This is a genomic window from Mesorhizobium sp. M0491, from assembly GCF_040321265.1.
GTDB lineage: Bacteria > Pseudomonadota > Alphaproteobacteria > Rhizobiales > Rhizobiaceae > Mesorhizobium.
The window spans coordinates 57,672-115,342 of record NZ_JAMYRE010000021.1; the positions used below are offsets into that span (position 1 = coordinate 57,672).

Annotated in this window: 44 protein-coding genes and 3 pseudogenes; 16 read left to right on the forward strand and 31 right to left on the reverse strand. The window is 60.9% G+C overall.

All coding sequences use genetic code 11. The features are described 5' to 3' along the window. The first annotated feature begins 192 nt into the window (after positions 1-192). Together NKI69_RS24760 and NKI69_RS24765 are read left to right on the forward strand one after the other, a co-directional pair. Positions 193-2,952 (forward strand): P-loop NTPase fold protein, encoded by a 2,760-nt coding sequence (locus NKI69_RS24760; protein WP_352722718.1) that lies wholly within the window; start codon positions 193-195, stop codon positions 2,950-2,952. A 99-nt stretch (positions 2,953-3,051) separates the two neighbouring features. Then, positions 3,052-3,234, forward strand: coding sequence for a hypothetical protein (locus NKI69_RS24765; RefSeq protein ID WP_352722719.1), 183 nt, complete (start codon positions 3,052-3,054; stop codon positions 3,232-3,234). A gap of 93 nt (positions 3,235-3,327) precedes the next feature. On the opposite strand, the gene NKI69_RS24770 is transcribed toward NKI69_RS24765, so the two are convergent. From NKI69_RS24770 to NKI69_RS24785, 4 genes are read right to left on the reverse strand one after another with little or no spacing between them, the layout of a single operon-like run. Next, positions 3,328-9,132 (reverse strand): hypothetical protein, encoded by a 5,805-nt coding sequence (locus NKI69_RS24770; RefSeq protein WP_352722720.1) that lies wholly within the window; start codon positions 9,130-9,132, stop codon positions 3,328-3,330. A gap of 4 nt (positions 9,133-9,136) precedes the next feature. Continuing rightward, a complete protein-coding gene (locus tag NKI69_RS24775; protein WP_352722721.1) occupies positions 9,137-14,344 on the reverse strand; it encodes a hypothetical protein in 5,208 nt (1,735 codons plus the stop codon). Between the two features lie 17 nt (positions 14,345-14,361). After that, entirely contained in the window at positions 14,362-15,393 is a 1,032-nt protein-coding gene (locus NKI69_RS24780) for a hypothetical protein (RefSeq protein ID WP_352722722.1), read from the reverse strand. A gap of 32 nt (positions 15,394-15,425) precedes the next feature. After that, positions 15,426-17,003 carry a hypothetical protein gene (locus tag NKI69_RS24785; RefSeq protein ID WP_352722723.1) on the reverse strand — a complete coding sequence of 526 codons (1,578 nt, stop codon included), beginning with the start codon at positions 17,001-17,003 and terminating at the stop codon, positions 15,426-15,428. Between the two features lie 668 nt (positions 17,004-17,671). Here NKI69_RS24785 and NKI69_RS24790 point away from each other — a divergent pair. Beyond that, positions 17,672-18,142 (forward strand): hypothetical protein, encoded by a 471-nt coding sequence (locus NKI69_RS24790; protein ID WP_352722724.1) that lies wholly within the window; start codon positions 17,672-17,674, stop codon positions 18,140-18,142. A 449-nt stretch (positions 18,143-18,591) separates the two neighbouring features. On the opposite strand, the gene NKI69_RS33575 is transcribed toward NKI69_RS24790, so the two are convergent. The 4 genes from NKI69_RS33575 to NKI69_RS24810 all read right to left on the reverse strand — a co-directional run bounded on the left by NKI69_RS33575 (position 18,592) and on the right by NKI69_RS24810 (position 23,115). Continuing rightward, complete coding sequence (locus tag NKI69_RS33575; RefSeq protein WP_502900197.1) at positions 18,592-18,729, reverse strand: hypothetical protein; 138 nt, start codon at positions 18,727-18,729, stop codon at positions 18,592-18,594. A 267-nt stretch (positions 18,730-18,996) separates the two neighbouring features. Next, positions 18,997-20,070 (reverse strand): metallophosphoesterase family protein, encoded by a 1,074-nt coding sequence (locus tag NKI69_RS24800; protein ID WP_352722725.1) that lies wholly within the window; start codon positions 20,068-20,070, stop codon positions 18,997-18,999. A gap of 11 nt (positions 20,071-20,081) precedes the next feature. After that, on the reverse strand, positions 20,082-21,002 hold the full coding sequence (locus NKI69_RS24805) for an SGNH/GDSL hydrolase family protein (RefSeq protein ID WP_352722726.1): 921 nt from the start codon (positions 21,000-21,002) through the stop codon (positions 20,082-20,084). A gap of 349 nt (positions 21,003-21,351) precedes the next feature. After that, positions 21,352-23,115 (reverse strand): M23 family metallopeptidase, encoded by a 1,764-nt coding sequence (locus NKI69_RS24810; RefSeq protein WP_352722727.1) that lies wholly within the window; start codon positions 23,113-23,115, stop codon positions 21,352-21,354. Between the two features lie 683 nt (positions 23,116-23,798). Between NKI69_RS24810 and NKI69_RS24815 the strand changes: the two genes are divergently transcribed. The 4 genes and pseudogenes from NKI69_RS24815 (at position 23,799) to NKI69_RS24830 (ending at position 27,056) form a co-directional block, all read left to right on the forward strand. Further along, the gene (locus tag NKI69_RS24815) at positions 23,799-23,984 is read left to right on the forward strand and encodes a hypothetical protein (RefSeq protein WP_352631230.1); all 186 of its coding nucleotides are present in this window, start codon (positions 23,799-23,801) and stop codon (positions 23,982-23,984) included. Positions 23,985-24,228: 244 nt separating this feature from the next. Further along, positions 24,229-25,158, forward strand: a complete 930-nt coding sequence (locus NKI69_RS24820) for an ArdC family protein (protein ID WP_352722728.1) — start codon at positions 24,229-24,231, stop codon at positions 25,156-25,158. Continuing rightward, positions 25,155-26,090, forward strand: a pseudogene (locus NKI69_RS24825) (hypothetical protein). The gene NKI69_RS24820 and the pseudogene NKI69_RS24825 overlap by 4 nt, the downstream one beginning before the upstream one ends. 654 nt (positions 26,091-26,744) lie before the next feature. Beyond that, a complete protein-coding gene (locus tag NKI69_RS24830; RefSeq protein ID WP_352631226.1) occupies positions 26,745-27,056 on the forward strand; it encodes a DUF736 domain-containing protein in 312 nt (103 codons plus the stop codon). Between the two features lie 20 nt (positions 27,057-27,076). Here the strand turns inward: NKI69_RS24830 and NKI69_RS24835 are convergent, their stop codons facing one another. From NKI69_RS24835 to NKI69_RS24850, 4 genes and pseudogenes are all read right to left on the reverse strand, one after another. Beyond that, entirely contained in the window at positions 27,077-27,355 is a 279-nt protein-coding gene (locus tag NKI69_RS24835) for a WGR domain-containing protein (RefSeq protein WP_352722729.1), read from the reverse strand. A gap of 216 nt (positions 27,356-27,571) precedes the next feature. Continuing rightward, positions 27,572-27,848: pseudogene (locus NKI69_RS24840) on the reverse strand (HU family DNA-binding protein). 42 nt (positions 27,849-27,890) lie between these two features. Beyond that, the gene (locus NKI69_RS24845; protein ID WP_352722730.1) at positions 27,891-28,214 is read right to left on the reverse strand and encodes a hypothetical protein; all 324 of its coding nucleotides are present in this window, start codon (positions 28,212-28,214) and stop codon (positions 27,891-27,893) included. 4 nt (positions 28,215-28,218) lie between these two features. Continuing rightward, positions 28,219-28,905 carry an AAA family ATPase gene (locus NKI69_RS24850; protein WP_352722731.1) on the reverse strand — a complete coding sequence of 229 codons (687 nt, stop codon included), beginning with the start codon at positions 28,903-28,905 and terminating at the stop codon, positions 28,219-28,221. A gap of 414 nt (positions 28,906-29,319) precedes the next feature. Between NKI69_RS24850 and NKI69_RS24855 the strand changes: the two genes are divergently transcribed. Together NKI69_RS24855 and NKI69_RS24860 are read left to right on the forward strand one after the other, a co-directional pair. Continuing rightward, entirely contained in the window at positions 29,320-29,718 is a 399-nt protein-coding gene (locus tag NKI69_RS24855) for a MobC domain-containing protein (protein ID WP_352722732.1), read from the forward strand. A 131-nt stretch (positions 29,719-29,849) separates the two neighbouring features. Further along, positions 29,850-32,096, forward strand: a complete 2,247-nt coding sequence (locus tag NKI69_RS24860) for a relaxase/mobilization nuclease domain-containing protein (protein ID WP_352722733.1) — start codon at positions 29,850-29,852, stop codon at positions 32,094-32,096. Between the two features lie 102 nt (positions 32,097-32,198). Here the strand turns inward: NKI69_RS24860 and NKI69_RS24865 are convergent, their stop codons facing one another. The 4 genes from NKI69_RS24865 to NKI69_RS24880 all read right to left on the reverse strand — a co-directional run bounded on the left by NKI69_RS24865 (position 32,199) and on the right by NKI69_RS24880 (position 39,338). Continuing rightward, complete coding sequence (locus NKI69_RS24865; protein ID WP_352722734.1) at positions 32,199-34,505, reverse strand: nSTAND3 domain-containing NTPase; 2,307 nt, start codon at positions 34,503-34,505, stop codon at positions 32,199-32,201. A gap of 98 nt (positions 34,506-34,603) precedes the next feature. Continuing rightward, complete coding sequence (locus tag NKI69_RS24870; RefSeq protein ID WP_352722735.1) at positions 34,604-37,054, reverse strand: AAA family ATPase; 2,451 nt, start codon at positions 37,052-37,054, stop codon at positions 34,604-34,606. Further along, a complete protein-coding gene (locus NKI69_RS24875; protein ID WP_352631210.1) occupies positions 37,051-37,638 on the reverse strand; it encodes a hypothetical protein in 588 nt (195 codons plus the stop codon). Before NKI69_RS24875 ends, NKI69_RS24870 begins: the two co-directional genes overlap by 4 nt. Beyond that, positions 37,635-39,338 (reverse strand): SIR2 family protein, encoded by a 1,704-nt coding sequence (locus NKI69_RS24880; RefSeq protein ID WP_352631208.1) that lies wholly within the window; start codon positions 39,336-39,338, stop codon positions 37,635-37,637. The genes NKI69_RS24875 and NKI69_RS24880 overlap by 4 nt, the downstream gene beginning before the upstream one ends. 486 nt (positions 39,339-39,824) lie before the next feature. Here NKI69_RS24880 and NKI69_RS24885 point away from each other — a divergent pair, with 486 nt between their 5' ends. Further along, complete coding sequence (locus tag NKI69_RS24885; protein ID WP_352631206.1) at positions 39,825-40,106, forward strand: DNA -binding domain-containing protein; 282 nt, start codon at positions 39,825-39,827, stop codon at positions 40,104-40,106. Positions 40,107-40,121: 15 nt separating this feature from the next. Here NKI69_RS24885 and NKI69_RS24890 read toward each other — a convergent pair whose 3' ends face one another. The 6 genes from NKI69_RS24890 to NKI69_RS24915 form a co-directional block, all read right to left on the reverse strand. Further along, positions 40,122-42,296: a type IV secretory system conjugative DNA transfer family protein gene (locus NKI69_RS24890; protein WP_352722736.1), complete on the reverse strand. Its 2,175-nt coding sequence runs from the start codon at positions 42,294-42,296 to the stop codon at positions 40,122-40,124. 27 nt (positions 42,297-42,323) lie between these two features. Beyond that, positions 42,324-43,298 carry a P-type DNA transfer ATPase VirB11 gene (gene virB11 / locus NKI69_RS24895; protein ID WP_502900198.1) on the reverse strand — a complete coding sequence of 325 codons (975 nt, stop codon included), beginning with the start codon at positions 43,296-43,298 and terminating at the stop codon, positions 42,324-42,326. A 74-nt stretch (positions 43,299-43,372) separates the two neighbouring features. Beyond that, positions 43,373-44,818, reverse strand: a complete 1,446-nt coding sequence (gene virB10 / locus NKI69_RS24900; protein ID WP_352722738.1) for a type IV secretion system protein VirB10 — start codon at positions 44,816-44,818, stop codon at positions 43,373-43,375. Beyond that, complete coding sequence (locus NKI69_RS24905) at positions 44,818-45,627, reverse strand: TrbG/VirB9 family P-type conjugative transfer protein (protein WP_352722739.1); 810 nt, start codon at positions 45,625-45,627, stop codon at positions 44,818-44,820. The genes virB10 and NKI69_RS24905 overlap by 1 nt, the downstream gene beginning before the upstream one ends. Further along, complete coding sequence (locus NKI69_RS24910; RefSeq protein ID WP_352631196.1) at positions 45,624-46,313, reverse strand: VirB8 family type IV secretion system protein; 690 nt, start codon at positions 46,311-46,313, stop codon at positions 45,624-45,626. Before NKI69_RS24910 ends, NKI69_RS24905 begins: the two co-directional genes overlap by 4 nt. A gap of 122 nt (positions 46,314-46,435) precedes the next feature. Continuing rightward, positions 46,436-47,473 (reverse strand): TrbL/VirB6 family protein, encoded by a 1,038-nt coding sequence (locus tag NKI69_RS24915; RefSeq protein WP_352722740.1) that lies wholly within the window; start codon positions 47,471-47,473, stop codon positions 46,436-46,438. Between NKI69_RS24915 and NKI69_RS24920 the strand changes: the two genes are divergently transcribed. Then, on the forward strand, positions 47,451-47,759 hold the full coding sequence (locus NKI69_RS24920) for a hypothetical protein (protein ID WP_352631192.1): 309 nt from the start codon (positions 47,451-47,453) through the stop codon (positions 47,757-47,759). The genes NKI69_RS24915 and NKI69_RS24920 overlap by 23 nt on opposite strands. Here the strand turns inward: NKI69_RS24920 and NKI69_RS24925 are convergent. The 7 genes and pseudogenes from NKI69_RS24925 to NKI69_RS24955 all read right to left on the reverse strand — a co-directional run bounded on the left by NKI69_RS24925 (position 47,734) and on the right by NKI69_RS24955 (position 53,357). Beyond that, entirely contained in the window at positions 47,734-48,471 is a 738-nt protein-coding gene (locus NKI69_RS24925; RefSeq protein ID WP_352631191.1) for a type IV secretion system protein, read from the reverse strand. The genes NKI69_RS24920 and NKI69_RS24925 overlap by 26 nt on opposite strands. A 20-nt stretch (positions 48,472-48,491) precedes the next feature. Then, positions 48,492-49,667 carry a transglycosylase SLT domain-containing protein gene (locus NKI69_RS24930; RefSeq protein ID WP_352722741.1) on the reverse strand — a complete coding sequence of 392 codons (1,176 nt, stop codon included), beginning with the start codon at positions 49,665-49,667 and terminating at the stop codon, positions 48,492-48,494. Further along, positions 49,651-51,732, reverse strand: a complete 2,082-nt coding sequence (locus NKI69_RS24935; protein WP_352722742.1) for a VirB4 family type IV secretion/conjugal transfer ATPase — start codon at positions 51,730-51,732, stop codon at positions 49,651-49,653. Before NKI69_RS24935 ends, NKI69_RS24930 begins: the two co-directional genes overlap by 17 nt. Next, positions 51,718-52,061 (reverse strand): annotated as a pseudogene (locus NKI69_RS24940) (VirB4 family type IV secretion/conjugal transfer ATPase); the annotation flags it as partial. The pseudogene NKI69_RS24940 and the gene NKI69_RS24935, both read right to left, overlap by 15 nt. After that, a complete protein-coding gene (locus NKI69_RS24945) occupies positions 52,058-52,360 on the reverse strand; it encodes a VirB3 family type IV secretion system protein (protein WP_123150346.1) in 303 nt (100 codons plus the stop codon). The gene NKI69_RS24945 and the pseudogene NKI69_RS24940, both read right to left, overlap by 4 nt. Positions 52,361-52,363: 3 nt before the next feature. Next, entirely contained in the window at positions 52,364-52,672 is a 309-nt protein-coding gene (locus tag NKI69_RS24950) for a TrbC/VirB2 family type IV secretion system protein (protein WP_352631185.1), read from the reverse strand. Next, positions 52,653-53,357: a lytic transglycosylase domain-containing protein gene (locus NKI69_RS24955; protein ID WP_352631183.1), complete on the reverse strand. Its 705-nt coding sequence runs from the start codon at positions 53,355-53,357 to the stop codon at positions 52,653-52,655. Before NKI69_RS24955 ends, NKI69_RS24950 begins: the two co-directional genes overlap by 20 nt. Positions 53,358-53,622: 265 nt before the next feature. Between NKI69_RS24955 and NKI69_RS24960 the strand changes: the two genes are divergently transcribed. The 4 genes from NKI69_RS24960 to NKI69_RS24975 are packed head-to-tail and all read left to right on the forward strand — an operon-like array spanning position 53,623 to position 55,298. Then, positions 53,623-54,219, forward strand: a complete 597-nt coding sequence (locus NKI69_RS24960; RefSeq protein ID WP_352722744.1) for a hypothetical protein — start codon at positions 53,623-53,625, stop codon at positions 54,217-54,219. After that, positions 54,200-54,760, forward strand: coding sequence for a thermonuclease family protein (locus tag NKI69_RS24965; RefSeq protein ID WP_352722745.1), 561 nt, complete (start codon positions 54,200-54,202; stop codon positions 54,758-54,760). Before NKI69_RS24960 ends, NKI69_RS24965 begins: the two co-directional genes overlap by 20 nt. Continuing rightward, the gene (locus NKI69_RS24970; RefSeq protein ID WP_352722746.1) at positions 54,757-54,969 is read left to right on the forward strand and encodes a hypothetical protein; all 213 of its coding nucleotides are present in this window, start codon (positions 54,757-54,759) and stop codon (positions 54,967-54,969) included. Before NKI69_RS24965 ends, NKI69_RS24970 begins: the two co-directional genes overlap by 4 nt. After that, complete coding sequence (locus NKI69_RS24975; protein WP_352722747.1) at positions 54,966-55,298, forward strand: hypothetical protein; 333 nt, start codon at positions 54,966-54,968, stop codon at positions 55,296-55,298. Before NKI69_RS24970 ends, NKI69_RS24975 begins: the two co-directional genes overlap by 4 nt. Here NKI69_RS24975 and NKI69_RS24980 read toward each other — a convergent pair. Further along, positions 55,292-55,414, reverse strand: a complete 123-nt coding sequence (locus NKI69_RS24980) for a hypothetical protein (RefSeq protein ID WP_352631174.1) — start codon at positions 55,412-55,414, stop codon at positions 55,292-55,294. The two genes, NKI69_RS24975 and NKI69_RS24980, sit on opposite strands and share 7 nt — an antisense overlap. Positions 55,415-56,179: 765 nt before the next feature. On the opposite strand from NKI69_RS24980, the gene NKI69_RS24985 reads away from it, so the two are divergent. Further along, a complete protein-coding gene (locus NKI69_RS24985) occupies positions 56,180-57,073 on the forward strand; it encodes a serine hydrolase domain-containing protein (RefSeq protein WP_352631170.1) in 894 nt (297 codons plus the stop codon). A gap of 135 nt (positions 57,074-57,208) precedes the next feature. On the opposite strand, the gene NKI69_RS24990 is transcribed toward NKI69_RS24985, so the two are convergent. Further along, positions 57,209-57,592, reverse strand: coding sequence for a hypothetical protein (locus tag NKI69_RS24990; RefSeq protein ID WP_352722748.1), 384 nt, complete (start codon positions 57,590-57,592; stop codon positions 57,209-57,211). Between the last annotated feature and the right edge of the window lie 79 nt (positions 57,593-57,671).

The window sequence follows — 57,671 nt, forward strand, 5'->3', positions numbered from 1 at the left end:
AAGGACCCGCGCTCCGGCGCGACCGCAGAATACAGGTTGGATAGCGGAGGCTGGCAGCGTCAACTGAGTCAAAATGAGCCCAATGGTAGCCATCGAAGTAAAAATCGCGGTCTGCACTTGCTTAGCCGCTATCAAACTTATCGATTACTGCTAATATTCGACGAGGTAAGATGGTCGCGGCTGGGGGAAGCGATGCCGTCAGTGACGGTGCGGCACGTTGATGAAGATGTCGGGGCACGGATAGAGCCCCCGCTGGCAGCCCTGTTTGCGCAGGCATCGGGGCTGGGCGACATCGTCCTAAGTCCACACTTCGCCCACATTCTGCTCGAGAGCGTCAGATATCTGCCGCAGAAGGAGGCTGCGCGCGACGTGCTCTCGACGTCCACCGTCTTCCTGGTCACGTTGCTCTTGGCCCGCAGGCTTGCGACGTTGGGACCGGGCGACGAGGGCGACCCCCTGCGCGATGAGTTGGACGGTCTCCGCCGATGGGGCGCGCTCGTCCTCAAGGACTTCTCCAGTCAGCTCGATGCCGCCGCCGCGGATTTTTTCGTAACGGCCCCCGAGCCCGACGTCGAGGAGTTCGTCGCGATCGCGCCGACAACCGCGGTCAACGGTGTCCAGCTCGGCCCCGGCTTGCTGCGTGCCGTCGAGGCCCTTGCCGACATGCAGGAAATCGAGGTGACCGACTTCGTCCTGCGCAGTCTGGACGATCCTAAATCGGGCGTGTCCAGCCGCATTGCGGTCTGGCGCATGCAAGATCTCGTCGAGGTGATGAAGAGCGTCGTGAAAACCAGGGCAGGCCGCATCCCTAAGATGGTGAGGGAGGCCGCAGACGAGGAGTTGTCACTTTTCGTTCGGGACTATGCGAAGGCCCTTGCAACGATCCTGCGCAGCGCCGAGGACGAGTTCACCTTCGCGCTCTTCGGGCCATGGGGCAGTGGAAAGACCACGCTCACGCGACTCCTGACGCCCTTGCTCGAGTCGCCAGGGCACTTCGGCCGGGCGATACCCGGGGCGATGGGACAGGAGTTCGCGAAGCTGCGCTACGAAGTGGCATGCCACAACGCCTGGAAATACCGACAGCCGCCCGAAGCCTGGGTCTATCTCTACAAGAGCCTGGTCGAGCGCGCCGGCGCCAGCGCGGGCGCCCTCGGGCGACTGGCCTTAGCGGCGAGAGCATCCCATTTCCGACACGGACCCTGGCCGCTCGTCGGCGCATTACTCGCGCTCGCGCTGCTGGGCATTCCACTGAGCCAGACTCTACAGCTTGCCACCATCTTAGGGTCCTTGATCGGGACGAGCGCGCTCGCTCATCTAGCAGCTATCACCCCGAGAGTGCAGACAAAGGTCAGAGCCATCTTCGAGAAGAACGCGCGGCTGAGTACCGGACCGGAGCGCTTGGGCCTGTTGGCGCTGGTCGGCGAGGACGTGAAAGCGCTCCTGTCGGCTTGGACGACAGAACCGCCAGTCGTTCCTTCGCGTCCCGACCCGCGGGGGGAGCTTCCGCCGGCCAGCCGAGAAGCCAAGTCCGCCCAGTCCAAGCGACTATGGCTCCCGATCCTGATCCTAGCCGTCGTCGCGGCAGGATGGGCCTACGGGTTGATGTTCCCGCCGCAGCAGCATGGAGGGAGCTTCCTCGTCCGGAGCGTCGAGGCGGTCGCCCATTTGCTGCGAGCAGGTCTAGGGGACAAAATCTCCATAGTGGGATTTGAGATGTCGAACACTGATAACGCGGTCGGATGGGATAACGATCAGACGGGAAGTTGGATCCTCTGGGCCGCCTGGGTCGGCATTGCCCTCGCCACCGTCGTCGGGCCGTGGCTGCTTGCCGGATCCAGACCGCAGAGAGTCCTGCTGATAGTCGACGACCTCGATCGCTGTGCGCCGGGCGAAATGTTGACCGTAATAGAAAACATGAAGCTCCTGGTCGACGACCCGGTCATTGGCAACAGGCTGCAGGTGCTGATGCTGGTCGACGAACGGGTCTTGGCCCACGCCATCGAGACGCGCTATCGGGACATAATCGTCGAGCGGGCTGCCGGCGTCGTCGGTGAGACTGAAGAGAACGCAAAGCTGCTTGCGCGTCAGGAGGTCGTCGCGGAGCAGAACGAGAAGCTGTTTGCCTGCCACCTGCGCTTCCCCGCGCTAACCGATCGCGATGTCGCAGATTTGGTGGTGAGCCTCTCCTCACGCGAGCTAAAGGAGATCAGGGAGCGAGAAAGGCGAGCGGCGCAGGTCCGGCAAGAAGAAGCGCTAGGCAAAGCGGAACGGGACCTGGAAAATGCCAAAGCAGCGGAGCGCAGTGCGAGGTCGACCGTCGAGCTCGTGCGCGCGGGGCAGAGACGAGGAACCGTTGACGTCGAAGCCCCGTCCGAGACACCGGTGCCGCTATCGCTGCGAAGGGTGGGATTGGCGGATGCAGTTATACCCGCGAAGCCCGAGGAGAAGGCAACCAGGATGCGACAGAACGCGGCGAACGATGAGTTCAACCGGAGGCTGGCTGCTATGACGCCGGAGGCTCGGCTCGCCCAGAATCCCGACGTGGTAAGGCGCCACGACCAGACCGTCGCGATAGCCAAGCAGATGGAGGAACGGCTGGAGCGGCTCCGCAGCGGTGCCTCGGTCTCTGCCGAAACCCGCCAGGCCGAGGCGCAGCCTGCTCCTTTCGGCGAGGGTGACGTCCGCTTCACGCCCGAAGAGGTCGGCGAGTTGGAGCGGCTCGTGCCAGGCTACTTCCGGTCAGTTGGAAGACGCCCGTCGCCACGCGCGGTCCGAACGTTGCTCTTCAAAATCCAACTCTTTCGGCTCCTATTGCAGGTCCGAACGCCGTGGCAGCCGCTCGAGAGCTTCTCGATTGTCAGCATCCTTGACGCCTTCAAGCAGGCTGCACAGGTGACGCCGACGGCAACGCAAGACGAAGAGACCGTCGCGTTCGCCAGTCAGGTGATCTAGCAACTCCGATGGAGCAGCTCGGGTGCGGGAGGCTCGGCAGGGGCGTGTGCTCAGCAATCTGGCTCGGTTGCGCCATGTTGCGTTAAGTTCGTTGAAGTCTTGGATGAAGCACTGACCAAGTTGTTGTTCGAAGCGGACGCCGGCATCGCCAAGCTGGTAAAAAAGTATGCGGTGTTTGATGCCGACGATCGGCTTCTCCACGGAGCAATCGCTCGTGACGATCTCGCGACTGCACTTGATCTGCTGGCACCGGGCGCGGCCCTGCGCGGGCCGAGAAGTTGATCCGTAAAGGCGTTCATCCACCCGACGGCGCACCCGAGTGCGGTCGCACCGCCAAGACTAAACATCGCCGCTGTGCGTTGCTCTCGTTGCGTCTCATGGTTGGAATCGCACTGGCCATGTGCAGCTCACCAGTAGCTCGCCGGCGGAGTTGGTCCAATTTATAAGCACCGCATGATGGGGCGAGGGCACGTCGGTCCGTGTGAACCCGGTGAGGACTGACGTGAAGTCACGCTTTGGAACAGTCGTGTCGACCGGAAGGGGCGCCAGGTTCACTCGCGGAATCTCCTCGATTCGTCCCTCAATCTGATCGGTGAGCTCAGCACGTGCGTAGCGTGGATGGAGGTCCGGGCGATGCTGGATCACCATGCCTGATATGCCGTACTGGCCCCGACGAACACGATCGGGGTTCCAGAGAGGGAGGCGGCCGACACCCGGTACGGCGAATGTGGCGTCGATGGCTGTCCCAATCTGATCGCCGTAGTCGAGGGCGGTGGTCGCGTCCATGTCGAGGAAATCGCCAAGGGCAAGCTTCGGGGTCAATTGAACGGCCTCGGCGGGCAGGCCCAACCCCTGGCTGTTGCGCAGGTCGATGAGCACCGGCTCGCGCCCATGACTGCTCCAACTGGAGAAGTCCCCAAGCATCTGGAACAGCGGGTTGATGTCGGGCAGATCGTCGTCGTTCACGTCCGCCTTGTTGCGTTCGATGCGAACCCGCACGCGCGTGTAACGCCAGGGTTCGTCCAGCACGACCAGCCGCAGCACGAAGCGGTCCTGCGGCTTCGGATCTGCGTCGAGATCCATGATCTCGGCGGCCAGCACCGAGCCGATGCCCTGCGGAGCTTGGTTCTTTAGCCGGTGCGCGGCGTCCGGTTTGCTGGGCGTGAAGTTCGCCACGACAACCGTGCTGTTGGCCTTCTGCGAAGCGCGCTTTTGGGATTCCACGACCGGCGGCGCTGGGACCAGCAGCCCGTCATCGGCAGACGTCGGGGCCAGCCAGTCCCGGAGCTGCGTCTCAAGCTTGTCGCGGGGAATCTTTGCAGGCTTCGGGATGACCCCGCTGGGATTGGCTGCCCGAAGGCGCTGGTATCCGAACCAGTCACCAAGCTCGCCTTTGACAGCGTACTTCCCAGGCGAGACAGGATCCTCGTCCACGAAGGGGCTGTCACCGATCTCCACCTCGATGCGGATGCGATCATTGTGGAATGGACCGTCGGAACCCGACGATTCCTCGTCACCTTCAAGCACGAAATAGTGCTCGGAGGCATAGCTCTCAAGATGCCACCAGCCGGGCGCCGATAGGCCGTTGGCGCGCGCGTCTGGCTGGACCAGCCCCGTCAGGGCTGGATTTCGGCGCTTTGCCTTAAGCCCTGCGCCGCCCGATCCGAAGGCCACTGTCGCCTTCTCCTGGAGGCGTGCGTTCAGAAAGTCGGTCAGTTGATCGTTCAGCGGCCGCATGGGCGTTCCAAGATTCACCGGCAGAGGCGCGGTCGGCGGTCCGCTGTCGGCGCTGGGCCTCTGCTTGATGGGCGTCGCCGGCCGACGTCGCGACGGCAGAAGGTAGAAGCGACGCGTGTTGGCGGACCCCACTTCGGTCCAGTTCGGATTCCAATGCACGATATCGGCCTCGATCTGGCGTGCTGGCGCTGCACCATCGTTGAAGCGGTTGTGCTGCTCGATCACGTCCTCGCCGCTGCGCGCCTGGGCATCGCCGCGCTGGCGCAATTTCGCTCCACCCGGCCCGAGCACAACGCCAGGGCCTCCGGCAGTCCAGTCCGGCCGCGGCGGGTCGAAAACGCTCTCGTCGATCTCGAACTCGTCATCATATCGGGCGTCGTCGAGGATATCGACAAGGTAGCGACCCGCGGAAGCGTTGTGGAACAGGGGGAAGAGAAACCGGTCGACATCGAAGCGTGACGGGTCGCCGGCGGTCTCGCCCGAGGCGGACGCCGGATGGATCTGCTTGCGCAACTGCAAGGAGTGGAGCCGCTGGGTCCAGGCATCGGGTTCGAAGATCGCCACTCCGAAGCCCTTGGTCGTGGCGAACAGCCCGGGGGTGGTGGCGAGGAGGCTCTTGAATTTCATCGACAGATCGCTGGCAAGTCCGGCCGACAAGCCCTTGACGTGGTCGAAGAGCGGGCTAGTCACCGATCCTGGATCGTCATTGTGCACATAGGTCACCAGCGCGGCCATGCGTGCGGCCACGTCGGGCAGAAAAGCTCGAACGGTGTTCCGCAGGCCAAAGGCGTCGGCGGGCGAAAGGTCCTCGACGTCGATGTTGTGCATAGGGGCGTCGGCGACGATGTCATTGAGGACATCGGACAGGAATTCAGTAAACTCCAGAGTCGTCTCGCCGTCGCCGATCTTGGGATGGGGTCTCAAGGGCCGGAATGCGTGAGGAACATAATAGAGGTCCAGCACGCGGGTAACGGCGGGACGGGTCGACGTGGGCGCCCACAGGAATGGCATGCTGGCGCCGAACAGTTTCTCAGCGCGGCGAGGATCGTCGATGGTCTCGGGGTCCGCCTGGGTCGGCGGTGCCGGTGTGAGTCGGAGCGGCGCGCGCGCCGCGGCGGCGGCACGGTTTGAGCGCAACCAGTCGAGGCGTTCGCGCAGGGGTGTTTTCGCACTGGCCGAGACGTATTTGCCCAGCTCTGTGGCAGCAGGATCGTGCAGATCGGCAAAGGTGTCGCCCTGCAGTTCTGGGTAGACGGTGACCTCGTCCTTGTCGACCGCCAGGCCGAACCCCGGTGTGGCCTGGGGCCGCATCGGATCGGCGATGCTCGCCGGTATGACCGCATCGGTCGGGCGCGTCAGACGAAGGCCGAGGCGCAGCACGTCGCTGTCGTCGGCCACAGTGCTCGCCGAACTCAGCCCGCTCCATCCAGCCGGGCAAGGTATCGTGATCGTCAGCCAGTGGTCGTCGGCGCCAGAGGCGAAGGCCCGGACCGCAGTTTCGAACTTGGCGAGCGGCTGGTCCAACAGATCGCGGATGATCTTGAATTGAGCAATCGCATCGGAGGCGACCAGCGCTCGCTTGTGTGTTCCCACCTTTGCCATGTTCGCGGTGAGGGCGCCGCTCTGCGACGGGACGCCCCCGCGTGGGCCATCGGCTTCATAGGCCCATCGTTGCAATACGAGCTCGGCGCTGCCGCGGTCCACGGCCATCATAAGGTCAGCCAGAGGCTCGTAGATGGAGCGTAGGGCAGTCGGCCGCGCCTCGCCATTGGCTGCCGGCGCCAGAACCTTCTCGAGATACTTGCGCACGAAGCCAAGCTCGAAGGCCGGAGGGGAGAGATTGAACTGCCAGCCCATCAGCGCAAGGTCGCGGCCATCGTCGCCCCGCAGTCCAGCCGTCGCGGGGCTCTGGATGTCGGTCGCGAGCGGCAGCAGCACTGGCGCGCCTGTCAACGGGAAGCGCTGCGTGTACTGATGTTCTACATATCCATCGAGCGTCCAAGGCAATTCTGGCGTCAGGTAGTTTATGAAGCGGAGCGACTCGCTGGCCAGGCGACTGGCCTCGCTGTCGCGCTCCTCGCCACGGGCGTCCTGCGTGAAGAGGTGCGACAGGAAGTAGCCGAAGAACCGCCCGCTCTGGGGAGGCGCCGCGACCTGCCAAGGCGGCGTGGCGGGCAGGTAGCCTGCGCAAGGCATCGGCACCGACGCATCGGGATAGGTCAGGAAGGTCACGACACGTCCGGAATCGCTCAGGCTCGGGGCGCGTGCGATGACCTCCGGATCGTTGCTGGAGAGCGCCAGCCTGAGCTTGTTGAAGTCGCTCAGTTGCGCGAGCACGGGGCGGTTTGCAGGCGCATTGAGCGGCGACGGTGTGTAGGCAAGCTCGAAACGATCGAGCACACGATCGGTCGAGGCGCTCCATCGGCTGGTAAACGCGCCTTGCAAGATGCAGACGGGGGCTCGTTCGGCGCCTCCGACCTTCAGGGGAGCCAGCCCCCCCAGGATCCGATTGAACAACGGGTTCATGACAGTTCCCATCGGCAACACGAGATCCACGCCGGCGCCCTGCTCAAGCAGGTCCTTTCCGCCTGGCGTCGGCGCGGAGAGCCGCTTCACCAGGTCGGACAGTTTAACCGCCGGCGACTGCCTGTCGACGATGATGGCACGCAGCGCGCCGTCCAAGGCCTTCCGTTCCAGCACCTGTCCGCCCAGGTCCCACGTTTCCACACCGTCAGGCCTGGTAACCGTCAGCCATAGCTGGCCGCCAGCCGCTGCTCGGTCGGTGCCCAGGGCCAGGAAGCGCGCCTCGATCTCTGTCTGTTCGTCTGGGTGCAGTTGGGTGGTGAGCACAAGCTCGAATAGTCCGGCGGAGCCGGGAAGGTTGGCCGGCATCTGGATCAGCCGTGCCGGCACCACCAGACGCTGGTCGCCGGCGCTCCCCGCCAGCGCTGGCCGCGCGAGCTCGCTGTTGCGAAGCCCGAGCCTGGGCCCGGTCGTTATCTGCAGCGTTTCTCCGGCCTCTGGGGCGCTCCAGCGCGGGTTGGGGTCGACGGCGTCGAGGAGTCCGGACGGGATAGCGTAAGGGACGCTGAGTCCGCTCGGGGCCCTCCCGGGTGTCGTTTCCGACATCTTGGGCGCGTAGACGAAGAAGCCCGACGGACGATCCGAATCCCGGCTGATAGTCGATGCTTGCGGTTGCGCCGCGGCGGCGTCGCTGGCCAGCGTGCGCACGGCGGGGATAGCTTCCAGCGAGCTAGCCTCCACGGCGAAAACCGCCGAGGCGGTGCTTAGATTGTCGCCCAGGGCGAAGGGGAGTTCCAGCACCTGGCCAAGCAGCGACTGGACGTTGGTTCCAAAGCATGCCCATCCGAGGGCTTCACCCCGGCCTGCATTGGGGTCCAGCACCATGAAGTTGCTCCGGTCGGTCACCGCCTGAGGCCACCTCAGGCGTTCGCCAAAGCCATAAAGCCTGCCGAGCGCATCCTTAAAGGCGGCGTCATCGACGCCGGTGATCTGCTTGCACAGGTCTTGCCAAATCTTCTGGTGGTATGACACGGCCCAGGGGGGACGGCTGACGTCTCCAAGGGCCAGCAGACGAACCGGCGCACCGCGCAATGATATTTTGTCGTGCAGGAAGCGAGGCGGCAGAACTGGACGCGGGTCGTCGAGCGGTGAAGGGTTCTGTATGGCGTATTCCCAGACCACAGCATAGATCGGCGGCCCGCCAGTGGTCTGCGGCCCTGAGAGGTACACCCCTATGGCGTCGTCGGTAAGCGGCGTCGGGGCGTCCGGCGTGCCCAGCAGCCCCTCGAGGCCGCGGATCACCTTGTACACGGCCTGCTCGGACGGCGTCAGGCTGTTGGCGTCGTCCCGATGCAGGTTGATGACCCGTGTCGCCAGAGCCGTGCTCCACGAAACGAGGTCGCGCTGGATGCTAGGAAGACGCGCGGCGTCGATTGTGAGCAGGTCCGCATAGGTCCTGACGGAAGGCGTCGCAAAGTTTGCCACCGCGAAGTCCGGCCAGTCCGAGACGGGCAAGAGCAGCGGGGAACTGGGGCCGCCAGTGGGCTGAGCCTGATCCGTTGGGATCGTCCAGGCGATCTGTTGGACAGCGCTGGCGCTGTCTGGTTTCCAGCTCAAGGACAGCGAGGTCATTGGCGGGAAGGGGACCGGAATGGCGGTGTCGGAGATTTTCTTGACCAGCGCCGGATCGAGCGCGTCAGTAACGAAGACGATCTTGTGGTTGGCGAGGTCCGGCCCTTGGAGCTTGAAATAATCTGGAAGGGGCAGAGGGTCGGTGTCGGCGTGCGTTGTCAGCGCACCCTGCAGCACCCCGAAGAGTTTTCCAGCCAGGTGGCTGTAGGTCTCGGCGTCAGGGACCGGCGTGGCCGTTCTGAAAGCGGCCGGACAGAATATGTTCAGTCCAACATAGAGGGTGCCCATGATCTCAGCTCAGCAGGAGTTGGCCGGAGACGCCCATCGAGACGCTCCCGGAAACAGAGAAGGTCCAGCTGCAGAAGCCGCAGCCGACCTGGACGGAGGCAGAATAGGCCGCTCCAAGGGTGGCGCTGTAGCTCAATGCGCAGGGACCGCCAGTGATGTAGTGGATCGTGCAGGCGACTGAGGCTTGAACGGAGACCCTGAAGCGAGCCGACAGGATCCAGACATCGATCCCGCCTTCGCCATAGGCCATTATCCCGATGACCCCGGTGATCTCGATGCTGTAGATCGACGATCGCAGGAGCGCGAATGGATCGGCGCCCACAGCGGGACCCTGCAAGGTGATCCGGCCTTCGACGATCGCGAACACACCAATGCCCGCCCGGACCCAGGCAACTGAGTTGCCGGCGCCAAAGTAGTAGCCGAAGTAGAAGCCCATGCCGACGCCAATGGTCAGCCGCTTGTCGCCGTTTACGACAGATGTCTTCTTTTCGATGTAGAACCCAAATTTTGCCTCGTAGCACCCAACCGGGACGCTGAAAGCTCGGAACCAGTCATAGCCAATGCTGGTCCGCCAGGGGAAGCCGACGTCAATCAGGAAGTCCCAGTTGAAGCCCCATTCAAGCGCGAACTCGCCCGACTTAAGCATCCCCAGCATGTTGAACGCGGGGATCATCAGGTTGGTGCGGAAGCGATCCTCCGCGCGGGTCGGACCCGGGATATAGGCGAGTTCCAGACTCTCCTGCTTGAAGACAGATTCCACCCAGGGAGCCCAGAGGCGGATCCCGTAGTAATGCTGGTCGTGCATGACAAAGGAGCAGCGGGTGAACAGTTCACCCAGCTTGAAACTCATTCCGAAGAGCCAGCTTTCGCGGTCGAGCAGTTCAACATCCCGGAACACCAAGGGATCGGTGGGGTTCGGATGTGGATCCATCAGGCCCGACAGCATCCCCTCGGGATCGTTGGCGCCAGGGTTCTCCTCCAAGAGATGATTCAGGGCAGAGACCGGCAGCGCAACATTGTGTGCAATCAGCAGCCAGTAAAGCTTGAAGAAGCCGCCGCCACCGCCATGGGTTTTGGAGTCATAGTAGGCGACGAGCCCCTTCCGCAGGTTCTGCTGATCCGACGCCTTCGGATCGCGCGTCGGGTGCAGCATCAGCAAGTCGAGCTTGCTCCCAGCCGGCGTCGGCGACCAGTTGAAGATCCGAAGCTTCAGGTCTTCGGCCAGAATTGCACCGGCGTTGGGGTTGGGCGGCAAGCGACGTGTGTTCGCCTTTACGAGATAGGCAGGCGAGATAAGGAGCCTCGCAATGTCGATCCGCAGGACGCCAAAGATGTTCAACGACACATCACGGCCGTCGAGGCCTCGGATGCCGAGATATGCGGCATCCGCGCGACCGCCCGCGATCCGCGCTGCAAGCGCCATGTTGAAGCTGAGACCACGGGCGTCCACGAGGCCGAAGCTGGGTGATTTGCCGAAGTCGACGTGGAAATCCATGTAGGCGAGGTAGACATTCGCCTGGCCCGTCGCATTGAAGTTGCTCAGCCAGACATACCGGCTCTTGAAGGCCTCGAGCGCTTCGTCTTCGTTGCCGCGGATATAGCCCAGCCCGGTGGGGACAAGCTCCACACCGAAGAAGTTGACGGCGCGGGGCTTTGGCAAGGCGAAGCTGAGCGCCGGCAGGTCGAAGGCGAGGTTGCGTCGATCTCCAACTTCGATCTTGTAGCCAGAGAGGGTTGGGAGCTGAATCCGGAAGTCCTGCAAGGTGAGGCGCAGGTCGGAAGCAGACAGGTCGATCGGGAGGCCCGCAAGATCTTTCGGCAACTGCAACTGAAGTTCGCCATCAATGTCGATACTGGTCGAGCCCTTGCGCCTCGCCACACGAAGTCGGCTCAGTTCGAACTGCTTGATGAAGGCGAGGTCGACCTCGATCGGGAATGACTGCGGGAAGAACGCGGAGAAAGTGAGGTCCTTCGGCCCGTCCGGTTTGCCGGCAGGCGCCTGAAGGCCGCCATGGATGACGAGCTTTTGGAAATCCTCCCTCTTTCGCCCCCACACGTCCTTAGGATAGACCTCGACCTCAATGTCCGCCGCTGCAAGCTGGGTCTGTCGAATCCGGACGTCGAACTTGGTCAAGGCAAGCTGGACGTCCCGGATCAGTCCAGGGTCCTTCGGCAGGTCCTTGCCGTTCGGATTCTTCTTGAAGATATGCGCCCACACATCCAGATGCGGAGGCTTGTCGACAGCGACCTGGGGCCGGCGGCCACCGATGGCGATGTAGTTGGCAGTGATGTGGTCAAACCCGACCAGGTCCCTCAACAGCAAGTCGCGGCTGATATCTGCGACCGGTCGCACCAAGAGGACGCCGACCCAGGCAGGATCCCTAAGGTCCGGGTCCAAATCGTCGATGAAGGCTTCGATGATGGCGTCGGCATCGAGTAGCGGGTCCTGGGACTCGCGATAGGGCTCGACACCGAGCGGATCAGGCCGTTCCGGACCGCCGTAGCCATGCACGACGTCCCGCAAGATATCCGGCAGGCTGCGCTTGCGCGACAGTTTGACCAGGATCGTGGTCTCATCATCCAGGAAACAGGTCCAGAATTTGTCGGTGAAGGCGCAGAGATCGAAGCATTGCTGCCAGAGCGCATCGACGAGCTTTTCGTTGACGGCACGGGCAACCGGGAAGCGGTGGGTGCGAAGGATGAATTCTGGCGGGTCCGCCGAGACATCGGACAGCCGCCGAAGTGGCGGATCGAGGAAGGCGTTAAGCGCCGCGAGCAGTCGTTCAGCATCCTCCTGAGAAGCTGGGTCGAGCAGACGGGCATAGACGTCATGCGTCAGGCGCGGGCCATAATGGGAGCGGATTGCCGCGATGGTCGCATCGGCCGAGCCCTCGTAGAGTTGGCAAAGAATGCCCCAGGTTTCATCGACACCCTGGATGACGCCCTGCAGCATTCCTTCCGCCGGCGTGTCGAGCGCTGCTAGCAGGGCGGTCACGCTGGCGACATCGAACAGCTTTTTCAGAAGGCCAGCGTCGCAGCCCAATCGTGCGATACGGCGCATCAAGTCGTAGTTGGCGGGGCTCCAGACATGCTCGAAGAGGAGCCCCAGTTCAGAAGACGGCGTGGTCCAGTCGTCCGCCAGTTCCTCCGGGGGCAGGGCCGCGAGGTAGTCCGCTATGGCCTCGGCTTCGTCGGGCGTGGGAGCGATGTCGGTGGCGTTGTCGCTTGTCCTCAGATAGGCGATCGCGGCTTCGAGCATCTTTAGCGCGACATCGTCGTCCAACGTCGCCGCGCGTGGCGGAATGCCGATTCGATCGCGCAAGGCGCCGACGTCCGCATCAGCGGCGAGCGCGCGCCATCTCTGTTCGAATTTGCGGAACATGTCGTAGCCTGCCGCATAGGCTTGGTCTGAGGCATCGCTGAGCTTCTTGACGGCACTGGAAACCGTCCCCTCTTCACCGCCAAAGACCAGATGGGACAGGTCGGGCGAGGCCGCGAGCAACGCGTGGATGGCCTGTGCGCCCTGCAGGTCTGGGCCGACCCGCCCGGTCGCAGCGACGTCAGCTACAGTTGGAACGCGCTCAAGTAGCCGCTGAAAGGCTTGGGATGGGGCAGGCGCCAAGCGGGCGCCATCGACGTGTCGCAGCTCGCCGATCTGCGGCTTGAAGAGCCCCTGCAAGGCCTGGTCCGCAGCTGTGAGGCGCGCGCCGGCCAGTGCAACGATCGGGCCGTCGCTGAGCGATTGGCCCTTATCGTTGATCCGGTCCGGCCCCGCCAGGTTCGCGAGTGCGAATGCGGTGTCGATGGTGGGGAGCGAGAACGCCCCGCCGCCAGGAGCCCCTGTCAGACGATAGCTGCCCACCGAAGACGGGCTAGCCGTCAGGGAGCCGCGCGCCGGTTCGGGCCGCACATCGCGTTCCTCTCGCAGCGCCCGTATGGCCCATTGTCCGGCCTCGCCGAATTCCAGGAAAGTGTGGTGAAACCGTCTTTGGCCACTGATCACCTCTGGCTCAAGCTTAAGGACGACATCGTCCTGCCCCGCCATTGCCGTCGCGTGCGCCCACTCCAAGCGGACGCCCCGCGACAATCCGTTGAGTTCGCGCGGCATGCCAGCCACTGTGAGCGGGACGACACCGTTGCGGATGAACCAAGGCTTGGAGAGGCTGTTTTTAGCGACGCCGTCGTCGCAGAAGGTCGCGTAAAGCGCCCTTGGGTCGAGCGCCCGGAGCCGGCCGGACGCACGCAGCGGGGACCCGTCTAGCGAGCCGACGAGATTTGCCTGATTGGTGGAAATCCATTTGTCGGCGGTCGTGGCCTGGTAAACAGTGTCCAGGGTGCCGAAGCGCGAGGTGATGGGCAGCGCAGCAAGAGGTGCGAACGCGATGGGATAGCCGTGCTCGTCCTGATACCGGAGCAACAGCAGTACGGGATCGGCCGCCACCGCCGCAGAGCGCTCCCAGGTCATGGCGCCTTGGGCGGCGCCTTGCCCAGCGATCCTCAGCCGTCCGTTCGCCAGCACGTGCTGGAAGAGGAACTGGTTGCCTTTGTTGCCGACAGCGGCGGTGTCAAGGAGGTCGGCATGGACGAAAAGGGCGCCGGACTCTGGCCTTGCGCTGAGGTCGAAACCGGCGCTGTCGATGGCAAGGCCGTCGATCGTGAGTAACTGACGAGGCTCGAAGGCCGGGCGGGGCGGTGCCAGCTGATAGGTAAAGCTGTCGTACCAGCGCAGTTTCGGTCCAGCGGCCTGCAGCGGCCGATGCAGGGCCGTCGGCTGGCGCAGGTTGATCTCGACGACGACTGCCCGCGTCGAGCCAAGGTCGACCCTGACGCCCTGGGCAAGTCGCGCCTGTAACCAGTCGAAGGCTGTTGCGTTGCGATCGACGACCTGCAGGCCGAGGATCGGATCGGCGGAGGTCGACAGGGTCGGCGAGGAGAGATTTCGGGACGTGCCGTCCGGGAGATGCAACGCAGCGACCACGGTGGCTCGCGAGGCAGCGCCGAAGGTGACAGCGTTTCCCGTGATCGCCACGGCGCCACGCCAGAGGAGGTCGAGGTCAATGTCCTGGACCCTTCCCTGGATCTTTAATTCCAGCGTCTTGGCCGCCGAGGCGAGCCTGTAGGCGCCGGTGACATTGACCCCACCGAGGCTGTTGAAGTTGTGCGCGCCGTCAACCAGTTGGAGCTGCGCGCCGAAGATAGAGAGGACGGGCATGGGTGGCGGTTCCCGCTCTAGGGGGTGCAGATGCGGCGCTGGCTCTCCGTGAGCTGCACCACAGCGTTGGGGCGGCCAGCCTGCTGCTCCTTGCCCCACAGGACGGTCGCGACGTCAGACGGGGAGAGGAGGGCGAGGCTTTCATATGTCAGTGTCTCATAAGGTCCCCGGCGGTCGTCGACGGTCAGACCTCGGCGTCCGGGTTCGGTCGCGACCACCTTGAATCGGGCGGTCGAGCCTGCTGGCATGATGCGCAGGAGGCGCAACGGTTCGGTCCGCAGCGCCACCTCTGCCATGTGGCCCGGGCAGACACGGGAGGCGTTCCAGTCCGCCAGACTCCAGCGACCCTCATCGAGTTCGGTCTGCCTCATCTCGACGCCATGGCGCTCGACACGGGCGACGGCGATCGCGACTGCGGCCTGGGATTGGTAGAAGACATCGCCCTGGAGGTTGGTGGCTTTCTGACCAATCGCATCGAGGGGCTGAGCCAGCGCCCCGATCTGACGCGGCTCGCGCGTGGGCGCGTTCTTGCTGTCCATGCAGGTTGACACGAGATAGGTGCTCGACAGAACGCTGCCTGTTCCCGCCGCCGACCGCAAGGCGGGACAGAATCTCGTCATGTCAACCTGGAGCTGGGAGGGCTTGGTTCCATCTTCCTTGCGAAGGACGAGCGCTCGTGAATCGACAAGCGCATTCCACAGCTCAATGCGGTGCTTCTGCAGTTCAGCCTGGGTCGCGGCGTCGATCGGCGGGGCGATGGAATCCGTCGCCAACACGCCCATCACGAGGTTCGCCTCATCCGCCGTAAGTTCTCCCTGCGCGTGCCGGATCGGCAATCGGATGTGCTCGGAAAAGGGCGGGTAGAAATTCGTTATGGCGTCGCTGTCGGGTACCGGACTGCCCTTCAGGAATGTCACAATGTGGACGACGTCACCGGGCTTGAGGGCAAAGTTGTCCTGCTGCCGATTTATGCCCGGGTCGTTCTCAGGGACGACGTAGCGCTCGGAGAGCCGCGGGACGGCGCATCCCTGCAAGGCGAGGGCTGCCACCAAGGTCGCCGCGAAGACTGGCGTCAGGCACCTCATGATCTCGCCTCTTGGCGCCGGCCGGCGCGGGCTCTTGGGGGCGATGTGGCGCGGCTGCGAGCCAGCGAGACCGGTCCAGGATCAGGGAACGGGATGCCATCCGTGTGGAGCGCGAAAGTCCGGTCCAATCTCAACAGCGGCAGCTTGCTCGCCTTTGGCGCCGTCGGGTCGCGCAGGGCGTTCACCACCCCCAATGACTTCGACAAAACCTCAGCGTATTTGCCCGCCAGGCTCGTGGTCCGGCCATTGAGGAAGGCGGAGGCAAGCTTTTCCTCCTCCTTGCGGGTCCAGGTACTGACGTCTTTGCCGGCGAGTCCGGCGGCGTCCACGAGCCGCGCCGGGGCGGCTCCTGCATGTCCACCCGTCGTGATGTGCGCCGGCCGGAACACGTGCCAGCGCATCAGCATGGCCACGGTCCGCTCGCTCTTGAACACGTCCTTCAGGGTCTTCGCCCCTGGTGGCGCCCCGGCGCCGAAGGGGGTCGCGAGGACATCACGAATACGTTGGCGGGCGAACGGCCAGACCGATCCTTGGAGACCTGGCGAGCTTCTGAGCGCGTACTGGACCCGGTAGAAGCTGTGCCAGGTGCGAAGCCAGTTGCGCCCGTCGAGCGATGGCGTGGCGAGCGAGCCAGCGGCGTCGACGAACCCGATTTCAGCGCGGTAGGTGCGGTCGCTTTTGTTGAAGAGCTTTGGCGACCAGGCCTCGCGTGGACCCAGACCGAAGCCGAGGAACAGGTCACGGAACTCAGCTGCCGAACGCGTGGCGAAGTAGGCGAGGAACGCACCAAGCTCCGAGGGGCCGACGTCTCCCGCGGGAAACGCCGTGTAATGATAGGGACCTGCCGAAAGAACCGAGGTGTCCCAGGCGTTAATCCCGTCGAAGACGGCCGCCTCTACCTGAGCCAGCGCCTTGATCACTCGGAAGGTGGATTGCTTTTCCGGCGTCAGGGCCGACCAGGCCTGGCCCACGACGTGATCGGCATCGAACGGCGTCAGCGACTGCGCGACCGTGCTCTGCGAGCCCCAGATAAAGGTCGCCGGCGCCTTTTTCTTATGCTTCACCACCCGAGAGACCGCGGTGCCCACGGGCACCTTCCAAGGCTTGCCCTTATCATTGAGGTCCTGGCGATCCGTAAAGTCGACGGCGAAAACCCGCGGCTTTTTGTCGGTCAATTCGTCATGGAAGATGAAGCCCTGGCTGACGATCGTCTTCCACGGGTCCGCGGGATCACTCGGAGAGATCGCCTGGAAGATGACAGGTGCGCGCAGCTGGTTCTGTCGCCATGCCAGGATCGCAGCGCGGGTGACGGCATCCGCGTCGCCGCTCGGATAGATCGTCGCGGGTAGGCCGGCTGCCGCACTGATCTGGCGAATCTGGACCTGCCGAAGGCGGTTGGCGTCGATAGCTCCACCCGCCTGGGAGTCTTGCGCACCATACTGGCCGCGCGCTGCGATCTGAAACTCGCGCACAAGCATGCGCTGCCGCTCTTCACGCTGACCACCCGGCGTCCCCGCAGGTAGGCGGTACCAGATCTCGTCCAGCTGATCTTGCAGTCCTTGTTCAAAAGCCAAGCACCGCCCCCATCAAAGCTGGCCAGCCTACAATCTCATCTACGCATGTCCTAATGAATACATCAAGCCATAATTGAAGCGAGCGGCTGGAGGCTATCGAGCAGAGAACGCCCGCTGAAGTTGTTTCATTTGAAACGCTCTCTCTAGCTTTTATTTTTTGACGCAGCCGGTAGCTTGTTGGATTCTGCCAGCAAGTCCATCATGGCATGCGATAAAAGAATCCGGTCGATTGATGTCGATAGTCAGCCAAGGTAATGGATTTTGTGGACGGAGAGATATCCCTCGAAAATAAAAAAAACCGTGCGCAGCTGATGGACGCTCTTGCAAAAAATCCATCCTATTGGGCCCGATAGTTGGTGACCTTTAGGGTTTAGGAGCCTGTGGCGTATGTCTCAAGATTTTCGCGGGAGCCGACTGCTCGCGCTTCGAGGCGTGGGCAACGGCTGGTACCGACAGCGAGCCCCATTCCGCTGAACAGCGCGTAGGCGGGCAAGTCGCGACGGTTCGTGCGCAGTCGGACGCCTCGCAGGCCCAACTCGCCCGGTGATAGTAGCTCCAGAATATGAGAACGCGCGGAACGAAGTACCCCGCCGCCCCAGATCGGAAGGACAGGAGCTGACAAGTGTGGTATGAACTTAGTGTGGATCAACACCCCGGGGAGGAGCCAAATGGATAAGCGCCTTAACAGTTACCGAGTTACAGGGAGAGGAAATATTCCGCAGGGGACTAGATGGAACCTTCAGCTTGATTTGGAAGGGGATGTCTTAGAAGTTTGGACCGACAGTCGAATTGTAATGATATTGCTTCAATCATCATTGCTGCCGGGGCGCAAAAAACATAAATGGCCGATCTCTCTCGATTTAGATAAGGATCACCTTAAACAGGTGCATATTCAGGATATGCGAGACGAGGTCTGTAAGGGCGAGTACAGCGGAACTCCAGAGCAGGCGGTTATTCCATTCTTTCCCACGGCGCTGGTTAATGAAAGATGGGAATTTGTATTCGCAATAGGTGATAAATGTCGCCCGCTCAAGGGAGGTGAAATCGACGTATATTATCAGATTGAAGATGCATGGCGCACTGGCAGTGCGGTACTCTTGAAACTGGACGCCAACGACAACATCACAGGAATTTACTAGGCGAGTGAACCCAAACCGGAGAAAGAAGGAAGACGGGAAGAACGATTGTGAGATGTCGGAAGAAAGAGGGAGGCGATCGCCTTCAAACCGACTAACCCTTCAGCGCTTGCTCGCTGGGCCCAGCCATGGCTCGACCGCAGTCGTTTTCCTGTCACTTCCACCGGACAGGTTTTACAGTGCTTCGAGCATGCCGACGCTTGCCGCTTCACTGACATGGGCCTCGCCGTCTGTATGCCAGCGTTTGACAACAGCGAAGATGGCATCGAACCTCTCGGTGAGGCGCATTCTCGGCAAGCTTTCGCGAATGCTGAAAACGGATTGGCGGCCAGATAGGCCTCGACATCGAGTGGTCCACCGACTGGCCCAGCACGTCGAATAGCGTGAGGCTTTCACAATTCGACTAGGTGGTGAACCCATAAAGGGGATTCAGTGGGGCACGGCGTCGTGATTCACTTCGTGAAAACGGAGGCGAGCATGACGGACAGGCACAATCTGACGAACAGCGAAAGCGCACTTATCGCGCCGCTGTTGTCGAACAAGCCGCGGGGCGTCGCGCGGGTAGATGACGGCCGGGTGATCAGCGGCATCTTCTACGTTCTGCGAAACGGGGCGCCGCGGCGCGGACCTGCCGGAGCGCGACAGGCCCCCTCGGACCCACGGTCTACGCTGTAGCCGCGCCGCAGGCCACGGCTGAACAGCCAGCCGGTTTCGAGGACGGCAAATACACATCTCGCGCTAAGGCAGGCAGTTACCGCCCTTCCGTAACCGGAGTGGGCAGAATCGCGCCGTGTCGCCTGGGACGCAACGCGCTCAAGGAAAGACGCCCAGCGTTAGGACGCGGCCCACGCGAAACGTTATCTCGGATTGTTGCAGTTTTGCCTTGCGGGACCGGTCGTAATGTCTTTTTTCGGCCCCTCACTTGCGATCTGCAAGAATTCCCAAGTGTAGTAATCTTCATAAAGGTCGATCTTCAGGACACCCTGGTTTCCCCTCACGACCCCGAACGGGCCACCTTCCGATGTAGCGGCGAAGGGCTTTTTGTAAAAGTCCTTGGTAAGGATGGAGCCACCAGTGCCGACGACAAACGACCTAATGCCGTCCGTTGCAGGCTTGCCGTCGGCGTCGTGCGGGGCGAACTGCTCGTAATCATGGTCGTGTCCGGAAAGCACTACCGATGCGCCGTGTTCATGGAGGGTGCGGAACACCACCTGCATTGATCGTTCATGGCTGAGTGGCGCGTCCGGTTTCGGATGCCTATAGCCCTCGTGGCCGTGCTGCCCGGAACTAAACAATGGCGCATGCCAGAAGGCAAGTATGCATCTGGTTTTGCCGACCAGCGCAGAGGCGTCGAGTCTTTTCTCCATCCACGTCATTTGGGTGGCCATGTCTTGCATGTACGGCGGTTCCTGAAAGTTGTCGTTCAGGCCGACTATCAGCCAAGGCCCGTCTTTTCTCGGAAAGTCGAGCGAAAAATAGCCCTTCTTATCCCATCGAGGGTTCTCGCCCTTGTGTTCTTCATCGGGCTCCGCATCATCGTTCTGATGCACGAACGCGTTATCCTTGAAATGACGGAAGAACGGCGCCGCATCCTTGGTGTCATACTCGTGGTTTCCTGGAACTGGCATGAGGACATCGTCAAAGCCGGCCCAGTTCTTAGCGAAACACGCAAGCTGATCCTCCTTACCATGCTTGTAGGCGAGGTCTCCCAAAGCCAATACACGGACCGGGACTTTGGCCTGCTTGATCACGTCGAGAATGATTTCACCCGTCGCTTTGGCACTTGTCCAACCCTCGCCGGGACACCACGAAATATCACCGGCGGCAAGCAGCGTGCCAATCTTCTCCGGCTCCTGTGACGGCGTCGGCGAAACGCCCGAAAGGGCGCTCAGCATGGTGCCGGCGATCAAAGCCACGACACGTCGTGTCAAAGGGGTTCTCCTCATAAGATGGCGGCAAACTTCTTTGTAACCGCGTCGAAGCCCTTCTGTGTTGGGTGCAACTCGTTTGCCCACCAAGTCTTGTAGGTTGAGCCTGTCGAAAGCGTGCCCCGCAAATTTAGAAATCTAACGTGTCCGAAAGGGGGTTTGCCGGCGAGGCCGGCGAGCATGGTATCAAAGCGATCAATGAGCTCGACACAGATTTGCTTTCGCCTGTTGATCTCCGAGTAACCTTTCCGGCGAAAGCCTGGCTCAAGCCAGGGGCCAGGAAGAGGCCCCCAGCCACCCGCGAAGCCCCGACCATCAGGTACCGGATAGTCATAACCGTGAACCACGATTGGTACGGGATGACCAAGGTGATGTTTGCAAATTGCGGTTATGGCACTCAGGATTGTAACGTAGGCTTCACGCAGGCGCTGATCGATTACGCCTGTGACGATCGAATCGTTGAGGCCGGGGTAGCTTGATGTTGCGTAGTTGAGCAGAATGGCAAACTCGTCCCCCGCCACATCATTGCCACCGCCTGAGAGAAGGATCGCGCGTGGCTCGACGCCCATACGGAGAACCTTTTCGACTCGGCGGGAGAAATCGTCGAGTTGTCCGTCCGAATAGGCCATGTCTTCGACCGTGTCGCCGCGGTGAGCTGCAGACTCCACATCGAACCCATAGCTGTCCTCAAGATCGCTCAGGATATCGTGAAACGGATAGTCGAACCACGAGTCCCCCTCAGCGATTAGGACCCCCATGCTAGCATGCGTGACGGGGGCCTTAGCGAGCACACGTTTTGTCGGCTCGACCTTCAATTTTGCCTTTGCCAGCACGCGCCGTCGTTTTTCGATTGCTTGGGCGCGGCGTTTGAGCGTGGCTGCAGCGAGTGCCTTACCAACCACAATCGCCTTAGAAATATTCTGTCTCTTAGCCATCGTTGTCCCCCGTCGAATATTGCCGATCAAGTACCAAAAGCAAAATGACCATACGACATTCTTTGGCAAAATACATCCTGAGCAAAGAGGTTGCTGGAGAAGACTTTGCCACCTTGTAACGAATAGGGTTGGTCATCAATTGGTGAGAATTGTTGAGACCGCAATGTGTATTGCGCCTATTGGGCGGTGGTAGGGGCCTTCAACGGTCTTAGCTCGTCTTCAACGCTTACGGTGATGAAATAGGTCAATAGCACCTTTGCTGGTCCGTATGAGTTTGCCAGGCACGGTCACACACCGGCAAAATTGTGCGATCAGAGCAAGCACCCTGCAAGTCGCGTTGCTGCCGTCCTCAAAGATTGGAACCCGCACACTCCAGCAAATAGGACGTGGGATTCAAAAGGTGCGGTGGCTTGTCACCCCTTGGATAGTAGTGCTCATTGTGGATAGTACCGCTTACATATGTCTCGAAATGCAGCATGCCAGTGTCGCTGATCCATCCTATCTTCTGGCCCGCGTTTACCCTATCGCCGACCTGCCATTTGAACTTTTTTGGTGAATCCCCCCGAAGCTCCCCATAGTTCACGACGAAATCCTTGATCGCGAGAAACAATGCGTACGTCATCTGCCCTGACTTCGCGGGGTAGAACGGGTAGAAGGCGACAATCATCCCTTCTTCGCAAGCCACCACCACGTCCTTCTGGTAGGCGAACAGGTCGATGCCGACATGGTATCGGCCGAACGTGCCATTCTTCTTGATCTTCCGCCTCCCAAGGAAACGACGCTCATGTGCATCGAGAATAATCCCGCCCTTAGTTTCATAGGCGACAGTCAGACGTTCAGGATTTTCGGTCAGCACGGGCCAGTAACGCTGACCAATCGCAGCGGTGCTCGCCGCGAAGGCGAAGGGGCTATAGGGCGGCACGGCTTTCGGCTCATCTAATGTTCCGATTTCGGCACGCAAATCTTCATCCCAACCGGCGTCGTCGAACGAATTCGCCAGTCGACGAACGGTGCGGTCAACAGTCGGCAACCCTTCAACGGGCCATTCTGGCCGAGGAGGTATCGGCCTCATGCCCAAGGCATCGAGAAGCAGGTCAACATCGGTATCGCGAGGAACTCGGGCGCCGGACACAAGCCGGCCGTCGTCCGAGTCTCCTCTGTCTATCCCATATTGAGTAATCTCATTTTTCTTACTTACTCCATTGTAGGCAGACCAAGCGCGGAGAGCCCAATTTCTCCAAGTAGTGTCTCGCAAATATGTCGACTTCATCTTCTTAAAGAACACGTTTATGCCGCAAACCAGATTCTCACGCCAGTCCCAGGCAATCGCCGTCGTGAGCTTGTCTGGATCGGTAAACTGGGAGTAACCGACTCCAAAATCAAAGCTGGAAAGAGGATAATTCGGCGGATCATCGGGCCAGTCGAAGAGTGTTCCCAACTTCTTGAAACGCGCATGCATTTGCTCCGAAATTGAGAACTGAATTCCCTCCCATGCGAAGATGGCGTGAAGCATATGGACGAGTTCAATCGAGCGGGCGCCCACAAGACGCGTGACTTCGTCGCGGACTCTCTTGTGCCCGGGTTCTATTCCACCAATTCTCAGGTGAACGTAGTCCTGGAGCCACTCACCATTCGGCCTTGCAGCTACCGTTAGGATTGCGTGGCCGCCTGCGACGCGATCCGATCCATCGGCATCTTCAACGGGCGTCGTTACGTCGAAAATCTTGAACTCGGGGGTGTCAGCCGTTCCCACCCACTCGTCCGACAGAGGGACGACGCGGTCGGTATAGTTAGCAGGTATTCCTACCTCGCCCTTCTTGACTTTCTTGAACCGGCACATCACGTCGAGCGTTTGCAGACGCCAATAGATTGGAAAGTCTTCTGGCCGAAATCCCGTCGTGCTGCATTGGACCTTGATCTGAGGCATTCTGGCTTTTGCCGAAACCTCGCAAACATTGGAATTGAAAGCAGGAGTCCGGGGTACTGCGCCATCTACATAAGGCAGCGGTGGATCTCGGCGATCCAAGTTCTCTATTCTTAAGCCAAAGCCGTTTAGCTGCAGTCTTCGTGCCGGCACCTTCAGTCCGCTATTCGAACCATCGAACTTTGCCATCTTTTCCGCTCCCCTTAGTCATCCCCTTTTCAAACGCAAGAATAAACTCGAGGATGACTGAGGTTTTGATCATTGGCAAGTACTTGCTAAAATATGCTGCTTCAAGGCGAGGACTGGCTATAGTTCGACCCTTGACGAACTCGCCTTCGTGACTCCAACCTTGGCCGTCCCGTTGGCGGCCGTTCGCGCCATATGCTCCGATCACGTCGATTTTGGACCTTTTCGGCCGCAAGTTTCGGGACGATGATGCGGCAGAAATGTCTAGATGGTCCTTTTCGGAGCGGCAGCTTGTTGGCAGTTCCGATCAAATAGCCGACTGACAGCTTCCGGCCCAGTATTTGCCATGGCCTACGGGCTACGACCCTTTCTGGCGCAAATCACCTCATCACGCGCGCAGCGGCATCGCTTCCACCCTGATCACCTCGGACAAATCCCCTTCACCGCGGTGACAGCACCTCAAGCGAATCGGAACGCCGACTTAGGCTCCGGGGACTTAGCGCACCCAATCCCGCTCTCGTAATGGCTTTCCTGGTGCGGCGGCGGATCTTCCACGATCAACCCGCAAGGGGTCCGCTAGCAAGCTGCGGCCGCTTGGCTGAAGCCTGCGCGGTGATCGCGACCGCCGCCGCACACTGACGGAGCCATCGAGCGGGAATTGGCCCACTCCAAGATGGAGCCCTCAGATGTCGCACGATCTCACTCTCGCCCAGAAGGTCGCCTGGCACCTCGCCCGCACCCTCATGGCCCCGGTGGTCCTCTTCCAGGTCGACGACGAATACGGCGTGCTGCCCGCCGACGAGCTCGACGACGCCGACGTCGAAATCCTGTTCGAATACGATCCCTACAGCGGCGGCCGGTCGGTTCATTGAACCGACCTTTCTCCGGACCGCATCGAGGCGGCGCCCAGCGCCGCCTCGCTTTCTTTTCTGCGCCTGCTCCCGCCCCCGTCCTGCCCCGCGGTCCTGGCGGAGCCGGTCGGTCAGCGCAACGGCTTCGCCGTCCTCCGCTCCGCTCCGGCCTTGCAGATGCGCGGCCCGCCATCCTGCTCCGCCCAAGCGGACCCCGTGACGGGGCCGCGATCGGCGCGGCCTCCAGAACTGGAGGTTCATGAAAATGAGCAGGAAAGAGAAAGCGCCGCGCGTCGACATCTATGCGCGCATCACCGATCACATTGTCGCGGAGTTGGAAAAGGGCGTCCGCCCCTGGATGCAGCCGTGGCATTCCACCAACGCCATCGGCCGCGTTACGCGGCCGTTGCGGCATAACGGCCTGCCCTACAGCGGTATGAACGTGCTGCTGCTGTGGTCCGAGACCGTCGCGCGTGGCTACGCCATCCCGATCTGGATGACGTTCAAGCAGGCGCTCGAGCTCGGCGGAGCAGTCCGCAAGGGCGAGACCGGCTCGATGGTCGTCTTCGCCAGCCGCTTCACCAAGACGGAGACCGACGCTGCTGGTGAAGAATTCGATCGCGAGATTCCGTTCCTCAAGGCCTACTGCGTTTTCAACATCGCGCAGATCGATGGACTGCCGGAACATTACTACGGGCAGAAGGCAGAACCCGTGCGCGATCCGATCGCACGCATCGAGCATGCCGACCGGTTCTTCGCCAATACCGGTGCGGTGATCCGGCATGGCGGCGACCGCGCCTACTTCTCGCCGGCGACCGACCACATCCAGATGCCGCCGTTCCAGACCTTCCGCGACGCTGCGTCATATGTGGCGACCCTGAGTCATGAAGCCACGCATTGGACGTCGGCACCGCATCGCGTAGACCGCGATCTCAGCCGCTACGCCAAGGATCGCAGCGAGCGTGCGCGCGAGGAGCTGATCGCCGAACTTGGAAGCTGTTTCCTTTGCGCCGATCTCGGCATCGCACCGGAGCTCGAGCCCCGGCCCGATCATGCGAGGTACCTGGATTCGTGGCTCAAGGTGCTCGCCGAAGACAAGCGAGCGATCTTCTCGGCCGCTGCCCATGCGCAGCGCGCCGTCGCTTTCCTGCACGGCCTTCAGCCGGCGGCCTCCGAAGCACGCGAGGCCGCATGATGTCCCACGCACCGATCGTCGGCGGGGAGGGTCACGGACCTTCCCCGATTAGCCTGCGCGCCCTCTCGCTTGGAGCGAGCGTGCAATCCACCACCATGGCGCTGATGGCCGCGTATGGCCACATCGGCCCTATGCCAGACTGCGCCATCTTCGCCGATACCGGCTGGGAGCCCAAAGCGTTCTACGACCATCTCGCCTGGCTGATGTCGACACATGTCTCGCCCTTCCCGGTCCATGTCGTGTCGGCAGGCAATATCCGGGAGCAGCTCGCCGCCGCCGGCGACGGCGAGCTGGGCTCCATCCCCGCCTTCACCAGGACTGTGACGCCAGCCGGCGCAGAAGTGCCGATCCTCGACGAAGACGATGACGGCGAGGTCGTCACGATCGGTACGCGACGCACTGCGAAGGAGACCGTGTCAATCGGTATGATCCGTCGGCAATGCGCAACCGAGTTCAAGATCGTCCCCATCCGCAGAAAAGTCCGCGAGCTTGCCGGCCTCACCTGCAAGCGGTCGCCGGAATCTCCTGCCGTCGAGCAGTGGATTGGCATCTCGACCGACGAGATCATCCGCGCCAAGCCAGCTTCGAAGCCTGGCATGTCAAGCGCTTCCCGCTGATCGAGATGCGCAAGAGCCGGACCGATTGCATCGCTGGGCTCAAGAGGCACGACTATACGCTGCCGCCGAAATCAGCCTGCATCGGATGTCCATTCCACGGTGATGCCCGATGGCGGCACATGCGCGGCCACGATCCCGAAGCATGGGCCGACGCGGTTGAAGTCGACAACGCGATTCGCTGCGGCCTACGCGGTATCCGCGGCGAGGTATATCTGCATCGCTCGGCCGTGCCGCTCGATCAGGCAGATCTGTCAACGCTGGCAGATCACGGTCAGCTCGATCGGATGAACGAATGCGGGCATGTGCGGCGTCTGACACATGCTTCTGTTCGAACTGAGCCAGCATTTCCTTTCGGAAGCGTCCTCTTCTGCTTGATGGTCCGCGACCGGATCTGGTCTTGGAATGCGTGGCATCAGGAGATGCGAGGTGCCTTGCCGCCATATCGAGGAGACCGGCATGCGGGGCGCGTGGACAATCAAGGGCGCCAGGTCGACAACAGTTTTCGGCGACGCGATCTGGCGGTACTCCCGGGCCTGGCCGATCACTGCCACGGTCATCCGTGATAGAGCTACCCGACCGTCATCGAGGGAGCCCGTCACCCGCAACGGCACATGCCGACACCGGTTACGGCGGGATGCTTTCGCACCAGCGATACCATCAATGCCGAACTCCGACACTGGGCCAGCTCGTTCCTTCAGCACCTTGCACCTGGCCAACCCCTCTGCGGCTCGATGAGGCATGTCTGACCGGAAACCGGCTGCGCCTCGATCGTTCTCCCGCAACGGCCATCCGCAACTTTCTTCCCCTGCCGGCTTCGCCGCCTTTCCTCGCGGACCAAGAAAGCCGCTTCCGGCCGCCCTCCATTGCATTCCGGCCCTGACGGGTGCGGTCCGATCGTATCTCCGGTCTGTCGACTGCCATCGAGGCCGCGAAGGGCGCGGCCCGAAACACAAGGAAAGGAACATCACCATGGCCACCATCGGCACCTTCACCACCTCCGCCAACGGCTTCACCGGCACAATCAAGACCCTCAACCTCAACGTCAAGGCGCGCATCGAGCGGGTCGACAATCCCTCCGACAAGGGCCCGCACTTCCGCATCTACTCGGGCGCCGTGGAACTGGGCGCCGCCTGGCAGAAGACCGCCAAGGAAACCGAGCGCGATTACCTTTCGGTAAAGCTGGACGATCCGAGCTTCCCGGCCCCGATCTACGCCACCCTGATCGAGGTGGACGGACAGGAAGGCCTCCAGCTCATCTGGTCCCGCCCGAACCGTGACTGATCGGCTCCGCAGCGGCCCCCTCAACCAGACGGGGCCGCTTCTGCGTGTCGAGCGGAAATCCTCGGCCGATAGCCGCGCTGCCGCTTGGTGCGCAGCAATTGAAGGAACAGGCCGACTGCCTCACCCTCGCTGTCGAAGGAATGCTGGACCATCCGTCCGCGCGTCCCGATCCGTCCCCAACGGCGGATCAGGCATGTCTGACCGAACAGCGTCTCATCGAGCGACATGGCGTAGAACCGGGCCATGTTCCGGCTCGCGTCCATGCGTTCGATATAGAGGCGATAGCGTTGCGCAACCATGCCAACAGCATCGCGCAGGCGGAGTCCGCCGTCCAATGACAGCTTTGAATCGCAAGACCCGGATCGATTCATTCTCGTGATGGGTCGTTGGACCGGCACACGCCCCGAGGCGCCGAGGTTGACAACATCGGCTCCCCGCCAATCGGTGCAGTTCGCGGACCGGGGCCTTCGATTTCTCGACGATCTCGGACCACCGGAAACGAGCCGCGAGAGCGGTCAGCCGTTCAACGCATCCTTCACCGCCTTCCGGCGCGAAGGTGAGCTTTCTCGAGGCGGCGATTTTGATCGTGGCGCCGGTCGACGGGTTGCGACCCTCACCCGCCGGCGTGTCCTTGACCTTGAACCTGCCGAAGCGCGGTATGCTGGTTTCCGCCCCCGATCGGGCGGCGTCCGAGATCTCCTTAAACACGCTTTCCACGATTGCCTTGGCCTGCGCCTTGCTCAGGCTCTGCTCCGCGGCAATCTTGTTAGCCATTTCGGTTGTCGTCGTCATGATCCTCTGTTGCATCACCCTCGCCTACAGCGCGAAACGCGGTCACAGTTTCGGCAGGCGGTCGGCATGCTTGTCCAGAAAATCATTGACCGCTTCGACGTAGTAATCATTCACCCGCCTGCCTTCCGAAGCAGCGAGCAAGCGCAGCCGCCGCTTGTCTTTAGCTGCGATATAGACGGTCGTCGGCTCTTTTTTGTCCTCCCGGAGCGATCTCCCAGCGACAGGATCACGTTTTTCGCCCGCTTCCTTTACCTTGCGGATTTCCGTGCCGCTCAGCTCCAGCTTCGGGCGATTGAGCTTGGGAAGCACAGCCGGGGCCGGCTGCATGACGCTCAACAGAGTTACCTTTTTGGCGTTGTCGTCCATCTGCTCACTCCGCTGCTGCCGACCGGTTGGCCTCAATCACATACTGGACAATCTCGGCAAATATCGCCTCGGATTCGGCTATCGCCTTCGGGTCCACCCTGCTGCCTGTGTAGAGCGTCGCGCCGGTCTGCATGTCCTTGTAAGCAATGCGATACGGCATTTCCTCACTGGCAATCCGTGTGCCGTTTTGCTGGATGATCTCCCGCAAGTCGGCAAGCGCCCTTGCCCGCTTGTCGATGACGGTGTTGTTCGTGAACACATACATCACCGGCAGGGCAAAGCCGCGGTTTTCGGCGACCAGGGGAATGTGACCGTTTACAAGCTGATGAGCGGCGGTGATGTCGTCCATGGCAAGATGCACCGGCACCACGGCGATGTCGGCGGCAAAAAGCGCAGCGGTCAGTTCGTCATTGGTCTTGCCTTCGGTGTCGATGATGACCAGCTTGCCTTGCCTGTCCCGTTCCTGGGCGAGAGCGAGGATTTCGGTGGGCGTCGTGACCGCCACGATCTCCAGATTGTCGGGCTTGTTGCCGAAGCGGTCGAGCAGCATGGACCAGCGGTCGATATTCTTTCGCTCGTCGGCGTCAATGACGAAAACACTGTGGCCTTGGTGCGTGGCGACACTGGCCAGGGCACGCACGAGCGTGGATTTCCCAACGCCGCCTTTTGCCACGGCAACGGTGATGATCATCAGGCTCCGTCCTTCGCTGAAAGCGCTATAGCGTTCTGATTTATAACGTTGCGGCGCTGCAACTTTCAAGCAATTTGATACTTTAATTTATGCCGCTGCAGAGCCGTGGCGGCATGACGTTACGCCGCCATAAATTGCAGCGTTGTGCCGTCGTGACGCTGTGCCATTGTGATGGCGTGTTGATACGCCGCTTTAACGGCATAGAATAATACCGCTATAGCGCCAAAGCATCCGTAAATTATAATTGCCACATGCGCAGCAACGTACTGGTTGAACAATGATTGGCACTGAAGGCGGGAGTGTCACGATCTTGTTTTTCCCCTATGTTTAAGTTATTTCTTCTTTGGCAGGATAGCGAGATTTGTGGAACAAATCCCTTTTGCGCGCCCGCTTTGCGGGCTTAGGTCGGAAAACATGGGGAAAAATAAGACCGTGCCACGCCAGGGCGTCAGCTACGGAGAAGTCGTCAGGTTCCGCGTCAGTGCCGACGAAAAGGCGGCCCTCGCCGCCGTCAGCGAGCGCGAAGGCGTGCCGGAATCGGAGGTCATCCGCCGTCTTCTGCGCACGGAAGCGGGGCTGTTTCTGCCGGTGGCCGATGTCGATCGACCAGCTATCGAAGGGCTGCAAGAACAGTTGCGCAAGATCGGCGGCAACCTCAATCAGGCAGTTCGCGCCATGAATGCCGGCCGCGTCGGCTATGAACCAGCGCTCGCCAAAAGCCTCACGGCACTTCTCGGAATGATGCAACCGATGAACAAGCGGCTTGTGGAAATGGCGCGGCCAGCCCGGGCACGACGGAGCCCGGATCAATGAGCGGGTATTTCACCGAGCTGGCGCTCAGCATCGACGAGATGCTTGGCGACAACGCGCCGGCCGTCGAGGCAGGGATATCAGACGAGCTGTCGGAGGCAGAGGAGATCCGGCGACGGGCCTATGCCGCTACTATGGCCGCCTGGGGCTCGCCGCCGGCGGAACTTGGCGCCGGCAATGCTCCGGCGACGCGATCGGCCGGGCGTGCTGCGGGGGCAGGCAAAGGCAGCGCTAAAGTTTCGTCGAGGCAGCGGCCAGCCGCGGCGGCGGACATCCTGTCGAAAGCGAAAGTCGCCGCGCCGGCGGCCGTGAAATTCGCTGCCACCGGAATTTCGACGCCAAACGCGCCTGCAGCGCCGCTCACGGTGCCGGCAGCAGTTGCCGGCCCGAACGACTCGGCAACCATCACCGCCGCTCTACGGCCGTTTACAGGGCAAAATGACCCGATCGCGGTTTTCACCAAAGTCGCAGCACTTGCGGTCGCCAATGACGAGGATGAAAGACGGCGACGAGGAGGGGGTGGCAGTGGCGGTGGCAGTGGTGGCCGACCGGTTCCGACCGCCGTCGCAAAGACCACGCGCGGGTCTAGCCATGCGCAGGCCATCGCGGCGCGCGCGGGAATCGCGGCCGGCGCACAGCCAGCCGTGTTCAAGGTCATTTCGACGGCCGGGACGAAGGGAGCTGCCGGCGCCTTGCTCGAATATCTCGGCACCAGGCCCGATGAAGACGGCAAGAAACACGATATCGAGGTTTTCACGAACTCAGGACTCAGTGTCGAGTCCCGCGAGCAACGGCGGTCGCTTCTGGAAGAGTGGCAGGAAGACTTTCGCGAGTCATTCCAGAACACGAATTTCGTCGAGGTCGACGTCGAGCTCTCCGGCGATCCCGGCCGGGATGAACTGCACGATGCGTTGAATGCCGCGTTCGGCAGCAAGCCCTTCGTCTATGCGCGCGCCGGCAGCACCGTAAAAGTCTATGCCTACACGGGCATGAAGGCAGCCGCGCTGGCGAAGGCGCTGCAGAAAGCCGACCACGAAAACGGCAGGGGAGGTGTCCTGCAGCGGGCGGATGACGGGATCACGGCCCGGTTGAACGACGCGGGCGTCGTCGGCAAGGCCGAGATCAAAGCCGCCGTGTCGACCGAAAGAGGCGGGCAATATTTTCTGCAAAAATTCATTCGCGCCAATGCCGGCGTGATCAAGTCCGATGGCGAAGAACTGTCCGCTGGCCAGCGTGCGGACAAGGCCGCGCAAGCGCTTTATGCGTCGTGGAAGGCGGATTTCAAGACGGTGGAGCCGCGCAACGTTTTTCACGTCGTCTTTTCGGCCAGGGCCGGCACAGGCGCGCGTGCGTTGCTGAGGGCGGCCGAAAATGTGCTCGCCGAAAAGATTCCGGACCACAAATGGGCTATCGCCCATCATCCGGAGACCGGGCACGTCCATGTGCACGCGATGATCCTTGCGCGCTCGGAAAGCGGCCGGCAGCTCAATTTCAGCAAAGCGGACCTTTACGACTGGCGCGCAGCCTACGCCGAAAAAGCCCGCGAGGAGGGGATTGCCATGGTGGCGACCCGCCGCATGGACTTCGCCGCGTCGCGGCCCTTCAACCTGCGCCAGGCCGGTGTGTACGAACGATCGAAGCGGGATACGCGTTACTCTGTTTCGCCGACCATCGCGCAGCGCGTCGAGGCGAAGCGGCAGGCCGTTTTCGAGGCAAAGACCATCGCCGCCTATGGAGCCGGGATTGCGCGTGGCTGGCGGCTGACCGCCACCGTGATGCGCGGGGCTATGCCCGGGTCGCAAGCGGACGCAGGCGCTGCAGCATTTTCGGCTGCGATCGCCGAGGTGGCGGCCGTTCAGAGGTCAGAGCTTCCAACGACGCCGACGCCAAGCGGGGAGGGGACACCGCTATCGTCCTCGGCCGAAAAATTTGATACTCTAATTGATCTGACCAACCGTATACAGGAGATCATGAGCATGGAATTGTCGCCGTTGGAACTTCGCCGAAAGATCGCGGACGTGAACAAGGCCTTTGATCGGATCGACGGCTCCTTGTCGAAGAGGGAGGACAAGCAGGAACTCGCGGGCATACGCGAGGAAATGAACGGCCTCTTGAACGAACGGCTGAATGACGTGCGCGTGCAGGCGGCTACCGGCGGGACCGGGGCCAGCGACACGGTGCGCGACGAAGGCCGCTCTCTTCGCGAAAAAGAGCAGCAGGCCAAGACACAGGACCGCGCGAACGAGCAAAACCCACGGAAGCCCGACAAACGCGCCACGCCGGGCTCCGCGCCGGGAAAGAAGGCCGAGCAGCAGGCGGACCGTGTCGAACGGCAAAACCGCGACACGCAGCGCTCTTTGGACGATGACCGGGAGCGTTGAATAGCGGGGTGGCCTGCTTCCAAACGGCGGGAGTCGATCCCCTTACGGACAATCCCTGATGGGCAGATCTCGGGCCATGAAGGACGAGCGGAGCCTGTTGCGTCAGCCGTTCCCACGCCAAAGAGGCGCAAACAGGTTCGCTAGGGCCACATCATCGAAGGTGTCGCCGCTCCCGCGATCGACGTTGCGCCCTGACGGCGAGGGAGCAACTCTAGTTTGTTCTTCAATTTCCCATTTCCGTTCCTGCGCAACTTCACGGGCATTGCGGAGGACGGCCTCCGGTATCGAGGCACGCTTCGCAAGGCGCTCCAGCGTCTCAACATGCTCGTCGATCGTCGACTCGGAGTCTATCTGCTTCACCACCTCGCGAACATCGCGGAACTCGCGACCTATGGCATCGGTTAGGGCGTTCTGGATCCGCGGTCCGAGCCCATCCCGCCACTCCTCTTCAGCCTCAACAAGCCGCTCAAGATCTTCGGAATTGAGGGAGAAGTCCTCGATCAGCTCGACGGCGCCGTCCTCGATGATCTGTGCTATCGAGGCCGCCTCGTGCAGCATGCCATAATAGTCCGTGTCGCGAAGTTTGGTGATTATGGCGAGCAGATCGCCGCCGTCGCGCCAGCTGTCCCATCCCTGCACCGGGAATGACGCAAGTGCCTGGATCAGTTCGACGTATCGCGCATCACCGCAAGCGAACCACCAGTCGATTAAGAGCTCGATGCGATCTGTGTTTGAAAGACCGTCCGCACTGAAAGACACGCTGTATTTAGTCTCGACGCGCTTTTGCACTGGTAGGCTCAAGAACGCTTCAGCTACTCCGCGGAAGCTGGCTGCTAGCGCGGCCAGATCGACGGAGCCCGGCTGCTCATGAATGCCAAGACGTCGACTGTGCTGCCAAACTTGGCGGGCCCATTCCGTTCGCTTGGCGGCGCGTGCGGCAAGCTTGAGCAGTGTCAGATCATCCAGGTAGGCGGACAGGTAGTCCCTAACGGAAGGATTCACGAAGGAAACCGCGCTGCCGCGGATGCTGATGAAACCGCCTTCTAGGATTCTCAGCGAGTCCTCGAAATCTTTCGGGTCCTGGGATGCGCCGTAGTTCCGGGAAAGCTCGGCATGATAGGCATCGTAGGCCTCCCGCAGAACGTCGATTGTCTCCCCAAACTGGTCGCAGAAAAACAGCGTCATCAGCATATGTCGGCACGTTGTCGGGATATGCTTCCGAAATGGCAAGTCCCAGAGCTGGGTGGGGTTGTCCAGGGCAGCAAGGAACGTTGCCGGATAGCTAGTCGCGTCTTCATCGGCGATCCGGCTGCCCTCAGTCATGAGGGCGATCAGGCGCGGATTGTAGTTCTTATGATCGATGATCCGGGGCAGCTTGCCGCTTTCGATTAACGCATCGATATGAGTCTGTGGCGTGCCGGTAACCAACAGGTGGTTGTAGAGAATGCGCGCCTTGATCCGTCGCGTGTACACGCCGACATCAAGTAGATAGCGGCTGATATCCAGTTGCTTGTCCGCCAGATGTTCTGAATGGCGTTTAGCTTCCTCGAAAATCGGTGCCCGCGTGGTTAATATGAACCGCCCGTTCGGTGACTTCCGCACGCGCTTGATGAACCGCGCCAAGTCAGAGTCCATTCTTGAAAGGGCGCTCTTGTCGAGCGCTACGCGACCCAGGAAGTCATCAAAATAAAAGACCTGCTTGCGGGTGTCGTCGATGCCAACGAGACCGTCGTCGAGGCCGCGAATCGCCACCAAATCCCAACCTTCTGCCATATGGGCATAGACGAGCATCTCCGCCAGCGTGGTCTTCCCGACACCGGGTGGACCGCAGATGATCAGAACATGGTGCTGGTCGAGTTTGACTCGAGCGTCGTCGAAGCTGGGATTGGGTGCATAAACGCGGACCTTCTCCTCGATTTCCTCACGTGTCATCGCGTTGAAGCGATGTGAGGCCGCACGCAGGATACACTCCAGTACGGCGGTTCCGGACAACCATAGCTTCAGGTGGGATTTCTCAATATCCGGATATGCCCGGAGCAGGCCATTGAGGTCATGCGGACCGAATACGTCCGCCTCGCCAAGCAATGCAGGACCGATTATTCTCGCCAGTTCGGCCTTCGTCGTTGGCGTCAGCTTGCAAGATGTTGTCAGCACGTACCGTTGCGGTGCCAGCCGGTCAATGGAAGTGCGCTCGCGCGCCATCGTTCGTTTCAGGTCTGCAACTCGCGAGCCGGCATAGTGCTTCGCCTGCAGAATAATCTTTACCGGTCCAGAGGCGTGCCGGCCGTCGATGCCGCCATCAGGCCCTTGTGTGAACGCCTCGAAGCGCACCTGAAGCTCCCGGCCGATAAGATCCCGCGAAAGATCTTCGAAGTCAGCGCCGGAAAGTGCCGAAAAATCGTATGCCATTACGTCTACGCAACCCTCCTGTCGATAACCGGAAGAATTGACCCGATGCAGACATCGGCTCACTGGGCCGTTGATGCCCTCTTTGGCCGCGCTGCCCGCTAGGCCGCAATGGCGCGATCTTCCTCGTAGCTCAAAGCCTGCGGTGTAGCGACGGCATCGCCATCGAAATTGCGCGTGATCTCTATCGATATCAGACTGTCGCCCGGGAACGCTGGGCTTAATTCTAGGGTGAGATAGTCGAATAAAGCCCGCTCATGGACGGCGACGACCAATTGCCGGCCCATACCTTTGGAGAAGGTGCGTAGCAGCGCCGCAAATTGCGCAATGTGGACGTCGTCCATCGACTGGACCGGATCATCGAGGACCAGCCAAGGCATCCTCGATGGCACCGAAAGGTGGAGAGCGAGAAAAAGGGTGAGCGCTGCCGTGTTCAAATTGCCTTGACTCAACATCGCACCTGGCGAACCCGACGCCTTGCCGGAACGATGCAACGTCTCGAGCACGGCCTCGACCTTGCCGCTATCGCTTGCCGGCAATTTGAAAGTCGGCACAAACTGCTCGAACGGCGCAAGGCGCACGAACAGGTCACGCCAGACCGCGTTCAAAGAAGTGTTGAAAACCGCCTTGACGATGTCAGACCGCACCTTGTCGGCTGAATCGGCAATCTTCTTCGCATGGGCGCGGAAATCACCAATCTCAACGTCGGCCTTTTCGACGACGGTCAGGCGCGCAGCGATGAGGGCGTTCGCCGCTTTGAGGTCGGCGATTTGGTTGAGATCCTTGGCGTATAGTTCGAGCTCCGACAGCGCCCGGATCCGCAACGTAGTGACGCCTTCGGCAGCCACTATCTGTTGGGCGAGTACACGCTCTGCTTCCGCCAGCGCTGTCGTCACGCCGTCGAAGCTGTTTACCTGCCGCGCTGTAATCCGCGCAACCACCGTATCGATCTCGGGAAGGATCGACGTCGATAACTCGTCGCGCCGACGCGCCAATGAGACGGCGTCTCTCGCCGCGGCGGCGTTTGCGACGAGTATAGTGCCTTGAGCGGCATCGTCCGCCATGGCCTTCAGTTGCTGAACGGCGCTCGCCATTTGTGCACTCCGCACCGTCGAATCGGCCTGATTTTCGGCGCCCAATTGGCCGCCCTTGGCGCTCAACAAATCACGCTGCGCGACTGACAAGCGACTGCTTTCCTCGGCTCGTTCATTAGCGAGAGATTGCAGCCGGCCGGCCTCACTGGTCAGCGACGCGATCTTAGCGGCGATGTGAGCCGACAAGGGCCCCTGATCCAGTTCGCCAAAATTGCGATCGCACACCGGGCAGGTTTCGCCGGCGACGTGGGGGGCGATGCCCGCCAATGCGTTGGCAAGGGACTTCGCGTCTTCCACTCCCGCGGAGAGCGCCCGGTTGAGTTCCTCGATGCGCGCCGTCGCGCGCTGAATGATGGTCTCGAGGGCATTTCGCCGGTCGGTGGCGGTCTTGGCACTCGCGAGAAGGGTGGTGCATCGAGTCACCTCCGCCTCGGCGCGCCTTAGCGCCGCCGAGCGCGCCTCTTCCGGTCCATCATCGATGGAAAGCAGGTCGGCGAAGCTGGCCCCAAGCTCGGTCAGGACCGCTTCTAGGGCATGGCCTTTCCCCACGCGCCAAGTGGAGAGCGCTTCGGCCGCAGACTGCTCGGCGCGTTCCTTGCCGGCACGGTCGTGCGACGCGTCTTCGGCGGGCAAGTTGCGCCACTGCTCGGTCAGGGCTTTCAACTCGGAGCGAACGCGGCTGAGATCTACCAACATCCGATCCTCGTCGCGCGCGGTCTCGAGCACCCTGCGCAGGGCTTCAAGCTTAATAGCGCCAGTGACGACCAGCGGGGCCGTGGCAGGAATCTGGGCCAATGTCGCATTTAGCGTAGCAAGCCGCCTTGCCGATGCGTCCGTGACACTGGTGATCGACTGTACGTTCGCGCGGGTTTCATTTTGCAGAGACGCCCGCAATGTCTCGAGCTGGCGATACCCCGGTACAAGATTGCGGACCCGCGCGACGTTGAAGGCAGGATAGAGACCGTCGACCAGGGCATCGAGTGGATGGAGTCCGAGCAGCTCCTTCACAAACAAAGTAAGCGGTGATGTCGTGCCGGTCTTCTGGTCGTCGTAAATCTCGAGCAAGCGCCCAAGCGTTGCTTGGGGCAAGTAGCAGCGTTCCGAAAAAAACCGCGCGTCCGCCGCGTCGAGCAGCGCCGTCGGCTCGAATTTGATGTCGCTAAAATCCAATGACCCGCCAACATTGCCGCCGGGCTTATAGGCGCCCGTCGTAGTGAGCTCGATCGAACCGCCATCTGTTTCGAGCGTCGTCAGATAGCTCTGATAGCCATCGCCGTCAGAGGCGAGATGGGCGATCTTGCCGGTGAGCGCGAGCTCGAGGGCCGACAACACGCTCGTCTTGCCCATGCCGTTCGAACCATGGACGAGCACAACCTGAGCATCGAGCGGAATGACGACCTTGCCCCTCAGGCTGCGGAAATTCTCGATCACTAGTGTTTTAAGCCGCGGGACCGTCATTGCTCATCCTGATCGTCTTCGAGGACGGATTCGACCGGAGCCTGGATTGCCGAAGCGAGCATCTGCTCCACGGCCATCTTGCCAGCTGGCGCGGCTCTCAGCAGCTCCTCTAAGAATGGTCCCGCTGCGCTCGCAGGGATGCTGCTACGCAGATCACCTTCCCAGTCGACAAGGGTTTTGACGGGTGGAGGCTGGGCAAGTGGAAGCAGGACCGACAGCCAGTCGCGCACCGCGTCGACGGCTTTCGGACCGAAAGGCGCGCCGACCGGCAAGACGCGGCAGACGCGGCTGATCGAGTGGATCGTTTCGGGTGAGGCCTGGCCGGATGTGAGCACCGCCGTGACCGAACGCTTAGATTGGAGAACATCGAGAGCGCGGGTGAGCGACAACACCTTCCTGATGACGATATCGTCGGGCGTATCGCCTTTCAGCTCGATGACGATGACGAGATCGTTAGCCTTGTCCCCGGCGACCAGGGCGTGCGCGAAGTCGAAGGACAGTGAACCAACCTTCAGCGGCCGCGGCAGTTCCCGATATCCGCCTTCGCCAACCAGGATTTGAACGACGCTCTCGCTAGTTGTCATATCGCGACTTCCGAGCGAAAATTAGCCTGCAACTCGGCCAGGCTCCCCGCATCCATCAGCATCGACCCGAAAGCCAAGTAGCGCGGACCGATTTTTCCATCCCGCAAGTTGGCCTTGGGGCTGCGCTGCTGACGATTGCTCACCTTTCGCGAGCAGATCAGCACCACGTCCGCATCGTCCTCATCGAAGGCGCCGCAATCCATGAGGTTCGTGATGTTCTCGTCATTGGCAGCGAAAAAGACTCGCGCTGTCCCATTCGGAGATGTCAGCCGAAGCGCGCCCGAACGTGGATCGGTTGGATCGTCCACCGCCGCCGTCCATTCGGCCGCCTGGTCGCCAAGACCGATCAGCCCAAGCGCCGCCGCCGCCTCGCGCTGGCCCGTTGCCACAGTCCGCGGCATACCCTTCATTTGATGGGGCGGCTCATTGTCGATCGGAAAATACATGGGCGTGCCGTCTGGGCTGGTGCCATTCTGCATTTGATGGCGACCGCGCGCGAGCCCAGCGGCAATGCCGTTCGCCAAGCTTAGCCGGTCGGCATTACCCGCCTCCGCGACACGATCACGCAGCCGCTTGATTCCTGAAGCGACCGCGTCATGGGCCGCGGCATCCAGTGCTGGCGCGTGCACGTCGCTCGCCAAAGTCTGAAGCTTGGCGGCGAGCACCGTGAGCAACAAGCCGAGTAACAGCGGCTTTCCATAGGCCTGTACACAGGCAGCCTCGCAGATCGCCGCGCGGTTCTGCTCATATACGTCATTGCCATAGGCAATATTGAGTACATCTTTCTGGTCGGTTCCTAACTCCTGCGCCGAAAAGACGATCGGCGTTGGCTGGTCGGTCCATTTCCATCCCTGCTGCGCGCCGACCTGGCCAAAGAGATGCTGAATATTCTTGTCTTGGGCAGACATTCCGATCATCAACGTCCGCGACCGCTGCGCAAGCGCCTGAAGCTGGTCACGAACGATCTTGAAGGTCCCGTTGCTCATCCACCCAGTAATTTGCGCCGCCCTGGCCACGAGCAGCGGCCGATAATCGTCCTCCTGCGCGATCGCGCGCAACGCGCAGCCATGAAACTTGTAAAGCACGGCTGCCGCCGCCGGTCCGCGCAGATCCTCGCCAGTGACGGTGATCCGAAAAAAGGTCTCGGGATAGCCCAGTTTGCGCATCGCGGCTTCGAGCAGCCCGTCCCAGTTGGCCGTGGCAAGTTCGGTGACGACGCCCTCGAGCGCAAGCATGCCAATAGCGAGATGCTCAGCATCCGCGTCCTGGCTCGCAAAGGTGTTCACAAAATCGAGGCCGACCCACAGCAGATAATCGAACTTCTCGGTGCCTACCTCGACCGATAGGACATCGGCATATTGCTTCCAGAGTCGGCTAAGCACGCTCGGCAGGCACGGCCAGTTGATGGCAGGCTGGCTGAAATCGATCGCGGCCTTTTCCTCCGCGGATGGCGCTGCCATGCCGAGGACCTTTTCCAAGGCCTTGCGATAGGCACAATCCACGTCCGCCGTTGCATTGCCGCGCAGGAACTCGATCAGCTTGGCGAGCACGCCATCCAGACCGACCACGCGATCGCGGGAGATACCGGAACCGAGCCATAGCGCGTATCCGCCCTCAACGACGCCCTGGCTCAGACCAATGAACGTCCCGTCGAGCAGGTCAAGCGTTTCCTTCACTGATATCGTCGCAGCCGTCGGCAATGATCCCCCTCCGCTCCGCACCCCGAGGAGCGGCCCTTCGCCATGATCCAGCTGATCGAAAGCCCTCCCCTCCGACCGCCTCCTTTTGCGGCACCATGCCAGAACAATGCTGGAACATAAACCCACAACAGGCATAGTTACAGAGGTAACCCGGTCGTTTGCCAAATGTGACTGCTACCGTGACGATTATCAGCAGGAGGTCGCCAATGGCAGGCTCAGGCTACGTCCGCCTTTCGTGCCGCGGTCTAATGACGGCTCATGGCGCTCCTTGCTCGTTCCGATGGACGGGACGAACCGTACTTTCCAGCCCCTTCTGCGACCTTCCCGCGCGATGGATCGCTTGGGTCGCCAAATCTCATTTCGCGCTACACTTCACTTGTGAATTTGACAAACGGACCGATGATGTACCAAGGGGAATGCGATATAGGCAGGTGCGCGATCGCTGGCATAGCGGGGCGGTCGCGACGACGATAAGGAGCAGTCGCTATGCCGATAAAGCCGCCGCTTGATCCTGATGTCGCGGACGAGGCGCCCAAATCCCCGATGCTCACGGGCTATGACGAAGAACACTTTGTGACCTATCTGCGCTTGCTCGACGCAGCGGCGGAGGATGCCGATTGGCGCGAAGTGACGCGTGTCGTACTGCATATAGATCCTGACCGCGAACCGGACCGGGCACACAGAGCTTGGGAAACCCATCTGGCGCGGGCGCGCTGGATGACGACGACCGGATATCGGTATCTTTTTCAAGGCGGCGCGCCGCACTGACTTTGCAGGTCTTGACTAATCAACGCCCTGCAAGGCCATCTCAAGATCGCGCAAGCCGGCGGCGGCTTCCGATTTATTGGCCGCCTGCGCGGTGACCTTCGCGACCCGGCTGATTGCCTCCGCAAGCCTTGCCTGTGCTTCTGTGGATACTGCGTCGTTTCGCCCGGCGGCGCGTGTAACTGCAGCCAAGTCAGGCGTGTTCCGAGGTAGGGGCGGGCGACTGGTTGATGGTTTAGGGCTCGCTGCAACGTAGGTCGTCACGCTGATCTGACGCGCCGGCGGGGGAGGGCGTCTGCCGGCCTTGGCCGCGAAAACGACGCCTCGCGGCCGCGTCGATGCCGGCGCCGCTTCACTCGCCCGCGCAAACCGCGGCGGAACCAACATGTCGCCAAAACCAGCACTCGGTTTTGGTGCTGCTTTCCGGCCGGCATCCGGTTCTGTGTCCACCTTGGCGGCCGCCGCCTTGAAGACCGGAATCGGCATCCAGGCACGTTTCGACAGCTCAGTATCGGCAAAGTAGAAATTGCGCGTGCCAAAAATCGCATGCGAGCCGCGAGGAAGGATGATGCATTTGTTGCGGCTCATGGTGCGGATCTCGTCAGGGCGCATCAACGGTCGACGAACCTCCTTCACGTGAACAGTGCGCGCGTGATGCATGTCGAACATCGTCGCTTGCGTCTTGCTGACATCCTTCTGGACTTCCATGCGCTCGCCCAGGGTGTCGGAAATGTATTTCAGGTCTTCGGCGTCTTGCGCGCCGAAAAACACCTGGACACGTGCGGAGTTGACCAGCGTCTTACGGCCTTCCTCGCGATAGATGGTGTCCACCGACTTGAGCGACTGGACAAAGAACCAGGTCGGCACGCCATAGCCGCCGAGGATGGTAGCCGCTTCCATGACGTTTTCGAGTTTCCCGAGGTTCTGGAACTCGTCGAGCAGGATCAGGACGCGGTGCTCACCCCGCCCAGGCAGCTCTTTGGCCATAAAGTTCATCAGCTGCGTAATCAGGACGTTGAACAATGGCCCGATGGATCGGATTTGCTCGATGCGAAAGTCCAGATAGAGCGAGACCTTGTCCCGCTTGAGATTGCGGATGTCGAACGTGCTCTTGTCGGTGGCGCGCAAAAGCCGCTCGTTCATGAACGGGTTTAGGCCGGTTCTCACGCTGCCGAACAGGCCGGAAAACTGCTTGTCCGACATGTCGGCATAGCTGGCGAGCATCTGCAGCGTGTAGTCGGAAATTTCCCGCGCTTCCTCGTCGCGGAGTGCCTGAATCCATTCCAGGAACGGCCGATCGGCGCCATTCATGATGCGAAGCGCCTGGCGCAGCGTTCGCTGGCTGTCCTCGAGGCGGGGCGTTTCCATGACGTAGGAGATCACCCCGGCAAAAAGCATGCGACCGTCGTCGATCCAATAGGTTTCGCCTGCCGTCGGGCGGGGAAAGAGCGCGGCGGCGATGTTGCGGATGTCGATGTCGCGCTGGTCGGTGTCGAGGCTAATGAAATCGAGCGGATTATAACATTCCGTCTCGCCTTTTTCGTCGGCCGGCGAGAACCGAATGACCTTGGAAAAGGTCGAGCGATAACCCGCTGTCGCCTGATAGGTCTCGCCGCGCATGTCCAGCACGACAAGCGAATCCGCCCAGAGCAGGGCGTTTGGGATAATCAGCGCGGCGCCCTTGCCCGATCGCGGCGGCCCAACCACGAAGCCACCGACGTCGTCGCCATCAACCCATAGCTTTTTTCCGCCTACGAGCTTCGGCTTGGTCAAGTGCCTCTTGTTGGAACCGCGCTGGGTGAACGCGCCGATGACGTTCACGAGGCTGCCGCCAGCTCGGCCGATGAAGACGCCGCCGCGTTTCGTCAAACCGGCTCGATTGACTTCCGCCAAGCTAAGAAACCTGGCGTCATTCGATGCCTTGCGCGTCATCAGCACGGTCATGACAGCCAGCACCATCACGCCAATGAGCGCCAGGCCGGCCGCATAAAGCGCTTGCTGATAAAGGCCGAGAACGGCGACATTGGCGTAGGCGCGGCGCAGCGTGGCAAAAGGATCCCGGTCGAGATCCTGGATCAGGGCGAAGGAGCCCGTCTCGTACCAATGGACGCCTGCATAGGCGATGGCGAAAAAAACGACGCCCACGGCCAAGACCATCAGCGTCACGACTAATCCCTTGATGACCTGCACCATTACGCCCTCATTTGTCGCCTTCCAGGATCAGCCGAGGCGCTCGGCTTTTGTGAATTTGACCTCGCTCACCACCCGCCGTCCGGCATCCCGACGCGAGAGCTGGACGATGATCGGGATCACCTCTTTCAGGTAATCCATGATCTCTTCGCGAGAGAGCTTCACGCCGCCCTGCATGACCATTAGCGCCAGACGTTCATAGGCCGCGCGCGCCGAATTGGCGTGCACCGTGGTCAACGATCCGGGGTGTCCGGTGTTGATCGCTTGCAGAAAGGAAAACGCTTCCGCGCCGCGCAATTCGCCGAGCAGCAGTCGGTCCGGTCGCATACGCAACGACGCCTCGAGGAGGCTTTGCGCGTCGACCTTCGCCAGGCCTTGGTCGCCTTTGGAGGAGAGCAGGGCGACCGTATTCGGCGTGACGGGCTTCAGCTCGCGCGTATCCTCGATCGTGATGATCCGTTCGCTCGAAGGAATTAACTTTAGCAAGGCGTTCAAGAAGGTCGTCTTGCCGGTCGAAGTGCCGCCCGAAACAACGATCGACACGCGATTCTTGACCGCATGCTCCAGGAATTTCATCGGATCAGAGCCGCCGATCAGCTCAACCAGTTCCGTTTCCTCTTCCGACAAGCCGAGCTCATTGCCCATGCGCGTTTCTTCGAAGGCGCCGCGCTTGGCGTAGTCGTCGACGGTCATATCCATGATGACCTGCTTGCGGATCGAAATCGCGCCGCCGTCCGGTGCCGCCGGCGGCAGCACGAATTGAATGCGCTCGCCGCTGGGGAGTGCCGCCGACAGGATCGGCTTTTCTTCATTCACCTGTTGATTGGTCGAGCTGGCGACGAGTGTTGCGAGGTTGCGAATCCATTTCTCGGTCAGCCTGGCGTCAGCGATCCGCTCCATTTCCTTGGCGCCAAGCCGCTCGACAAAGATTTCGCCCGGCCTGTTGACGGAAAGCTCGGAAACATCGTCCTGCCGTAGCAGTTCGTGAAGCGGTTCCAGTTCCATTTCCAGAATGGGGAACTTGGCATAGGGGCTCGACGATGCGGCCGGCGAAGCGACGGCCGGGTGTTTGATCATGTTCATTTGGTCACCGGGGGTGCTGCCGGAAACCAATTGTCCTTCGGCGTCATGTAGAGGGGAACAGGGTCGATCGCGACACGCGGCTTGCCGCCGCGTTTCAGCCTCGCCAGCTCTTGCTGGACCGGATCGGCGTAGAGCTCCGAAAAATCGAGATCGCGCCGCACAAAAACGATCACTGACGTACCTTGGTCGACATAGATCGTCGGCGGGATGTTGCGCGAATCCTCGAAAGCCTCCTTGGCCAGTTCGGTCATTGTGCTTGCGGAGCGTTCGATCGCGATCTGTCGGGCTTCCTCTTCCGTCCTCTCCGGATCGATCGTGATCGTTGTCACCTCGCCGGTGATAGGATCGACACGGGTAATGGTCTCTTGGCGCCGGCCGCCGCTAGGGTCGGCGAGCGCCGAAAGGTATTCCGCCGCACCGCCAACGATCGACAGCACGATCGCCGAGCCGAAGCGCTCCAGCCAGTGCCGATCGACACGACCGGCCATGCCACCACGGCCAAGGCTGTCAGCGCCAGGCGAACCGATGTTGACCGACACGCCGTCGGACCGGATCATCCGGTTCCAGACGATAAAAACGCGCGTTTGGCCGCGAGCAATGCCGGACTTGTATTCGCCTGTCAGCCGCGACCCCTTCGGGATCAACACGCGGCGGCCGTCAAGCGAATAGACATCCTCGCGAACGATGGCCCGTACCATGCCGGGCAGGTCAGTGTTGATCGCCGTTTCAAGAAAACCGCGGATCATGGTGCCCTCGGCAATCAGGGCGTCCGTACGGTTGTTCTTTCTCGCCGTCGCCTTGGCGTTCCGACTGACCTCGGCCTGGGCGAGGAACGCCTTGTTGGGGTCCAGGTCTGCCCCGGGAACAGGAACGAGCTGCCCGTCGCCGGCGATCGCCGCGCCCGCTTCGCCCGCCGGGGCGTCCTGTTCGCCGTCGGTGACGATCTGGTTCGAACGAAGACGCTCCCACAGCGCCTTTTCTTCTTGCTCCTTGCGCTTGCGTGCCTCCTCCGCCAACCGGGCTTCTTCCTCCCGGCGACGGGCCTCTTCTTCGGCTAGCCGGCGGGCCTCGGCTTCGCGCATTTGCTGTTCAAGCAAACGGCGCTGCTCCTCGAGATCGACGCCTGGCGCGACCGTCTGGTCGACGTCGGCCGACTGTTGTGGCGGCGGTGTCTGAGGAGGCGGAATGACAATCTGGTCTTGCGGTGGCAATGCCGTCGCGGGCGTCGCCGGCTCGCGCGGCTGAAAAGTCGAGGTCTCGAAAGCTTCGTCCTCGTTCGATGTCGCGTTCCGGTCGGACGGCCCGCTCGGCCAATTGATATACAACAGGCCACCGGCCAGAAGCAGCCCGATGCCGGCTATGCCGAGTTTCGTGCCCAAACCTGCACTTCGCCGGGCAACGGGGCTACCACCGTCGAGCTCATGATAATCTATGTTCGACATCAGCGGCTCCTCTGATCGAACCGCCCGCGCTCGCTCTTCTTGTCGAGTTTCGACGGGCCATAAATGTCTCCAATCGGATCCGGCAAGCGCTGCGATGGGGATTGACGGTTGTACAGGCACAACGTCTTGTCGCCGGCCCGCAGGGTAAATTGCTGTGCAACCTTGTCGACGATCGTGTATTCGCCTTCGGTGCGCAGATTCACCAGGGACTCACTGCCTTTAGCCTCGACAACGAAGATCGCCGGCACGTCGCCCGTGAATTGCAGGAACATTTTCGTTCCGTCATCGAACACGACGCGCGGCTTGAGCGAGTCATCACCGCGATAGGCATAGTCGTAATTCAGCATCGACGGGTCGATGTTCTTTAGCGATGGATTGCGGACGCTTTCTTCGGCCTGGGCGAGGAGCCGCGCGTTCACGTCCTCGTCAGGGTACTTGAAGCGAACATGGAACGATGCCCGCAGGGACGGTTCGCGCGAGCCGACCAGGAGCAGAGAATAGACCCGCTTGTTGGTGACGATATTGACGTTAGTCTCGGCCTTTTCGACCAGCGGCTTGACGAACAGGATGCCCGATCCCTTCTTCGGGACGATCGACCAACCGATCGTGTCGCCGGCCGAAATCGTTTCGATTGCTTCCGTCGGGCTCAGCTGGATCATCGTCGAGACGCCGATCGCCGCCTGGACCGTCACGACATTGTCGTTGTTGAAGGTGACGTAGCGAATTCGGTTGTCGCGCGACAGCGCCGGGCCTGACAACGCAACGCAAAGTGCGGCCGACAACGCGACCGTTCTCAGCCGCCACCTCATTGGACCGTCCTGTCGGCCGGTGCGGCCTCGGGCAGCGATTCCTGGTCACGCCGGTATTCCGTGATCTGGAAGCCCAATGGATTGTCGAACCGATACTCGTTCTTGAGCGGCGTGCTGGTGTAGCGGAATTTGACGACCGCCACCCAGTGCTCACGCCGCGTCGTGTTCTGCCGTTTCTCTTCGGTCGAAAGGCGGACCGTTGCCGTCGTGCGATTCAGGAACGACACCGACTTCACCGTGACGCTGATGGTCGTGTCGGTCCCGAAGCGCTTGTCTTTGGAGTTCGGATTTGAGGGCGTGAATTCCCGCACGAGATCTTCGGCGGCTGCTCCGGTCGAATAGAGCTGCGCCAGATCGAAATTCGATTTGATCATGCGCGGGTCATAGGTCTCGCGCGCCCTGATATAGCGCACGATGTTCGCCGCCGTGACCGCTTCATCCTGGGCCAAGTCACCCGGTTTCAGGGCTCGCGCAATTTCGAGGTAGCCGGTCGTCTTGTCGACAGCGACCATATAGGGCTCGTATTGCTTGAGCGGAAAAAGCAGGACGAGCGCTACCAGTGAGAGAAGCGCCATGACGCCGAAGACCCCGGCCAGCAGCCAAGCGAATGTTCGTGACCGCCGTAAACGGCGATGGGTGTCGTCTTCCCACGATTTGCCTTGCTGGTAATAACGCTGGTCGACCAAGCCAGTTTCAGTCGGTTCGTTTGACACTTTAATTTAGCCTTGCTTTCAAACTCGCTTCTCGCCGCCGTCAGATCGCAAGCGATGACGAATTCGGCGCTTTCTCTGCCGTCTACCCGTGAACCCTATAGCGAGGACGCGTTCTTAGCCGTCTCGCGCTGAATACTCGCCTTCCCCACATCAGCCGCAAATCGGGGGCGTCCTTCGGCTGATCTCCTAAGGAGCGAACTGCCAGCCCGCGTCGCGGTCCGCGTAACTGCGTTGTCCACTGTTCCCCTTGCCGAGCGCCGAATGCCGTGAATGGCTCCGGCGGTACCTATCGGTCCACTCCCGGTCAAAATGCCCGCGATGATGGGTATTTGTAACAGAACATAGAACCCGACCAGCGTGACCAGCAGGAGTGGCATCACGTGAGAAAGCTTGCCGGTTATGTCGGTCCCGCCGCCGCCCTCCATCGCGGAAACGGAGAGCTGAACCATGTAGTAGTAGAAACCCAGGAAGCCGTAGATCAGCAACTGCTGCACCACCAAATTCGCAGTGACGGAGAAAAAGCCTTCGGTGAATTTGAAGGAATAATTGAAAAGGGCCATGATGATCCACACCGGCCCAAGAGCCAGGATGATGAAAAGAAGGACTTTTGCAGCGATAATCGCCGCTACGGCGACGCCGATGAATAGCAGGGTAAAAATGATGATGATGATCGCCAGAAGGGCGCCGAAGAAATCGGTCAACACTGACGTGTAGAGTTCCGGCATCACCCGCAACGTCGCTTCGTAGAGGGCGTCGAACATTGCCGGCACAGCATCGACCGATGAGACCTGAGTGCCGGTCGTCGACGAAACCGTTTGGACGATGCGGTTGGCCAGAACTTCCGGGATCGACTGGACGAGCGTATAGATCGTCTCGGAGAACGGAGCCCAGTTCGTGACCATCCAGTAGATGAACATCGCGCGGCCGAGGCGCCACGCGGCCTCCAGCGGCGAGGCCGTCGAGCGGCCGAAAATCTGCATGTAACCCCAAATGACCACGTAGAGGAGCAGCATCGCGAAGAACAGGTTTTCGCTATAAAGGCCGATGCGCTTGTACAGGACCTCTACAAAGCGAGCCCCGGCCTGATCGACACCGCTCAGAAGGTCGCTGATGATGGTCGAAACGGGGCTCATGTCTTATTCCGACATCACCTTGTCGAATGCCGAGTTTGCCGGCTTCAACTCGCCGCACTCGTCGTTCGCCGCATACGAGGAAATCGGGCCGCAGGGCGCCTTGAGCTCACGGCCAGGTCTTGCGCAGGCAGTTGCCAGCGCGGCGATCATCAGCGCCAAAAACACCCTAGAATTCATGAGCTTTCCCGCCGTGAGAGTCTCGATCGGCGGCACCGTTCCCCGGACCGATGCCGGCGAACTCGCCCCCGCAAGGCATTCGCCTACTGCGAACCACCGGCATCCTTGAACGGGTTCACATCTTTGAATTGCAGCAATTTTTGTACCTGAGATTGTTGCGTCAGCCGGAATTTCAGGTCTTCGTTGAGGGCTGATACCGCGCCGTTCTGGACGCCGATCAGCTCATTGATCGAGCGCGCGGTTTCCAGCTGCATGCGCGTGTTTTCGTCCACCGAACCCTTGACGTTCTCCGCCTGACCGATTTGGCCGGTCGCGGACTGCAACGATTGTTCCCGGGTCGTCACGCCTTGGGACGCTTGCTGCGTCAGTGCGGCCAGCAGTGCCGAGGTGTTGACGCTGCCGCTGTAAAGGCTGTTCACGGTGCCTGGGTCCTCACCCTCGATGACGGCTTTCAGCTGCTTGACCAACTGCAGGCCGTTGATCACGGCGCCGGCGATCTGTTGTGCCTGACCTCCAAGCCCGCCAAAGGAAAGCGTTCCGCCATTGAGAACCGATCCGAACGATGGCGCCGACGCGATCGACATTCCCCCGCCGAGACCCTGTTGACCGATGCCGAGCGATCCGTTTCGCGTCCCGGAAAGTGCCTGCAGGATCTCCTTCGACTTCTCGAGGATGTCGTCATTGCTCTTCATGATCGAGTTGGTGTTCTCGGCGTTTTCTCGCGCGACATCCAGATTGGCGCCGTCGATGACCGCGATTTGCGCATTCCCGAGCGCAGTCGACGCGACCAGGAATAACGATGCTGCAACAGTCCGTTTCATAATGGAGGGCTCCTTTCAGTCTATTGCGCGTTGCGTTGCATGATTTCCAAAGCACCCGCCGCCGCGTTGGCATTTGGAACCAGTGTGTTTTCTTCAGCGCCGCCCGGTCCCACGACGCGTTTGGCGCAGCCGGGCCACAAATGGTCCGGCACTTCCAGCTTGCCCAGGATGACGGGATCGCAGGTGAAGGGGTTTTCCGTGCCCTCATTGGTGCCGAATTTAGACACCTGAGAAAGCTTGGTGTTGCGCTGCAGAAGACGGGCGTTCAACAGGTCGTTCACCGCTGCGGAGCCCTGGACTAGCTGGTTGAGCAGGTCGGCATTCAAACCGCGCGCCGTGGAGTTTTCGTCCCAAGCGTCCATGTATTCTTCCTTGGTCCCGACACCCGCCGCCAACGTCTCGATTAGGCTGGAATAATGCGATCGTTGCGCGCCGCTTGTTTCGAGCCCGGCAGCCGTCTTGTTGACGGCATTGACACCGCCCGCCTGTGCAGCACCGGCAGCGCCGGTGCCGCTAACCTCGATGCTGAAGGGCGGCGGGGCGGCAGCTGGCGCTTTACCCGACCCCGCATACTCATTGAAGTAACCATGCCAGCGCCCGACGCCGGCCGACCAATTGGCCTGTTCAGCCGCCGTCGAACCGTTGTAGTAGGAGGCGAGGCATGCGTAGTTCGTTCCGCCGCATTTCTTGACCGCCTGGCTCAGCAGCTTCACCCCGCCCTCGACATTCTGCTCGTTGATGTCGCGATCGAAGCCGAGGCCGCGGCCCGTCCTCTTGGTGAGCTGCATCGCGCCTTTCACGCCAGTATGGCTGCCGGCGCAGGTGTCGAAGCGCGCTTCCTGGTAGGACACGGACAGCGCCAATCCTTCCGAAATACCATACTTCTTTGCGTAGTGCCGGATGAGCGACGCATTGCCGGCATCACGCGCGAGCGCCTGTTGCGGGGAGCGGCGGAACATTTCGTTCCGGTATTTGTTCGAATAGGTGCAGACGACGGCCTTGCGCTGACCAGTTTCAGACTTCTTGTCCTCATTGGAACTGTCGTTCTGGAACTCATCTTTTTTCCGCTCGACGAGGTTGGGATCGTCTTCAACAGCGATCTGTGCCAGACCAATGCTCGGGGCGATGAGCATCGGCGCCGTCACGGCCGTTGCGAACAATACGGCCGTCGGGCCGGCTCTACGCTGCCTGCTCATCCGCTTCCGTCTCCCATCCACAAAAATAGGGGAGCCACGCGGTCGGCTCTTCGCCATAGCGCTTGCGCAGCTCCTCACACTCGCGAACTGTCTTTTCGTTGCCCGACAGGACCTTCACCAGGTCCGGCATCGTCGAAAGGTCGAGTTTGGCGACGATCGAATCCGACGCATGCTTCACAAGAAACGCCCGGCTTTCCTTCGCCGTCTCCCTGACAAACCGAAACTCCTTGGCGGTTAAGGTGAACCGTCTGCGGTAGGATTCCTGATCGGCCTTGGGGTTCGGGAAGAAAATGTTGGTGGAGGTTTGCTCAATCAACGTGTTCGAGATTGCCGACTTTGCAACATCGTCCGCGGATTGGGTGCCGAAGCCGACCACGCCGTTGCGCTTTCGGATCGTCTTCAACAGGTCCTTGATGAACTCGACGAAAACGTCGTCATCCAGAAGCTTCCAGCCTTCATCGAGGAATACCAGGAACGGATCGCCGTTTATCTCCTGGTCGATGCGGAAAAACATATAGAGCAGCGCCGCCGTGCGGATTTTCGGCTCGTTCAGGATTTTGGTCATGTCGAAGCCGATCACCGCCGACGAGAAGTCGAGTTGGTCGGTCGCATTGTTGAAGAGCCAGCCTCTGCTCTTCGTGTCGAGCCACGGCTCGAGCCGTTGTGTCAGGTCGTTCATCCCCGGTTGCAAACGACCGCGCAGAACCTCCGGCAGCATCGAAAAGACGCGCCGCTCTTTTGGAATCCTGAAAATCTGGTCGACCGCATCGCCGATCACGCGGATCTCGGCGGGCTCCAATGTGCCGTTGTCAGGCTTCAGCAGATATTGGAGCAACGTATCGACAAATGACCGGTTTTCCGGCGTGTCATCCAGCTGCAGGGGCGCGAACCCGGTTTGAACACCGGGCTGCAGAACTTCATAGCGGCCGCCGAGCGCCCGTACGAAGATTTCCGCGCCGCGATCCTTGTCAAAATATACGCAGCGCGGCCGAGGCTCGACCCTCATGCTTTGAGCAAGCAGGAAGGACATCGCCACGGTCTTGCCCCAGCCGGTCGGGCCAAAAACCGTGAAATTTCCCACGTCGTCGACATGAAAATTGAAATAGTAGGCCGTTTGGCTTGTCGTCTCGAGCAGGGCGATCGGACGTTTCCAATGCAGCCGGTCCTTCTGGCCGGACGGGAAATTATGCCCCGAAAACAGTCCCGCGAAATTCATCGACGAGATCAATGCCTTGCGCGCGATGTAGCTGAAATTCCCGGGCAGTTGCGCCCAAAAAGCAGGCTCCATATTCATGCGCTCTCGTACCGGAATGATCGCCAGACGCGACATTTCCGACTGCACGTCGGAAATTGCCTTGTTGAGCTCCGGAACTGACCGAGCGACCACGCAAACGGTCAGATGATGGTCGCCGAACACGACTTCGCCTTGCGCCAGCTTGTCCATGCCGTCGTGAACGGATTGCTCGACTGAGGTGCCCCCTTCATCAGAGCCGACAACCTGTCGACCGATCTTGCGGATTTGGCCCATTGCGGCAACGCGGTCCTCCAGGGCGAAGGATTGTGTAATGATGATCTCATGAGGCAGGCGAAGAAGCCCGTCGAGGCCGCCCGGCGTTGTGTAGGGGGGATACTCCTTCATGGAGATCATCGCGGCCAATTTCGAACTAGAGGGCTCTGCTCCCTTGATTTCGATCGCCTCGCGCCCGAACAGCAGTTGCCGCATCGGAATTGCCTCAGCCAAACTCATTCGGGGAAGCGGAACTTCCACCTCATCGGCGCCGGCCAGGATCTTGGCTAGAAATTCTGCAGGTTCCGAAAATACGCTGCCGTTGCGCTCGACCACCCCGAGCTTGCGTGCCCCATAGGCGCCGAAATCCTGCACGATGCTGTCGGTCACATCGTGCAGTTCCTTGAGTGCTTCGGCGCGGGTTTCCTCGCCGGCCGATTGTAAACGAAACTGATCAAAGATCTTGTCCACCCAGCCGATCTTGCCGGCCATCGGCCGGCGTATGACCGTCATGTAAACTTCGTTGACGAACAGGTTTTTGGAGGACAGCGCCTCCATGTAACGCGCGTCCAGCTCAGCGACAAACGGGTTGTCGAAGCTACCTTCGATGTCCGGCTAATGTGACGACGAATGATCGTCGCATAGACGGCAAAGCGCGACGACGAGAGATTGCGGAATGTGGTGTTGCGGTTCAGGACACGGGCGTTGAGCTCTGATTGGTCCATCGTCTGGAACGGCAGACCGCCCATGCGGATGATGCAAGCCAGAAAGCCCGCCTTGGTCACCAATACATTATCATCCACATGACGCAAAAAAGGGACGTGTTCACTCACGCCCTGCTCTTTTTTGCGCTGCTTGCCGTATTTCAGATCAGCGTTGATGCTCATGGAGAATAGCTCCTGGCTCCCCAAAACGAGGTGTTTCCCATCGCCCGCTTGGTCAGAAAAAGGCGCTCGAAAATATGAAACATGTGAATGTCGCGCTGACACAGATAGGCCGACACCCCGTGGCCGATCACGGCCACGAGGGGCGGAAGCAGAATGTTGCTGGTGGCGATGAAAAACACGACGCCGATCAAGCCGTTCAGCCAAAAAACCTCGTAACGCACGCCCAACACCATCAAGGGGCGCGTTAAGGCGAGGCTCACAGGCTCGGCCGTCGGCAGGTCGTCTTCGTTGTCGTTCATGCCCTAGCTCGAAGCGGTCTCACGGATTGCATCGACCAGTGTCGATGCGCCAAACACGAAAGCGATGCCGACGACGATTGAGAACGCCAGCGGCCAGGCCAGGCGGCCGGTCATTGCCATAAACCCGAGGAAACAGACCGCGATGATCGCAATAGAGCGCGCGATGTTGCCCTGCAGGACGCCGACCAGCCAATCGAAGACACCTTCGATGGGTGCGGCGTCCTGGGCGAAGGCGGCGACCGGCTGCAAAATCGTGCCGATTGCAACGGCAGCCGCGAACTGCAGCGTGAATTTACTCCACTTCAATGACATGTCCGTCCTTCCACGCATTTTCGATTTTCCCTTCTCCTTTGACCTCAGACACGTTCGCCGGCTGCGACGAGCCGACCACGGCTGACAGCTTCCAGCGGTTGAGAACCTTGATGATGTAGCCGGCTGTCTCCGGAAACTCCGGAATGCCCCGGCTATGACGAACGTTTGCAGGCCCGGCGTTGTATGCGGCGAGCATCAACAGTGGGTCGCCGAACTCACCGTAGAGCTGCTTCAGATATTTGATGCCGCCGCGAACGTTCGCCTCGACATCACACCTGTCACGAACGCCAAGATCGCCCGCCGTTCCCGGCATCAGCTGCATGATCCCCACGGCGCCCGCCGACGATTGCTTGCGCGCCGCGCCATGCCGGCTTTCGACCCAAGCCACCGCATCGGCCAGGTCAGCATCGACGCCCTCCTCCGCCGCCACCGCGCGCACGAGGTCGCTTACGGCCTTGCTGTCGACTGCCGGACACTCGGTTGCCGCTGGCGACTGCGTCTCAGGCGACTGATGACTCAACGTCACGGTGTGCGCGGCAGGCTTCTCGTTCCGAAACGCCGCTGCCATGCGGGCTGCTACATTTACCGGTTGCAGAGCCTGCCGAGGGACGGCATCCTGCGCATGGCCCTGTGTTGCTAGCGCAACCCCCGCCACAAGAATTCCGACGAACGAAACTCTGGCCATTGCGTCGCTCCGGTTATTACTTTAACTTACGTCATAACCGCGCCAATCCTGCTCGTCAACAAGCGACTACAACTATGGCTTTCTTTCTCGTCGGTAATTCGCCCCTTTTTGCTGCTGACCATAGCGCGGGCGACCTCAGCGCGTCCAAGCCGCCCGTGTTGCGCCTTCGGCGCTGCCCGCGCCAGCCGCTTGACGCGTTCGGTCAGCCGCGCACAGATGCAGCCATAAAACGGAGAATACCGTCATGAAAATGTTCGTTTCCGCCTTGGTTGCCGCCGCTGCATCGATGAGCGCGGCATCCGCCCAGGACGAGTCGTCACCATTCGCCGAACCGAGTGTTGAATATCTCAGCCAGTTCGCCGAACCCCACAAGAAGGTCTTCGTTCTTGAACGCTACGATGCATCCGGCAAGCTGTTCGCTCGCGACGTCGACGAGATCTCTTCTCCCGTCGAAATCATTGACGCGACCCATCGCAAGATCAACGGCGTCGAATATGTCTTGCGCGGCCTTACGTCCTGCCCGTCCAAGAAGGTCATCTACAATCGGGTGCAGACGTGGGATTGCAAAGACGCCGCGAAAGATGACGCCGGCACGATCTACAACAAGCGTGCCAGCGTAATCCTTTGCAAGACGCTGGTCCTGCAATCGACGCCCGGAACGCCCGATCCTGTGTCCTGCTTCGCCCGCGTTGGCCAAGGGTCGAACAACGATCCGTTCCTCGTCGCCAACGACGACGACTCGATGGTCTTCCAGGGCTTTGCTCAGATCGCTGTTGACAAGAAGGGCAAGCCGCTTCGCCCCGACCTCCTCGAGTCGGCCGTCATAGGAAAGGAAATGGGCCTTGGCGATACGAGCCAGTGACATTCTTTTGACGGCTACGACAATCGCCGCAACCTTGCTTCCGGCCTATGGCCAGCAGGTGGCATCGAGCTTCGCCGTTCCTAAGAATATCACGCTGCAGACCGGCGACACCTGGGAGTCCGATGGTCAGGTCTACCGCCTGTATGGCGTCCAGTCCTGTATACGCGGCAGCATAGCTACGGACGCTGCCGGTAACAAACACGACTGCGGAAGTCTTTCGCTGGCCCAGCTCGGAGGCTTGTTTCAGACGGCGGCAGTGACTTGCCAACCGATCGGGCGAGCGCGGGACGACGCGATTTTCGCAGTTTGCGCCGCCGAGATCGAGGGTTCGACACTCGATGTTGGCACAGCCATGATTTCTTCTGGCTTCGCCTTTGCGGCAACCTATCCCGATGGCAACGCCGTCAACATGGGCTATGTTGTTGCGGAACTGACGGCAAAAGGCGCGAGTGAGGGCTTGTGGGCCTATAAATTCCCACATCCCGTCCAGGCGCTTCTGCAGACCTCGCAGCCCACGGCTACGAAAGGAGCTGGCCAGTGACCATGCCAGAATCTCACTACAATCGCCCTATGACAATCGTGCATGCGGAGGGGCTGGAAGCGCAGAAGCAAGCTGAACGCGATCTCGCCGATCTCCACAGCGGTAACGGTTGGGCTGTAGCCGCCATCATTTTCCTTTTGGCGCTCACGTGGCTTTGCAATCAATTTCCCTCTCTAGGCGATTTGCTGCTTAGTTTTTGGCACTCATGAACGGCATCGCATCCTGCGCCATCGCTCTCGTGATCGGTATCGCCATAGGAGTTGGCGGGACCTATGCACTGACATCGTCGGCGCCTCGAGACTCCCAATTGGAAATTCCCACTGAAGAAGAAGCTCGCGCCTCGGTTCAAGCCGCCAAGCCCAATGATTGGCCGAATCTACAATTGTCATTGGGGCAATGCGACAAAGACACCTTGGGACCTGGTGTACGATGCGCTGTTGATGTTACCTATGATGGACTCGGCGGCCAAAGAAAAAGACAATCCATCGTCGGCTTTGTTAAAACCCCGAGCGGCTGGATGGCCTCTCTTTATCAATAACCGTCACGATCTGAAAACGACTGCAAAAGCGTCTCCCAGTCTTTCTCGTCCATGCCGCTCGCACCGTCGCCTAGCAGCGTCCGTACATAGGCCGCCTTGGCGGCAACATCGACCATTGTCGAAGCTCTGATTAAGGCACGGACGTCCAAGTTCCGCGACGCGGAAGCCAGTCCCCTATCCTTTCCACATCGTCGAACGGAGAAGAGCCTGCATGTGCACTGCCAAGTCGAGCTCGCCGCGGCCCTCGATCCTCAAAAGATATCTGGCCTTGGCCCGGCGATCACCTTCCCTGACCGCAGGATAGGCACAGACAGCCAGCAGTGCCCTTTCCTCGGCCCGGCTGGCTCTGTCGTGTTCGCGATTACTGCCGTCCCTTTCTTGGATTGCCTTGCCGAACGTCGCGTACGTTGCCTTGTGCGCCTTTATCAGCGCCCGCAGGTCGCGGGACGGTTCTCGGTCCCGGCGTCGAGGCTCTCCGGCGTGAGCCGTTGCCTAAATCGTCGAGCCGATGACGGCGCTGCCGGAGCTGAGAAGCAAGACGCGGCGGTTGATCCCGGACATGGTGAACTCTCCTCTTCACTGCATGGCAGGCTGGCAGATCGGTATCGTAAACACCGGCCGACCGCTCTCGTCGTAGCACGACAGTTGGCGCATTCCTGTCAGGATGGGTCGCACTGTCGTCCGCGTTACAGCCAGGGCATGCCAGTGCGACCGCCTGGATCGGGCTTGTCGCGGACCTGTTCGATCGATCAATTCCCCTCGGACGTCGAACGCGAAAGAACGACCCATGGCCGCCGTCGATGACACGCACGATGGATGACCGGATTGAACCCGAAACGGACAGGCTGGCCCGGCTCGGTGCCCCGTGATACGAGACGCCCATGCAACAGGCGGCAGGTATCCATTCCTGTTGGATCTCCGGTGACGGGCGCGAGGGAGCTTTGGGTGATGCCTCCCTGCTCTTCCCGTATTGGAGCTTCACGAAGACGGTCATTGCCATCTGTGCCCTGAAGCTGTTCGAGATCGGCGGGATCGATCTCGACAGCCGTATTCCGGGCGAGTCCTACACGCTCCGGCAGTTGCTGAACCATACCTCCGGATTGCCAGATTACGGAGTCTTGAAGGAATACCAGCACGCGGTTCGCGCCGGCGAAGAGCCTTGGTCCCGCGAAAGGCTTCTGAGCGCGGCCTTGGCGCAAGGGCTTCTTTTTCCTCCCGGTCGCGGCTGGTCCTATTCGAATATCGGCTACATGCTGGCGCGCGAGCATATCGAGGCGGCATCGGGCCGAAGTTTTGCCTGTCTTTTCGAGGAAATGATCCGCGATCCGCTCGGGCTCAAAAGCGTGGAACTCGCGACCACGCGCCGGCAATTTTCGCGCCTCTGCTGGCGCGCAGCCGATCGGTATCACCCCGGCTGGGTCTATCACGGATGCTTGGTGGGAAGCGCCAGAGACGCCGCCCTTCTCCTGCATGCGCTTTTCTCGGGTGAGGTGCTGAACGCGGCCACGCTCGGGCAGATGTTGCTTCGCTATCCCCTGGGCGGCGCTGTCTCGGGCCGGCCCTGGACGGATTGCGGCTACGGCCTCGGCCTCATGAGCGGCAGCATGGGCGAGGCGGGACGGGCGATCGGACATTCCGGAGGCGGGGCGTTCTGCGTAAATGCCGTTTACTACTTCCCGGATCGGGATTGCCCGGTTACCGTGGCGAGCTTCACCGACGGAAGCGACGAGGGGATAACGGAGTTCGAAGCGGCCCGGCTCGCCCTGACCGAATGACCGAAAGGGTCACATGACCGCCGCTCAGCCTATACCTCACGGACTTCCGGCTTCCACCCTTTCGCGACGGCGAAGATGGCGCCTTCTGAAAAATCTTCGTTTTCTGGCAGGCACCTTTGGCGTCCGCACGCAAGCTTAGGAGAAAGCGCCGGCGGCCACCGGGGTACTATTCACAAACGACTGCAATAGCAGATTCCAATCGGCGTCTTCCAATCCGCTGTCGCCCTCGTTGAGCAACCACCGAAGGTGCTCGGCCTTGGCAGCGCAATCCTCGATACTTTCGACCGCAAATCGAAGCATTTCGTCCCGTGCATGCTCTTCCTGGGCAAAGAGCTCGTTCAGTCGCATCTCGAGCCGCGCTGAAAACCGACTTTCCGTCTCGCGCTCGACGAGACGCCGACACAGACGCTCCACCTGCTCTCTCAACTGACGATGCCGTCGAAGTATCGTTGTGAGCGGCCTCTCAGTGATAGGATCCTCAAGGCGTTCACCATTAAACGTTATTACAGCCAGAGCCATATCGCGCATCCTCCTTGTGGGGTGAGAAGCTACGTTGGGCGTCCCTCGTCCGCTCCAAGGAAATGATTTCGGCCATGTT

What these genes read in the sequence shown, in the direction of transcription:
- NKI69_RS24925 (WP_352631191.1), bottom strand. Translation starts at nt 48,471, where the DNA reads ATGAAACGGACTGTTGCAGCATCGTTATTCCTGGTCGCGTCGACTGCG.
- NKI69_RS24855 (WP_352722732.1), top strand. Translation starts at nt 29,320, where the DNA reads ATGGGGAAAAATAAGACCGTGCCACGCCAGGGCGTCAGCTACGGAGAA.
- NKI69_RS24775 (WP_352722721.1), bottom strand. Translation starts at nt 14,344, where the DNA reads ATGCCCGTCCTCTCTATCTTCGGCGCGCAGCTCCAACTGGTTGACGGC.
- NKI69_RS24875 (WP_352631210.1), bottom strand. Translation starts at nt 37,638, where the DNA reads ATGACAACTAGCGAGAGCGTCGTTCAAATCCTGGTTGGCGAAGGCGGA.
- NKI69_RS24905 (WP_352722739.1), bottom strand. Translation starts at nt 45,627, where the DNA reads ATGAGGTGGCGGCTGAGAACGGTCGCGTTGTCGGCCGCACTTTGCGTT.
- NKI69_RS24815 (WP_352631230.1), top strand. Translation starts at nt 23,799, where the DNA reads ATGTCGCACGATCTCACTCTCGCCCAGAAGGTCGCCTGGCACCTCGCC.
- NKI69_RS24810 (WP_352722727.1), bottom strand. Translation starts at nt 23,115, where the DNA reads ATGGCAAAGTTCGATGGTTCGAATAGCGGACTGAAGGTGCCGGCACGA.
- NKI69_RS24790 (WP_352722724.1), top strand. Translation starts at nt 17,672, where the DNA reads ATGGATAAGCGCCTTAACAGTTACCGAGTTACAGGGAGAGGAAATATT.
- NKI69_RS24955 (WP_352631183.1), bottom strand. Translation starts at nt 53,357, where the DNA reads ATGGCCAGAGTTTCGTTCGTCGGAATTCTTGTGGCGGGGGTTGCGCTA.
- NKI69_RS24860 (WP_352722733.1), top strand. Translation starts at nt 29,850, where the DNA reads ATGGCCGCCTGGGGCTCGCCGCCGGCGGAACTTGGCGCCGGCAATGCT.
- NKI69_RS24990 (WP_352722748.1), bottom strand. Translation starts at nt 57,592, where the DNA reads ATGGCTCTGGCTGTAATAACGTTTAATGGTGAACGCCTTGAGGATCCT.
- NKI69_RS33575 (WP_502900197.1), bottom strand. Translation starts at nt 18,729, where the DNA reads ATGCCGCTGATCACCCGGCCGTCATCTACCCGCGCGACGCCCCGCGGC.
- NKI69_RS24830 (WP_352631226.1), top strand. Translation starts at nt 26,745, where the DNA reads ATGGCCACCATCGGCACCTTCACCACCTCCGCCAACGGCTTCACCGGC.
- NKI69_RS24885 (WP_352631206.1), top strand. Translation starts at nt 39,825, where the DNA reads ATGCCGATAAAGCCGCCGCTTGATCCTGATGTCGCGGACGAGGCGCCC.
- NKI69_RS24845 (WP_352722730.1), bottom strand. Translation starts at nt 28,214, where the DNA reads ATGGACGACAACGCCAAAAAGGTAACTCTGTTGAGCGTCATGCAGCCG.
- NKI69_RS24935 (WP_352722742.1), bottom strand. Translation starts at nt 51,732, where the DNA reads ATGGAGGCGCTGTCCTCCAAAAACCTGTTCGTCAACGAAGTTTACATG.
- NKI69_RS24870 (WP_352722735.1), bottom strand. Translation starts at nt 37,054, where the DNA reads ATGACGGTCCCGCGGCTTAAAACACTAGTGATCGAGAATTTCCGCAGC.
- NKI69_RS24920 (WP_352631192.1), top strand. Translation starts at nt 47,451, where the DNA reads ATGATGGTCGAAACGGGGCTCATGTCTTATTCCGACATCACCTTGTCG.
- NKI69_RS24975 (WP_352722747.1), top strand. Translation starts at nt 54,966, where the DNA reads ATGAACGGCATCGCATCCTGCGCCATCGCTCTCGTGATCGGTATCGCC.
- virB10 (WP_352722738.1), bottom strand. Translation starts at nt 44,818, where the DNA reads ATGTCGAACATAGATTATCATGAGCTCGACGGTGGTAGCCCCGTTGCC.
- NKI69_RS24950 (WP_352631185.1), bottom strand. Translation starts at nt 52,672, where the DNA reads ATGTCATTGAAGTGGAGTAAATTCACGCTGCAGTTCGCGGCTGCCGTT.
- NKI69_RS24805 (WP_352722726.1), bottom strand. Translation starts at nt 21,002, where the DNA reads ATGGCTAAGAGACAGAATATTTCTAAGGCGATTGTGGTTGGTAAGGCA.
- NKI69_RS24820 (WP_352722728.1), top strand. Translation starts at nt 24,229, where the DNA reads ATGAGCAGGAAAGAGAAAGCGCCGCGCGTCGACATCTATGCGCGCATC.
- NKI69_RS24980 (WP_352631174.1), bottom strand. Translation starts at nt 55,414, where the DNA reads ATGGTCGATGTTGCCGCCAAGGCGGCCTATGTACGGACGCTGCTAGGC.
- NKI69_RS24770 (WP_352722720.1), bottom strand. Translation starts at nt 9,132, where the DNA reads ATGGGCACCCTCTATGTTGGACTGAACATATTCTGTCCGGCCGCTTTC.
- NKI69_RS24930 (WP_352722741.1), bottom strand. Translation starts at nt 49,667, where the DNA reads ATGAGCAGGCAGCGTAGAGCCGGCCCGACGGCCGTATTGTTCGCAACG.
- NKI69_RS24835 (WP_352722729.1), bottom strand. Translation starts at nt 27,355, where the DNA reads ATGGTTGCGCAACGCTATCGCCTCTATATCGAACGCATGGACGCGAGC.
- virB11 (WP_502900198.1), bottom strand. Translation starts at nt 43,298, where the DNA reads ATGGAACTGGAACCGCTTCACGAACTGCTACGGCAGGACGATGTTTCC.
- NKI69_RS24915 (WP_352722740.1), bottom strand. Translation starts at nt 47,473, where the DNA reads ATGAGCCCCGTTTCGACCATCATCAGCGACCTTCTGAGCGGTGTCGAT.
- NKI69_RS24945 (WP_123150346.1), bottom strand. Translation starts at nt 52,360, where the DNA reads ATGAACGACAACGAAGACGACCTGCCGACGGCCGAGCCTGTGAGCCTC.
- NKI69_RS24850 (WP_352722731.1), bottom strand. Translation starts at nt 28,905, where the DNA reads ATGATCATCACCGTTGCCGTGGCAAAAGGCGGCGTTGGGAAATCCACG.
- NKI69_RS24760 (WP_352722718.1), top strand. Translation starts at nt 193, where the DNA reads ATGCCGTCAGTGACGGTGCGGCACGTTGATGAAGATGTCGGGGCACGG.
- NKI69_RS24985 (WP_352631170.1), top strand. Translation starts at nt 56,180, where the DNA reads ATGCAACAGGCGGCAGGTATCCATTCCTGTTGGATCTCCGGTGACGGG.
- NKI69_RS24890 (WP_352722736.1), bottom strand. Translation starts at nt 42,296, where the DNA reads ATGGTGCAGGTCATCAAGGGATTAGTCGTGACGCTGATGGTCTTGGCC.
- NKI69_RS24865 (WP_352722734.1), bottom strand. Translation starts at nt 34,505, where the DNA reads ATGGCATACGATTTTTCGGCACTTTCCGGCGCTGACTTCGAAGATCTT.